Source organism: Agrobacterium sp. DKPNP3, from assembly GCF_052686535.1.
Genome location: NZ_JBQYSN010000009.1, coordinates 1 through 57,671, shown reverse-complemented (window position 1 = coordinate 57,671; position 57,671 = coordinate 1). Strand labels below are relative to the sequence as shown.

The 57,671-nt window shown below is 59.4% G+C and carries 45 protein-coding genes and 1 pseudogene (1 of these 46 running past the window's edge); 24 read left to right on the top strand and 22 right to left on the bottom strand.

The features are described 5' to 3' along the window. Positions 1-695, bottom strand: the 5' end (the start) of a protein-coding gene (locus ACUTJJ_RS04345; protein WP_445541419.1) for an EAL domain-containing protein. Its footprint begins 1,624 nt before the window's first position; the window shows 695 of its 2,319 coding nt (coding positions 1-695); it begins with the start codon at positions 693-695; its stop codon lies beyond the left edge, outside the window. A 342-nt stretch (positions 696-1,037) separates the two neighbouring features. On the opposite strand from ACUTJJ_RS04345, the gene ACUTJJ_RS04340 reads away from it, so the two are divergent. Then, positions 1,038-2,399, top strand: a complete 1,362-nt coding sequence (locus tag ACUTJJ_RS04340) for an amidase (RefSeq protein ID WP_445541418.1) — start codon at positions 1,038-1,040, stop codon at positions 2,397-2,399. 42 nt (positions 2,400-2,441) lie between these two features. Here the strand turns inward: ACUTJJ_RS04340 and ACUTJJ_RS04335 are convergent, their stop codons facing one another. From ACUTJJ_RS04335 to ACUTJJ_RS04325, 3 genes are read right to left on the bottom strand one after another with little or no spacing between them, the layout of a single operon-like run. Then, complete coding sequence (locus ACUTJJ_RS04335; protein WP_004438834.1) at positions 2,442-3,083, bottom strand: ThuA domain-containing protein; 642 nt, start codon at positions 3,081-3,083, stop codon at positions 2,442-2,444. Between the two features lie 17 nt (positions 3,084-3,100). Then, positions 3,101-4,201 carry a Gfo/Idh/MocA family protein gene (locus ACUTJJ_RS04330; protein ID WP_445541417.1) on the bottom strand — a complete coding sequence of 367 codons (1,101 nt, stop codon included), beginning with the start codon at positions 4,199-4,201 and terminating at the stop codon, positions 3,101-3,103. A 50-nt stretch (positions 4,202-4,251) separates the two neighbouring features. Then, entirely contained in the window at positions 4,252-5,451 is a 1,200-nt protein-coding gene (locus tag ACUTJJ_RS04325; protein ID WP_209090031.1) for an ROK family transcriptional regulator, read from the bottom strand. Between the two features lie 190 nt (positions 5,452-5,641). Here ACUTJJ_RS04325 and ACUTJJ_RS04320 point away from each other — a divergent pair, with 190 nt between their 5' ends. The 6 genes from ACUTJJ_RS04320 to ACUTJJ_RS04295 all read left to right on the top strand — a co-directional run bounded on the left by ACUTJJ_RS04320 (position 5,642) and on the right by ACUTJJ_RS04295 (position 12,289). After that, positions 5,642-6,943 (top strand): extracellular solute-binding protein, encoded by a 1,302-nt coding sequence (locus ACUTJJ_RS04320; protein WP_445541416.1) that lies wholly within the window; start codon positions 5,642-5,644, stop codon positions 6,941-6,943. Positions 6,944-7,014: 71 nt separating this feature from the next. Then, positions 7,015-7,953: a carbohydrate ABC transporter permease gene (locus tag ACUTJJ_RS04315; RefSeq protein WP_445541415.1), complete on the top strand. Its 939-nt coding sequence runs from the start codon at positions 7,015-7,017 to the stop codon at positions 7,951-7,953. Next, positions 7,946-8,794, top strand: coding sequence for a carbohydrate ABC transporter permease (locus ACUTJJ_RS04310; protein WP_004438848.1), 849 nt, complete (start codon positions 7,946-7,948; stop codon positions 8,792-8,794). The genes ACUTJJ_RS04315 and ACUTJJ_RS04310 overlap by 8 nt, the downstream gene beginning before the upstream one ends. A gap of 17 nt (positions 8,795-8,811) precedes the next feature. Further along, positions 8,812-9,885, top strand: a complete 1,074-nt coding sequence (locus tag ACUTJJ_RS04305) for an ABC transporter ATP-binding protein (RefSeq protein ID WP_445541414.1) — start codon at positions 8,812-8,814, stop codon at positions 9,883-9,885. Between the two features lie 142 nt (positions 9,886-10,027). Beyond that, positions 10,028-11,080 carry a sugar phosphate isomerase/epimerase family protein gene (locus tag ACUTJJ_RS04300; protein WP_063950163.1) on the top strand — a complete coding sequence of 351 codons (1,053 nt, stop codon included), beginning with the start codon at positions 10,028-10,030 and terminating at the stop codon, positions 11,078-11,080. Positions 11,081-11,101: 21 nt separating this feature from the next. Continuing rightward, complete coding sequence (locus ACUTJJ_RS04295) at positions 11,102-12,289, top strand: Gfo/Idh/MocA family protein (RefSeq protein ID WP_445541413.1); 1,188 nt, start codon at positions 11,102-11,104, stop codon at positions 12,287-12,289. An 80-nt stretch (positions 12,290-12,369) separates the two neighbouring features. Here ACUTJJ_RS04295 and ACUTJJ_RS04290 read toward each other — a convergent pair whose 3' ends face one another. After that, a complete protein-coding gene (locus ACUTJJ_RS04290) occupies positions 12,370-13,656 on the bottom strand; it encodes a glycerate kinase type-2 family protein (RefSeq protein WP_445541412.1) in 1,287 nt (428 codons plus the stop codon). Between the two features lie 4 nt (positions 13,657-13,660). Continuing rightward, a complete protein-coding gene (locus ACUTJJ_RS04285; RefSeq protein WP_445541411.1) occupies positions 13,661-14,014 on the bottom strand; it encodes a DUF1304 domain-containing protein in 354 nt (117 codons plus the stop codon). 221 nt (positions 14,015-14,235) lie between these two features. Here ACUTJJ_RS04285 and ACUTJJ_RS04280 point away from each other — a divergent pair, with 221 nt between their 5' ends. From ACUTJJ_RS04280 to ACUTJJ_RS04270, 3 genes are read left to right on the top strand one after another with little or no spacing between them, the layout of a single operon-like run. Further along, positions 14,236-15,000 carry an ImuA family protein gene (locus ACUTJJ_RS04280; RefSeq protein ID WP_144577832.1) on the top strand — a complete coding sequence of 255 codons (765 nt, stop codon included), beginning with the start codon at positions 14,236-14,238 and terminating at the stop codon, positions 14,998-15,000. Continuing rightward, entirely contained in the window at positions 14,915-16,432 is a 1,518-nt protein-coding gene (locus tag ACUTJJ_RS04275; RefSeq protein ID WP_186376838.1) for a Y-family DNA polymerase, read from the top strand. The genes ACUTJJ_RS04280 and ACUTJJ_RS04275 overlap by 86 nt, the downstream gene beginning before the upstream one ends. Next, positions 16,429-19,701, top strand: coding sequence for an error-prone DNA polymerase (locus ACUTJJ_RS04270; protein ID WP_445541410.1), 3,273 nt, complete (start codon positions 16,429-16,431; stop codon positions 19,699-19,701). The genes ACUTJJ_RS04275 and ACUTJJ_RS04270 overlap by 4 nt, the downstream gene beginning before the upstream one ends. Positions 19,702-19,706: 5 nt before the next feature. Here ACUTJJ_RS04270 and ACUTJJ_RS04265 read toward each other — a convergent pair whose 3' ends face one another. The 7 genes from ACUTJJ_RS04265 to ACUTJJ_RS04235 all read right to left on the bottom strand — a co-directional run bounded on the left by ACUTJJ_RS04265 (position 19,707) and on the right by ACUTJJ_RS04235 (position 26,833). Continuing rightward, a complete protein-coding gene (locus tag ACUTJJ_RS04265; protein ID WP_144577836.1) occupies positions 19,707-20,648 on the bottom strand; it encodes an AraC family transcriptional regulator in 942 nt (313 codons plus the stop codon). Between the two features lie 108 nt (positions 20,649-20,756). Continuing rightward, the gene (locus tag ACUTJJ_RS04260; protein ID WP_063949973.1) at positions 20,757-21,491 is read right to left on the bottom strand and encodes a FadR/GntR family transcriptional regulator; all 735 of its coding nucleotides are present in this window, start codon (positions 21,489-21,491) and stop codon (positions 20,757-20,759) included. Positions 21,492-21,508: 17 nt separating this feature from the next. Next, positions 21,509-22,489 (bottom strand): galactofuranose ABC transporter, permease protein YjfF, encoded by a 981-nt coding sequence (gene yjfF, locus ACUTJJ_RS04255; RefSeq protein ID WP_077224909.1) that lies wholly within the window; start codon positions 22,487-22,489, stop codon positions 21,509-21,511. After that, positions 22,486-23,529 carry an ABC transporter permease gene (locus ACUTJJ_RS04250; RefSeq protein ID WP_445541434.1) on the bottom strand — a complete coding sequence of 348 codons (1,044 nt, stop codon included), beginning with the start codon at positions 23,527-23,529 and terminating at the stop codon, positions 22,486-22,488. Before ACUTJJ_RS04250 ends, yjfF begins: the two co-directional genes overlap by 4 nt. Further along, on the bottom strand, positions 23,529-25,052 hold the full coding sequence (locus ACUTJJ_RS04245; protein ID WP_445541409.1) for a sugar ABC transporter ATP-binding protein: 1,524 nt from the start codon (positions 25,050-25,052) through the stop codon (positions 23,529-23,531). Before ACUTJJ_RS04245 ends, ACUTJJ_RS04250 begins: the two co-directional genes overlap by 1 nt. 296 nt (positions 25,053-25,348) lie before the next feature. Next, positions 25,349-26,308, bottom strand: a complete 960-nt coding sequence (gene ytfQ / locus ACUTJJ_RS04240; RefSeq protein ID WP_063949970.1) for a galactofuranose ABC transporter, galactofuranose-binding protein YtfQ — start codon at positions 26,306-26,308, stop codon at positions 25,349-25,351. A gap of 231 nt (positions 26,309-26,539) precedes the next feature. Further along, entirely contained in the window at positions 26,540-26,833 is a 294-nt protein-coding gene (locus ACUTJJ_RS04235; RefSeq protein ID WP_445541408.1) for a hypothetical protein, read from the bottom strand. On the opposite strand from ACUTJJ_RS04235, the gene ACUTJJ_RS04230 reads away from it, so the two are divergent. Further along, entirely contained in the window at positions 26,832-28,643 is a 1,812-nt protein-coding gene (locus tag ACUTJJ_RS04230; protein ID WP_063949969.1) for an IlvD/Edd family dehydratase, read from the top strand. The genes ACUTJJ_RS04235 and ACUTJJ_RS04230 overlap by 2 nt on opposite strands. A gap of 141 nt (positions 28,644-28,784) precedes the next feature. On the opposite strand, the gene ACUTJJ_RS04225 is transcribed toward ACUTJJ_RS04230, so the two are convergent. The 7 genes from ACUTJJ_RS04225 to ACUTJJ_RS04195 form a co-directional block, all read right to left on the bottom strand. Beyond that, complete coding sequence (locus tag ACUTJJ_RS04225) at positions 28,785-28,979, bottom strand: hypothetical protein (RefSeq protein ID WP_063949968.1); 195 nt, start codon at positions 28,977-28,979, stop codon at positions 28,785-28,787. Between the two features lie 157 nt (positions 28,980-29,136). Further along, positions 29,137-30,255: a pyridoxal-phosphate-dependent aminotransferase family protein gene (locus ACUTJJ_RS04220; RefSeq protein WP_445541407.1), complete on the bottom strand. Its 1,119-nt coding sequence runs from the start codon at positions 30,253-30,255 to the stop codon at positions 29,137-29,139. Positions 30,256-30,264: 9 nt separating this feature from the next. Next, the gene (locus ACUTJJ_RS04215; protein WP_445541406.1) at positions 30,265-31,044 is read right to left on the bottom strand and encodes an ABC transporter ATP-binding protein; all 780 of its coding nucleotides are present in this window, start codon (positions 31,042-31,044) and stop codon (positions 30,265-30,267) included. Then, complete coding sequence (locus tag ACUTJJ_RS04210; protein ID WP_445541405.1) at positions 31,041-31,844, bottom strand: ABC transporter ATP-binding protein; 804 nt, start codon at positions 31,842-31,844, stop codon at positions 31,041-31,043. The genes ACUTJJ_RS04215 and ACUTJJ_RS04210 overlap by 4 nt, the downstream gene beginning before the upstream one ends. Continuing rightward, entirely contained in the window at positions 31,841-32,671 is an 831-nt protein-coding gene (locus tag ACUTJJ_RS04205; RefSeq protein WP_063949964.1) for an ABC transporter permease, read from the bottom strand. Before ACUTJJ_RS04205 ends, ACUTJJ_RS04210 begins: the two co-directional genes overlap by 4 nt. Then, on the bottom strand, positions 32,668-33,639 hold the full coding sequence (locus ACUTJJ_RS04200; protein WP_445541433.1) for an ABC transporter permease: 972 nt from the start codon (positions 33,637-33,639) through the stop codon (positions 32,668-32,670). Before ACUTJJ_RS04200 ends, ACUTJJ_RS04205 begins: the two co-directional genes overlap by 4 nt. A gap of 27 nt (positions 33,640-33,666) precedes the next feature. Continuing rightward, positions 33,667-35,277: an ABC transporter substrate-binding protein gene (locus tag ACUTJJ_RS04195; protein WP_445541404.1), complete on the bottom strand. Its 1,611-nt coding sequence runs from the start codon at positions 35,275-35,277 to the stop codon at positions 33,667-33,669. A 374-nt stretch (positions 35,278-35,651) separates the two neighbouring features. Between ACUTJJ_RS04195 and ACUTJJ_RS04190 the strand changes: the two genes are divergently transcribed. Together ACUTJJ_RS04190 and ACUTJJ_RS04185 are read left to right on the top strand one after the other, a co-directional pair. After that, a complete protein-coding gene (locus ACUTJJ_RS04190) occupies positions 35,652-38,357 on the top strand; it encodes a DNA translocase FtsK (protein WP_445541403.1) in 2,706 nt (901 codons plus the stop codon). An 89-nt stretch (positions 38,358-38,446) separates the two neighbouring features. After that, the gene (locus ACUTJJ_RS04185) at positions 38,447-39,523 is read left to right on the top strand and encodes an Ldh family oxidoreductase (RefSeq protein ID WP_209090005.1); all 1,077 of its coding nucleotides are present in this window, start codon (positions 38,447-38,449) and stop codon (positions 39,521-39,523) included. Between the two features lie 65 nt (positions 39,524-39,588). On the opposite strand, the gene ACUTJJ_RS04180 is transcribed toward ACUTJJ_RS04185, so the two are convergent. Beyond that, complete coding sequence (locus ACUTJJ_RS04180; protein WP_445541402.1) at positions 39,589-41,583, bottom strand: putative bifunctional diguanylate cyclase/phosphodiesterase; 1,995 nt, start codon at positions 41,581-41,583, stop codon at positions 39,589-39,591. Between the two features lie 316 nt (positions 41,584-41,899). Between ACUTJJ_RS04180 and ACUTJJ_RS04175 the strand changes: the two genes are divergently transcribed. From ACUTJJ_RS04175 to ACUTJJ_RS04135, 9 genes are all read left to right on the top strand, one after another. Continuing rightward, complete coding sequence (locus ACUTJJ_RS04175; RefSeq protein ID WP_063949958.1) at positions 41,900-42,946, top strand: class I SAM-dependent methyltransferase; 1,047 nt, start codon at positions 41,900-41,902, stop codon at positions 42,944-42,946. Positions 42,947-43,038: 92 nt separating this feature from the next. After that, a complete protein-coding gene (locus ACUTJJ_RS04170) occupies positions 43,039-43,863 on the top strand; it encodes a bifunctional allantoicase/(S)-ureidoglycine aminohydrolase (RefSeq protein WP_445541401.1) in 825 nt (274 codons plus the stop codon). Between the two features lie 165 nt (positions 43,864-44,028). Further along, entirely contained in the window at positions 44,029-45,534 is a 1,506-nt protein-coding gene (locus tag ACUTJJ_RS04165; protein ID WP_445541400.1) for a diguanylate cyclase domain-containing protein, read from the top strand. Positions 45,535-45,770: 236 nt separating this feature from the next. After that, positions 45,771-46,949, top strand: a complete 1,179-nt coding sequence (locus ACUTJJ_RS04160; protein WP_445541399.1) for an efflux RND transporter periplasmic adaptor subunit — start codon at positions 45,771-45,773, stop codon at positions 46,947-46,949. An 11-nt stretch (positions 46,950-46,960) separates the two neighbouring features. Then, on the top strand, positions 46,961-50,095 hold the full coding sequence (locus ACUTJJ_RS04155) for an efflux RND transporter permease subunit (protein ID WP_209089992.1): 3,135 nt from the start codon (positions 46,961-46,963) through the stop codon (positions 50,093-50,095). Between the two features lie 119 nt (positions 50,096-50,214). Beyond that, positions 50,215-50,838: a TetR family transcriptional regulator gene (locus ACUTJJ_RS04150; RefSeq protein ID WP_209089988.1), complete on the top strand. Its 624-nt coding sequence runs from the start codon at positions 50,215-50,217 to the stop codon at positions 50,836-50,838. Positions 50,839-51,038: 200 nt separating this feature from the next. Next, a complete protein-coding gene (locus ACUTJJ_RS04145) occupies positions 51,039-52,562 on the top strand; it encodes a sugar ABC transporter ATP-binding protein (RefSeq protein ID WP_209089985.1) in 1,524 nt (507 codons plus the stop codon). A gap of 50 nt (positions 52,563-52,612) precedes the next feature. Continuing rightward, positions 52,613-53,614: an ABC transporter permease gene (locus ACUTJJ_RS04140; protein ID WP_445541398.1), complete on the top strand. Its 1,002-nt coding sequence runs from the start codon at positions 52,613-52,615 to the stop codon at positions 53,612-53,614. A gap of 72 nt (positions 53,615-53,686) precedes the next feature. Continuing rightward, positions 53,687-54,640 (top strand): substrate-binding domain-containing protein, encoded by a 954-nt coding sequence (locus ACUTJJ_RS04135; RefSeq protein ID WP_063949951.1) that lies wholly within the window; start codon positions 53,687-53,689, stop codon positions 54,638-54,640. A gap of 54 nt (positions 54,641-54,694) precedes the next feature. On the opposite strand, the gene ACUTJJ_RS04130 is transcribed toward ACUTJJ_RS04135, so the two are convergent. Continuing rightward, positions 54,695-55,588: a LysR family transcriptional regulator gene (locus ACUTJJ_RS04130; RefSeq protein WP_445541397.1), complete on the bottom strand. Its 894-nt coding sequence runs from the start codon at positions 55,586-55,588 to the stop codon at positions 54,695-54,697. A 536-nt stretch (positions 55,589-56,124) separates the two neighbouring features. On the opposite strand from ACUTJJ_RS04130, the gene odc2 reads away from it, so the two are divergent. Further along, complete coding sequence (gene odc2 / locus ACUTJJ_RS04125; RefSeq protein ID WP_144577871.1) at positions 56,125-57,258, top strand: ornithine/lysine decarboxylase; 1,134 nt, start codon at positions 56,125-56,127, stop codon at positions 57,256-57,258. Positions 57,259-57,450: 192 nt separating this feature from the next. Then, positions 57,451-57,671, top strand: a pseudogene (locus ACUTJJ_RS04120) (GNAT family N-acetyltransferase); the annotation flags it as partial.

Here is a 57,671-nt window from a genome sequence, read left to right as displayed (position 1 = left end):
TTGCGCTGCGCGCCGTAAAGCGCATCTGAAGCACCAATGCTGACGGCGACGGCGCCGATCGGCTTTTTCGTTTCCGTGCTGATGATTGGCAGCAGGCCGATATAATGACTCGAGTCGCCAATGGTCGCAAAGCCGGTAGAAAATCGTGCCGCAACCGCGTCACGGGAAAAGATCGGGTCGGTCGCAAGCGGCTTTTCGTCGTCATCGGTGGCGTTATCAAAGGCTGCTACGATCTGCCTGAAACCGGAATCGTCTTCGTCGTAACGGAACAGCCAGACGGCATTTTTGGTTTGTGCTCCGATAAGCGCCAGAACATCGCTGGGGTTGAAACCGGTAACGAGAATGGAGTCATCATCACCGATCGGTTTGTCGGTCAAAATGCCATTGACCTGTCCATCCGCGTCGGCGGTCACGCTGACATAGGTATAGATGCTGCGAAGCGTTGCGCTGGCGATCTGTGAGTTGACGCGGGCTTGATTGAGCCATTGCTCGCTGGCGGCGGCCACGAACATGTACCAGCCGACGAGTGCGCCGATGCTGTAGGAAAAGATCACGCCGCCCAGAAAAATCAGGATAATCTTGCTGGCAAGCGAACGCCGCCGCGAAAACCGGCCTGTTTCCGGCTGTGTCGGTGAGCGAAGCGTGCGGCCCGATTCAACCTGTCTATCCGTCCCGCGATAGGCAGTCTCTTCCATTCGCGATAGTCCCCCGCGATGTCGCGTTATAATTGTTATTTGGAATTTTATAGGGCATGCGTTTCATCGATGTCTGCTAAATAATTCAACAAAGTTTAGAGGCGATTAAGAATTAATCCGTCTTTTTATAGTCGTCGCTTATATATAAATCGCGTGATGCACACTGCAGGTTGAAGAAATCGTGCCTCTTTAACGCGTTGAAGCGCAAAGTCGACCAAGCTCCCGGTGCGTCCGGCTTCCTTCGGATCAGAGGTTTGAAGCTTTGATATCGCGCCGATTGAACTTGCCACGCGGACGATAAACGGCATCTTGTGCGCAACATGCCGCGTCAGGGAAAACATCATGGCTCACACTAGAAAAAACATCGCGCAGCTTTCGGTTTTGATCCAGAGCGGTCAGCTTGATCCGCGCGAGTTGGCGGAGGATACACTGAGTGCGATCCGCAATGACGAAGATCAGTCGATTTTCGTCGCGGTCACGGCGGAGCGGGCCATGGCGGAAGCAGAAGCCGCCTCAAAGCGCATCCGTGAGGGTCGTTCCTGCGGCGCGCTCGATGGTATTCCAGTGGCATGGAAGGACCTTTTTGATCTTGAAAACATGGCGACGACCGCGGGATCGACGGTTCTTGCAGATGATGCGCCTGCGACCCGCGACGCGGATGTGGTTGCCGCGCTGAAGCAGGCGGGCATGATCTGCATTGGCCGCACCAATATGAGCGAGTTTGCTTTTTCCGGTCTCGGTATTAACCCGCATTATGGCACCCCGCGTAATCCAGCCTCGAGGGATGGTCACCGACTGCCGGGCGGTTCCTCTTCCGGTGCGGGCGTGAGTGTCGCCGCTGGCCTGGTGCCTGTGGCAATAGGCACCGATACCGGCGGATCGGTCCGTATCCCCGCTGCTTTCAACGGCGTTGTCGGCTACAAGGCGAGTCGCGGCCGTTATTCGATGCGGGGCGTCTATCCCTTGGCGAAAAGCCTCGATTCGCTCGGCCCGCTGACGCACACCGTGCAGGACGCCGTCTGGGTCGATGCCGCGATGCGCGGCAAGGTCGCGGCTGATGTCCAGCGCGCGCCTCTGGCCGGCCTTTCGCTGGTGGTGCCGGAAACGGTGTTTTTCGATGGTATCGAGGATGGGGTCGCCGCGGCCTTCGAAGAGGCGGTAGACCGTCTTGTTCGCGCTGGTGCTACCGTGCGGCGGCAGTCATTCCCGGTCTTTTCAGAGCTGTTCGCCCTGATCAAGGAAAAGGGGGCGCTGGTGACGGCGGAAGCTTTTGCTTGGCATAAGACACGGCTGGAAAGCGCAGATGCCGCGCGCATGGATCCCCGGGTGGTTGCTCGAACACGGCTGGGTGGCAATATGTCCATGCCTGATTACATCGCCATCATCGAGGCGCGCCAACACATGACCGCGGCTTTTGCCGGTATGATCGGCAGGCACGAACTGCTCGTTTCTCCGACGCTGCCGCATGTCGCCGCCAAGGTGGAACCGCTTCTCGGTGATGACGACGCCTTTTTCGCCATGAATGCAAAAACGCTGCGTAACACGCAGATCGGCAATTTCTTCGACCTCTGCGGTGTCTCGATCCCCTGCGGAACCGGTGAGGCGGGCATGCCGGTTGGGTTGCTGCTTTCCGGCCTGCACGGGATGGATGAACATGTTCTCAGCGTGGCGATGGCGGCGGAAGAGATTATTCGCGGCCGATGAAAGGAAAAGGCGGCCTTGTTCGGCCGCCTCTCCACCTATGCCTCAGCGGGCCGCCCAGTTGGCACCGCGGCGGAACATGGTTTTCATTTGCGGGACGGAGAACTCCTTGGCCTGGTGGCCGAGTGCCGAATAGAAAACCCGGCCCTTGCCGTATTTGCGTTTCCAGACCACTGGCATCACGACACCGTCGATCCACCAGGCGTGGTCACCGGTGAACGTCGTCGTCGCCAGCACCTCGTTGGAGGGGTCGACATGCATGTAATATTGCTCCGACGTGTAAGGAAAATCGGAAATCCCCTCCATCAACGGATCGTCGGGGCGGGTGATGTTGACGGTGTAATCGATGATATTGCCGGGATGGGCGACCCATTGCCCGCCGATCATGAACTGGTATTCCACGCATTCACGGAAACTGTCACCCGCACCGCCATGGAAACCGGCAATGCCGACGCCGTTTTCGACGGCAGCCGTCAGGTTCTTGATCTCTTCTTTCTCGATCTTCGACATGGTGACAATAGGCACAACAAGGCTGAGATCATGCACCGAAGGATCTGCAAAAGCTTCCGTTGAGTGCTCCACATAGACCTTGAAGCCATCCTCTTCGAGGATGTCCTTGACGATGGTCGCGCATTCCTGCGGTTCGTGGCCGCTCCAGCCGCCCCAGACGATGAGTGCTTCGCGCATTTATTTCCTCCTCAGGATTATTTGCCAAGCTGGCCGTCGACCAGCGATGTTTCGAGCGGGGCAGGGCGCTCCGCCTTGGTGGTGATGGAAACGGTGGCGCCGCTGTCCGATGCGGTCTGGAAAGCTTCCATGACTTCCAGCACATGCAGGGCAAGATCGCCATTGGCGCGGTGCGGTCGGTTTTCGCGGATCGCATGGGCCATGTCCGCCACACCGATGGACCGGTAATTGCCGTCGGCATAGGGAGATGATAGCGCCTGCGTCTCGAACTGGCCGCCCTTTTTCAGCAATTGCACCTCGCCGCCGAAATGGTTGGGGTCAGGCACGATGAGCGTGCCCTCGGTGCCGTAGAGTTCCAGCGGTACATGCTTGTGGCCCGCCACATCGAAGCTCATGCCCATCTGCACCACCGCACCGTTCTCGAAGGCGAGAACGCCGGAGACGTGGGTGGCGACATGAACGGGGATTTTCTCACCGTTCTTCGGCTCGCTGGTGATGAGACGCTCATTGCGCGGCGCTATGGCAAAACCTGCCACCTTGGCCACCGGGCCGAACAGATTGACGAGATCGGTGATGTAATACGGGCCCATATCGAGCATCGGACCGCCGCCGACCTCATAATAAAAGGCGGGGTTGGGGTGCCAGCGCTCATGGCCGGGGCACATGAAGGTTGCCGTTCCGCCCACCGGCTGACCCAAAACGCCCTCATCGATCAGGCGACGCGCCGTCTGGTGGCCGCCGCCGAGGAAGGTGTCCGGGGCAGAGCCGATGCGCAGGCCCTTGGCCTTTGCCGCATCCGCGAGGCGTTTGCCTTCCGCGAAATTGATGCCAAGCGGCTTTTCGGAATAAGCATGTTTGCCGGCGTCCAGCGCCCGCAGACCGACTTCGACATGCGCCTTGGGGATCGTCAGATTGACGATGATTTCCACTGACGGATCGGAGAGAAGTGCGTCGATGCTTTTCGCCTGGAGGCCAAATTCGTCCGCCCGCGCTCTTGCGGCCTCCTCGTTCATATCCGCAAGACCGCGAATGTCGAGAATGGGAAACGACGCCATGGCCTTGAGATAGGCGCTGGAGATGTTGCCGCAGCCGATGATGCCGATACCGACCTTGTTCATATAATCCTCCCGTAAATCAGAAATGCCTGCGCCCGTGCTCACCCTGCGGGTTAGAGCGCTGGCCCGGTTGTGTTCCATGGCGATTCGTAAAGTTCGTAAAGCGCAACGGCCGCAGCCCCCTGCGCCCACAATTCGTCGCTCGCAACATCGAAAACCAGCTCCGCCACACCGGCCAGAGATGGCGGCACGGCGGCGTTGTAGCTGTTGCGGATGCTGGCGATGAAAGGTTCGCCAAGTTCGAGGCTGGAGCCGGTAATGATGACCCGTGGCGGCGCAAACAGCGTGACGATATTGGCAAGAGTCAGGCCGAGAGCGGCGCCGGCGCGCAAGGCGGCCGTGATGAGATCGTGGTCTTCCGCCGCAATCAGTGCATGGGCATGCTGCATGCCGCGGCCGAGCCGAATCGCCTCGGCGAAACGTCCGTCGGCCGGGCGGGAGCCTAAAATGGCGTTTTCGCCTGCCTGGCTTGCCAGCCGCACCGTGCCCTCATTGGCAAGGCCTATGACGAGGTCACCGAGATTGTGGCTAAGGCCGCCCGCGCCGCGGAATAGCTGATTTTGATGCAGCACGCCGAGCCCGAGGGTTTGTTCCAGTGAAATCAACACCATGTCTTCGAGATCACGCGCATGGCCGAACCAGTGGTGCGCCAGCGTGATGGCATGGGCATCGCTTTCGATAATGGTCGGCGAATTCAGCCTTGCCGTCATTTCCTCGGCGAAATTGACGTTCACTTCCCGGAGAATAGGGCTGCTGCGGATTTTCCCCGTGCGATGCTCGATGACGCCGGGCAGGCCGAGACAGACCATGTCCACATCCTCAAGCGAGAAGCCCGCGTCTACAACGCAACGGCGAACGCCATCCTCGACAAGATCGGCGATGACACCGATCGGCTGGCGATCGACACGGATTGGCAACGCGAGGGTAGAAAGGACATTTCCGCAGAAATCGGTAACAACGAACACCATGCGGTTGGCGGCAATCTTTGCCCCCACGACGCGGGCAGCATCCGGGTTCAGCTCCAGCATCACGCGCGGTCTTCCGCGCCCACCTTCCGTCCTGATGTCGCCGAGGTGGCGGGTCAGAATGAGGCCGTCATCCAGCAGCGAGGCGGTGATGGCGGAAACCGTCGTGGTGGAGAGCTGGGTGCGTTCGCTGATCTCTACTCGGGAGATGGGTCCGTGCCGGCGGATACTGTCGAGCACGCTCAGCCTGTTGATCGCGCGCATCAATTCTGGGTCTGCGGTCTTCATGGGGTCCTGCTGCGATCAATGTCGTCTCCCGATTTATATCGGAATACGGATTAAATAACGGCGCGGGGGAGGGGTGTGTCAAGCGCTAAGCGCAAAAAATCGGCATCGTGCCTTGACAATGAGCGAACCCTGATATGAATTAATCCGCATCGGGGAATAAATGAGGATATCCCCAGGGAGGATCACCATCATGACGATTTGGCACGCAGGCGCAAGCCTGAGCGGCAGGCTGACAGGCTTTGCCGCAACGACAAGCATTGCTCTCATGCTCGGCGCCGCAAGCGCCTCGGCCGCGACGGTCGTAAAATGGATGCATGTGGAATTGGATCCCAAATCCGTGGCTGTCTGGGAGGAGATTGCCAAGGAATATGAGGCCAAGCACCCCGATGTCGATGTTCAGCTGCAGTTCCTCGAAAACGAGGCCTTCAAGGCAAAGTTGCCGACGCTGCTGCAATCCAACGACGTGCCTGACTTCTTCTACAGCTGGGGTGGCGGGGTTCTCGAAGAGCAGTCCAAGACCGGTGCATTGAAGGACCTGACCGAGGTTTTCGATGCCGATGGCGGCAAGCTGCGTCAGGCCTATAACGGGTCCGCAATTGATGGCCTTTCTTTTGATGGCAAGGTCTGGGCCGTACCCTACCGCGTGAGCCTCGTCAGCTTCTTTTATAACAAGGAACTGTTCGCCAAGGCCGGTGTGAAGGCTGAAGACATCAAGACCTGGGCTGATTTCAACGCCACGGTCAAGAAGATCAAGGATGCGGGCATCGTGCCGATCGCCGGCGGCGGTGGTGAGAAATGGCCGATCCATTTCTACTGGAGCTATCTCGTGATGCGCAATGGCGGCCAGGCCGTGTTTGACGCAGCCCGCAAGGGTGAAGGCGAAGGCTTCATGGACCCGACGATCATCAAGGCCGGTGAGCAACTGGCCGAATTCGGCAAGCTCGAACCGTTCCAGCCCGGCTATCTCGGCGCGACCTGGCCGCAGGCTCTTGGAGTCTTTGGCGATGGCAAGGCAGCCATCATTCTCGGCTTTGACAATACCGAAGCGAACCAGCGCAAGAATGCTGGCGACGGCAAGGGGCTGGCCCCTGAAAATATCGGTCGCTTCGCTTTCCCGGTTGTCGAAGGCGGTGCCGGCAAGGCCACCGATACGCTGGGCGGGTTGAACGGCTGGGCGCTCACCAAGAATGCCTCCAAGGAAGCAATCGATTTCGCCACCTTCCTGACCAGCAAGGAAAGCGAAGAGAAAATGGCGACCGCCGGCATGATCCTGCCGGTTGCGACGGGCGCTGCCGGCGCGGTGAAAAACCCGCTGCTTGCGGATAGCGCCAAGCAGCTTGCCGCCTCCACCTGGCACCAGAACTTCTTCGACCAGACGCTCGGCGCTGCCGTCGGTCGTGTCGTCAACGATATCTCGGTCGAAATCGTTTCCGGCCAGATGACCGCAGAGGAAGGCGCCCAGCAGATTCAGGACGCATTCGAACTGCGCTGATCTGACGATTTCCATGGTGGCGCCGCTGAATATGCGGCGCCGCTTATCTGCCTCCATGAAAGCGGATAAAGATGACGGATATTACCATGACTTCTGCGTCCATACCGGCGCGCGGTGCGACAAAGGCTAAGCGCAAGCAAAGTTCGGTCGCGCATGACCGGGCATTGACCCTTCTGGTCTTCCTGCCGCCCGCACTTCTGCTCTTTACCCTCTTCGTCATTCTGCCGATGGGCGAGGCGGCGTGGTACAGTCTTTATCGCTGGAACGGTTACGGCACACCGACCGATTTCGTCGGCTTGAAGAATTTCCAGGTCCTTTTCGGCAATGCCGCATTCTCGCAGGCCCTGATCAATAACGCCCTCATCATCCTCATTTCGATCCTGATCCAGATCCCGCTGGCCATCTGGCTCGCCATGATGCTGGCGCATCGCATCCCCGGCGTCGTCGCCTTCCGGCTGGTTTTCTTCCTGCCCTATGTTCTGGCGGATGTTGCTGCGGGCCTGATCTGGCGTTTCGTTTATGATGGCGATTATGGTCTCTTTGCCGCCATCTCCAATTTCTTCGGGTTTGCCAATCCCTACGTGCTGGCAGACAAGGATGTGGCGATTTACGCCGTGCTCGGCGTCATCGTCTGGAAATATTTCGGTTTCCACATGATGCTGTTCATCGCCGGCCTTCAATCGGTCGACAAGAACGTGCTGGAAGCGGCCGAAATCGACGGCGCGTCCGGCTGGCAGAAATTCCGTTACGTCACGCTGCCGATGCTCGGCTCCACGGTGCGCCTTTCCGTCTTCTTTGCGGTCATCGGCTCGCTGCAACTGTTCGACATGATCATGCCGCTGACGGGCGGTGGTCCGTCCAACTCGACACAGACCATGGTCACCTTCCTCTACACCTACGGCGTCATGCGCATGCAGGTTGGGCTTGGCAGTGCTGTCGGCGTCGTTCTCTTCGTCATCTGCGTGACGCTCGCCTTCGGTTATAAAAGGATTTTCATGCGCCATGACTGACACATCCACTTCCGTCCGCATGCCGCTGCAAACCAAGCTTTATCTCTATATCTCGCTGAGCCTGATTGCAGCCATCGTCCTCATCCCGCTTCTGACGACGGCGCTTGGCGGCTTCAAGACGCTGGGAGACCTGCGCGTCAATCCGTTCGGCATTCCGGCCGAGTGGCAATGGGCCAATTACGGCGATATTCTCTTCGGTAAACGTTACTGGCTGCAAATCTTCAATTCGCTCGTCATCGCGCTGCTGACGGTGTTCCTGACGCTGACCGTCTCGGCCATGGCGGCCTTCACTTTCGCGCATGTGAAGTTTTTCGGCTCGTCCTTCCTACTCAACTATTTCTTGCTGGGGCTGATGTTCCCGGCGGCGACCGCCATTCTGCCGCTCTTCATTCGTATTCGCGACCTTGGCCTGCTCGATACCTATTGGGGCGTGGTGCTGCCCCAGGTGGCCTTTGGCCTCGGCATGAGCATTCTGTTGTTCCGCAACTATTTCCGTAACCTGCCGGACGAGTTGTTTCAGGCGGCCTTTGTGGATGGTTGCGGCTATCTGCGGTTTTTCTGGCACATTTCCGTGCCGCTTTCGCGGCCGATCGTGGCGACCGTTGGCATTGTCTCTTTCGTCGGCAGCTGGAACAGCTACATCCTGCCGCTGATCATGTTGAATTCGGAATCGAAATATCCCTGGCCGCTCGGCATCATGGTCTATCGCGGTGAGTTCGGCACGGAATGGCAGCTGGTGCTCGCTTTCATCACGCTGACGATCCTGCCGACCGTCATCGTCTTCTTCCTCGCACAGAAACACATCATCGCGGGCCTGACGGCCGGTGCCGTCAAATCGTGACTTGAAAGGAGCAAAACATGGCTTCCGTCGAACTTAGGGATATCCGCAAGTCCTATGCCGCGCTCGATGTCATTCACGGCATATCGCTCGATATTGCCGATGGGGAGTTCATCGCGCTGGTCGGGCCTTCTGGCTGCGGCAAGTCCACGCTTTTGCGCATGATCGCGGGGCTGGAGGAAATCACCGATGGCGATATTCTCATCGGTGACAAGGTGGTGAACGGCATGACCCCGCGTGAACGCAACATCGCCATGGTGTTCCAGTCCTATGCGCTTTATCCGCATATGACGGTGGCCGAAAACATGGGCTTCAACCTGAAGCTCGCCGGCCAGCCGAAAAACGTCATTGAGGAGCGCGTGGCGGAAGCCGCCCGCATGCTCGATCTCGGCAAGCTGCTGGACCGCAAGCCCTCGCAGCTTTCCGGCGGCCAGCGCCAGCGCGTGGCCATGGGCCGCGCCGTGGTGCGCAATCCGGCCGTCTTCCTGTTCGATGAGCCGCTCTCCAACCTCGACGCCAAGCTGCGCGTGCAGATGCGCAGCGAAATCAAGGCGCTGCACCAGAAGGTCGGCACCACCTCCATCTATGTCACCCATGATCAGATCGAGGCGATGACGCTGGCTGACCGGGTGGTGGTGCTCAATCACGGCCGGGTCGAGCAGCAGGGTACGCCGCTTGAGCTCTACAAGACGCCGGCCAATCTCTTCGTCGCCGCCTTCATCGGGTCGCCCGCCATGAACCTCATCGAAGGCGTGGTCGATGGCGAGGGTGACCAACCCGCTGCCCGGCTAAAGGATGGAACCGCAATCCGCATTGGCGCCTCGCGCAAGGTCACGCGCGGCCAGCCGGTAACGATCGGGCTTCGTCCTGAACATATCGGCTCGGCGATCGGCGGAGACATCTCGCTCACCGGCAGAACGGTGCTGGTGGAGCCGACGGGAGCGCAGACCCATGTGGTCTTCGAACTGGCAGGGGATCAAGTGACGGCGGTGGTTGATGGCGAGCAACTGGTGAAGGTCAACACGCCCTTTGCCGCAAGCGTTCATCATGAGCGCGTGCATGTATTCGACAGAGCAAGTGGGTTGGCGCTTTAAGAGCCTCCCGTCTTTTGAATGAAACACGGAAATTTTCTTGCCCCCCGCTTTTGGGGCTTGTTTGAAAATCACGAGCGGTTAGCTTGGCGCTGGAGAAAGAGCGGGTTACCGCGCAACTGTATCGATGCAGGAGGAGATTTTTATGAGAACGATCAAGGGACCGGGTCTTTTTCTCGGTCAGTTTGCCGGTGATGCAGCGCCCTTCAACAGCTGGGACGGCATTACCAAATGGGCAGCGGAAAAAGGCTATGCCGGTGTGCAGGTGCCAAGCTGGGCAGGCCAGCTGATCGATCTCAAAAAAGCGGCGGAATCAAAAGATTACTGCGACGAGTTTGCCGGTATTGCGCGCCAGAACGGCGTGGAGGTCACGGAGCTTTCCACCCACTTGCAAGGGCAACTCGTCGCCGTTCACCCCGCTTACGATGAGGCATTTGACGGTTTTGCCGCGCCGGAAGTGCGCGGTAATCCGAAAGCGCGCCAGCAATGGGCGGTCGAGCAGGTGAAGCTAGCGCTGAAAGCGTCGAAGAATCTCGGCATCAAGGCGCATGCAACATTTTCCGGCGCACTCGCCTGGCCTTTCATCTATCCTTGGCCGCAGCGCCCGGCAGGGCTGGTGGAAACCGCTTTCGATGAACTGGCAAAACGCTGGACGCCGATCCTCGATTATGCCGATGAGCAGGGTGTGGATGTCTGCTATGAAATCCACCCGGGTGAAGATCTGCATGATGGCATAACCTTCGAGATGTTCCTGGAGCGCGTGAAGAACCATCCCCGCGCCAACATGCTCTACGATCCCTCGCATTATGTGCTGCAATGCCTGGATTATCTCGACAATATCGATATCTACAAAGATCGTATCAAGATGTTCCACGTCAAGGATGCGGAGTTCAACCCAACCGGACGGCAGGGCGTCTACGGCGGTTATCAGGGCTGGGTGGAGCGCGCCGGCCGCTTCCGTTCGCTAGGCGATGGGCAGGTGGATTTTGGCGCGGTTTTCTCGAAAATGGCTGCCAATGACTTCGACGGCTGGGCTGTGGTTGAGTGGGAATGCGCACTGAAACATCCTGAAGACGGCGCCCGCGAAGGGGCGGAATTCGTCAAGGCGCATATCATCCGCGTCACGGAAAAGGCCTTTGACGACTTCGCATCCAGCGGCACCGACGATGCGGCAAACCGCCGTATGCTTGGGCTTTGAAAGCATTGCAGGGGAAACATTATGGCTATTGAAGGAAAGACAACCGACGCGGCGAACAAGCGGATTCGTCTTGGCATGGTGGGCGGTGGTTCGGGCGCCTTTATCGGCGGCGTTCATCGCATGGCTGCCCGGCTCGACAATCGCTTCGATCTCGTGGCCGGGGCCCTGTCATCGACGCCGGAAAAATCCCTCGCTTCCGGCCGCGAACTGGGGCTCGACCCCGAGCGTTGCTACGGTTCGTTCGAGGAAATGGCCGAAAAGGAAGCGCTGCGAGAGGATGGCATCGAGGCGGTGGCTATCGTCACCCCGAACCACGTCCACTACCCGGCGGCAAAGGCCTTTCTCGAGCGCGGCATCCATGTGATCTGCGACAAGCCGCTGACCTCCAATCTGGAAGACGCGAAGAAGCTGAAAGAGGTGGCCGACAAGGCCGATGCGCTGTTCATCCTGACGCATAACTATACCGGCTACCCCATGGTGCGGCATGCGCGCGAGCTGGTGGAGTCAGGTGCCCTCGGCAATATCCGTTTGGTACAGATGGAATATCCGCAGGACTGGCTGGCGGAGCCCATTGAGCAGACGGGTGCCAAACAGGCGGTCTGGCGCACCGACCCGGCACAATCGGGTGCAGGCGGTTCCACAGGCGATATCGGCACCCACGCCTATAATCTCGGCTGCTTCATTTCCGGTCTGGAAGTCGACGAACTGGCAGCCGATGTACACACCTTCGTTGAAGGCCGCCGACTGGACGACAACGCGCATGTGATGCTGCGCTTCAAGCCGAAGGACGGCAAGCAGGCGGCGAAGGGGCTGCTCTGGTGCAGCCAGGTTGCGGTCGGTCACGAAAACGGGCTGAAAGTTCGCGTGTATGGTGACAAGGCCGGCCTTGAATGGACGCAGGCCGACCCGAACTATCTCTGGTTCACGAAGCTTGGCGAGCCCAAGCAGTTGATCACCCGCGGCGGCGCAGGCGCAGGGGCTGCGGCGGCGCGCGTCACCCGCATTCCATCGGGCCACCCGGAAGGTTATCTCGAAGCCTTCGCCACCATCTATACTGAAGCGGCCCATGCCATCGAGGCACGCCGCGACGGATCGGCGCTGGACAAGGCGGTGATTTATCCGACCGTGGATGACGGGGTCAAAGGCGTCGCTTTCGTCACGGCCTGCATCGAGTCCGGCAAAAACAATGGCAGCTGGGTAAAGCTCTAATACTGAAGACCTTTTGCGGCCTGTTGCCTATCGGAACAGGCCGCATCAAAAACGCCGTCACACGGTGGTTGCTATCAAGCCTACGCGATCAAAATCGCCCTGATATCATTCACATTGGTGAGCGTCGGACCCGTTACGACGAGATCGCCGGTCGCATTGAAGGCTGTATAGCTGTCATGGCTCACCAGTGACTGGCGCGGATCGACCCCCGCCTCGCGCATGCGCTTTAAGGTATCCGGTGTAATCACGGCCCCCGCAGCATCTTCGACGCCATCGATGCCATCGCTATCGCCAGCAATAGCCCAGATGCCCTGGGCTCCCTTGAGGGTCAGCGCAAGGCTCAGAAGGAATTCCGTGTTGCGGCCGCCCTTACCGGCCGGCCCTTTGCCGCCAACTCCCCTGTTCAGCGTCACTGTGGTTTCGCCACCGGAAAGCAGGACGGCCGGGCCTTTGATCGGCAGGCCCTTGCGGCTGGCGGAAACCGCAATACCGGCCATGACCGCACCGACATCTTTCGACTCGCCTTCCAGCGAATCCCCGAGGATAAGAGGCGTTAGCCCTAGCATCACCGCCTCGTCCGCTGCCGCCTGCAGGGCGAGCGATGGAGCCGCGATGAGCCGGATATCCTCGTCGATATCGCCGGCCTTCGGGGTTTCCTCACCTTTTTCCAGCACCTGACGCACGGTTTCGGGGAGATCGAGGGCATAGCGCGCGACGATTTCCCGCACGGTTTCGATATCGCTCGGATCGGCAACCGTCGGACCGGAGGCGATTTCCGAGGGGTCATCACCAGGCACATCGGAAATCAGCAGAGAAACAACCTTTGCCGGTCTGGCAGCTAGTGCCAGCCGCCCGCCCTTGATACGCGAGAGGTGCTTGCGCACGGCGTTCATTTCGGAAATCGTCGCGCCGCTGGCGAGTAACGCGCGGTTGACCGCCATCTTGTCTGCAAGCGTCATTCCCTCGGCGGGTGCGACCATCAGCGCCGAACCGCCGCCGGAAATCAATGCGATGACCATGTCGTCTGCAGTCAACCCTTTAACGGCGGCGAGAATGCGTTTTGCCGCTTCGGCGCTCCTGTCGTCCGGCACCGGATGCGAGGCTTCGATGATCTCGATACGCGCAGTCGGCACGGCATGGCCGTAACGTGTCACCACCACGCCTGAAAGGTCGACATCTGGCCATGCCGCTTCAAGCGCTGCGGCCATGGCGGCGGAGGCCTTGCCCGCGCCAACCACCACGCAACGGCCTTTGGGCGGGGAGGGCAGGTGGTGTTGCAACACCTTTGCCGGATCGGCGCTGGCGACGGCGGCCATGAAGATGCGGTTGAGTGCGTCCCTTGCGGAGGTATCGTTCCAGGCGGTCATCGGTTCATGCTCCAAGCCAGAGGAAGCCAAGGGCAAACAATGCCGGCAATGCCTGGATGAACAGGATCTTCATATTGGCAGTGATCGCGCCAAAAATACCGGCCACCAGCACACAGCTCAGGAAGAAGAGCTTGAAGCTCAACCCTTCATCGCCCTGTGTGAGCCCATAGATCAGCCCGGCTGCGAGAAAGCCGTTATAAAGTCCCTGATTGGCGGCAAGTACCTTTGTCTGCCGGGCGAAATCTGCCGAGAGACCGAAGGCTTTTCGGCCGGCTGGCTTCTCCCACAGCAGCATTTCCAGAATGACGATGTAGATATGGATGGCCGCAACCACGGCAATCAAGATGCTGGCGATCATCGGTGGTTCCTCCAAACCATGATGTCCGTTGCCGTTGTCGGGGTAAACACGGGGCGAGCGGACACTTCCGTTTTAACGGTGGGACGAAGGGCTGCAAGGGCAGAATCCCGTCCCCCCATGTAAACTGTTGATGAGCGTCAGCCTATTGCTTGACTCTTTGCTGAAATAGGAACAAAACAAGAACAATAAGATGAATAACCCAAGTTGAAACCTGTCATGCCATGCAAAAGCGCGCGGATCAGTTGCTCGTTGTCGAAGAGCTGCGTGAAAGGCTGGAAAGGATCGGTAACGGCGCTCAGCGCCTGCACGAGACCTTGCCTTTCGGTGTGGATGCCATCGACCATCACCTGCCGGGAGGCGGGCTCAAGCTTGGTTGCCTGCATGAGCTGAGCGGCGCTGGCAACGGCGCTGCCGATGGTGCGGCCGCCGCGCTCTTTGCGGCTGGTGTGGCGGCAAGGCTTTCCGGCAAGGTTTTATGGTGCGTCACCCGTCGGGATCTGTTCATGCCGGGTCTGACGCAGGCGGGCCTGTCGCAGAACCGGCTCATCATCGTTGAATGTCGTGATGAAAAAGGCGTGCTCGACTGTTTCGAAGAAGGGCTGCGCTGCAACGGTTTCGGCGTGGTGATGGGTGAAATGGCGAAACTGCCGATGAATGCTTCCCGGCGACTGCAACTGGCGGCGGAAACATCAGGCGTGACCGGCCTTGCCATCCGTCGTTTCCGGCGTGCGGACGATGCCAAGCTGTTTGGTGAACCGACAGCGGCCGTCACCCGCTGGCGTATCTCCGTGCGGCCTTCAGCGCCCTTGCCGGTGCCGGGTGTGGGTAGGCCGCGCTGGTTGCTGGAACTCTTACGATGTCGCGGCGGCGAAAGCGCCGAATTTGAAGTGGAAGCCTGTGATGCAAAGGGTCGTCTCGCTCTACCTGCCGACATGGCCGACGGATCGTTTCCGGCGTCTTTTGGGACAGAACGCGCCGCCGGCTGAAAAGCCGCTGGTCATGATCGGTCGCCAGGGCAGCCGCCGGCTGGTGCTTGCGCTCGACAAGGCCGCAAAGGCGGCAGGCATCCGGGCAGGCACACCGGTCAGCAAGGCGCAGGCGCTGGTGCCGGGTCTTCTTGTGGAAGATCTGGATGCGGCGGGAGATGCCCGTGCGCTTCAACAGCTCGCATTTCATTTCCTGCGCATTTATGCCCCTATCGTCGCCGCCGATGCGCCTGATGGGCTGGTGCTGGACACGGCGGGTGCGGACCATCTGCACGGCAATGAGACGCTGATGTTGAGCGGCATGGTCAACCGTCTGCATGCCGCAGGCTTTGCCGCCCGCGCGGCCATTGCCGATAGCTGGGGGGCCGCTCATGCGCTTGCACGTTTCAACCGAGAGGAAATCAGCATCGTGCCGCCAGACGGGCAGCGGGCGGCGATCAGTGCTCTGCCATTGACCGCGCTGCGGCTGGAAGACCGTGTCGTTTCCGGGTTGAAGGTGCTCGGCTTTCGCACCATCGGCGATCTTGCCGAAGCCCCGCGCGCACCGCTCACCCTGCGTTTCGGCCCGGAGGTCGTCCGTCGTCTGTCGCAGGCTTTCGGGGAGATCGGCGAACCTATCGAACCGGTTCGTGTGGCCGATCTGGTGGAAGTACGCCGCGCCTTTCCCGAACCGATCGCGGCGGCGGAGACGATAGCCCGCTATACCCAGAAGCTGGTTACCGGCCTTTGTGTCGCGCTGGAAAAACGTGGCCTTGGCGCGCGCCGGATCGATCTGGTGTTGCACAGGGTCGATAGCGGTCTGCAGGCCATAAGAGCGGGCACATCAAGACCGGTGCGCGACGTCAAACAGCTGGTTCGGCTTCTGACCGACCGCATCGACACGATCGATCCCGGTTTCGGCATCGAGATGATGGTGCTGACCGCTACCCATGCGGAACCGCTTCTCGCCGCCCAGGCCCGCTCTTCCTTGCTGGACGAGGAGCGTGCCGACATCGCTGGCACTGTGGATGTGATCCTCAACCGCGGCCATCGCGTTTATCGCTATGCAGCGGTGGCAAGCGATGTGCCGGAACGGTCCGTTACTTCAGTTGCGGCCCTATCCCCCGAGGACCAACTTGGCTGGCCCGGTCATTGGCCACGTCCCGTGCGGCTGCTGGCAAGGCCTGAACCCGTCGAAACCATGGCGCTTCTGCCAGACCATCCGCCGCGTTATTTTATCTGGAAGGGCGTGCGCCATCTCGTGCGGCGCGCCGATGGACCCGAGCGGGTGTTTGGTGAATGGTGGAAACGAGACCGCGAAAAGGCCGCCGTTCGCGATTATTTCACGGTCGAAAACCAGAGCGGCGAACGCTTCTGGATTTTCCGCTCCGGTGACGGCGAGCATGCCGAGACGGGTTCGCAGGGCTGGTTTATTCATGGGTTTTTCGCATGAGTGCGCCGCGTTATGCCGAGTTGCAGGTCACCACGCATTTTTCCTTTCTGCGTGGCGCAAGCTCCTGCGACGAGCTTTTCGAACAGGCAAAAACCCTCGGCATCGAGGCGCTGGGCATTGTTGATCGAAACAGCCTTGCCGCTATTCCCCGTGCCTATGAGGCCGCCAATAATCACAATATCCGGCTCGTGATCGGCTGCCGGCTCGATCTGGACGACGATCTTTCGGTGCTCGTCTATCCCATGGATCGTGCGGCCTATGGGCGGCTCTGCCGGCTTCTTTCCGTGGGCAAGAAAAGGGGCGGCAAGGGCAAATGCCGACTGGCATGGGATGATCTGGTCACCTATGGCGAAGGCCAGATCGTCGTTCTGTTGGCCGATCTGGCCGACGATCTCTGCGCTCTTCGTTTGCGGCGACTGAAGGCCGCCTTTGCCGACCGGGCCTATATGGCGCTCAGTCTTCGAAGACGCCCCAACGACCAGATGCGGCTTTTCGAATTGTCTGATATGGCGCAGGCCGCTGGCGTGCCGACTGTGGTGACCAATGATGTGCTGTTCCATGTGCCCGAGCGGCGTATGTTGCAGGACGTCGTCACCTGTATCCGGCATAATTGCATGATCGACGAGGCGGGTTTCCGGCGTGAGCGCCATGCCGACCGCTACATGAAGCCGCCGCAGGAAATGCACCGGCTGTTTGCCCGTTACCCCGAGGCGCTGGCCCGCAGCCTCGAAATTGCCAAACGCTGCAAGTTCTCGCTGGAGGAGTTGGTCTATCAATATCCCGAGGAGCGCAGTCTGCCGGGGCTGACGGCGCAGCAGGCGCTGGAGAAGATGGTCTGGGAAGCGGTGCCGACCCGTTACCCGGATGGTTTGCCGGAGAAGGTGGAGAAGGCGCTGTGTCATGAGCTCGGTCTTATCGGCAGGCTGGAATACGCCCCCTATTTTCTGACGGTCAACGCCATCGTGCAGCATGCCCGCAAGCTGGATATTTTATGTCAGGGACGAGGATCCGCAGCCAATTCCGTCGTCTGTTTCGTGCTCGGGATTACGTCGATCGATCCTTTGAAAGTCGATCTTCTTTTTGAGCGTTTCGTGTCTGAAGAACGCCGGGAACCGCCTGATATCGACGTGGATTTCGAGCATCAGCGGCGTGAGGAAGTCATCCAGTGGGTCTATGATACCTATGGGCGGGATAAGGCAGCACTCTGTTCAGTCGTGACACGCTACCGTGGGCGAGGGGCGTTGCGGGATGTCGGCAAGGTTTTGGGCCTGCCCGAAGACCTGACGAAACTGCTTTCATCGCAGGTTTGGCGCTGGAGCGAGGGCGTTGGCGAAAAACAGGTGAAGGAGTTGAACCTCAATATGGAGGACCGCCGCCTGCAACTCGCCTTCGAGCTTGCCAACCAGCTCGTCGGCACGCCGCGACATCATAGCCAGCATCCCGGCGGCTTCGTTCTCACGCACGATAGGCTCGATGAATTGGTGCCGATTGAACCTGCCGCCATGGATGATCGACAGATCATCGAGTGGGACAAGGACGATATCGATATCGTCAAATTCATGAAGATGGATTGCCTGGCGCTCGGCATGCTTTCCTGCATGAAGCGCGGCTTCAACATGCTGGAGGAGCGGACAGGCAAGAAATACGACCTCACGTCAATGCCAGCCAAGGACCTCGCGACGTTCGCAATGATCCAGAAGGCCGATACGCTTGGCACCTTTCAGATTGAAAGCCGGGCGCAGATGTCCATGCTGCCTCGCCTACAGCCGAAAGAATTTTATGATCTCGTTATCCAGGTGGCTATCGTTCGTCCCGGTCCCATTCAGGGCGATATGGTTCATCCCTATCTCCGTCGAAGACAGGGAAAGGAGCCGGTCCATTATCCCAAGGAGGAATTGCGACGCGTTCTGGGCAAGACGCTGGGCGTACCGCTGTTTCAGGAGCAGGCGATGCGTGTTGCTATCGAATGCGCCGGTTTTTCGCCGGGCAAGGCGGACCAGTTGCGCCGTGCCATGGCGACTTTCAAGAATGTCGGCACCATCTCCAAGTTCCAGCAGGATTTGATCGATGGCATGGTCGGACGCGGCTATGACAAGGACTTCGCCGAACGCATCTTCAAACAGCTCGAAGGGTTCGGCAGTTATGGTTTCCCGGAAAGCCACGCGGCGTCCTTCGCGCTGATTGCCTATGCCTCCGCATGGCTGAAGTGCCATCATCCGGATATTTTCTGTGCCTCGCTTTTGAATTCGCAGCCCATGGGCTTTTACGCCCCGGCGCAGATCGTGCGCGATGCGCGCGATCATGGGGTGGAGGTTCGCCCGGTCTGTGTCAATGAAAGCCGGTTTGACTGCACACTTGAGCCGACAGGCGAGATAAATGCGGAGGGCAAAGAACGTTATGCCGTGCGGCTTGGCATGCGTCTTGTGAAGGGTCTGGCCAATGATCACGCCGCAAAAATCGTCGCGGCGCGGCAGGATCGGCCTTTTGCCTCCGTGGATGATCTGTGGCGACGGGCAGGTGTTCCGGTCGCTGCCCTCGTGTGCCTTGCCGAAGCCGATGGCTTTTTGCCGTCGCTTCGCCTTGCCAGACGCGAAGCACTCTGGGCCATCAAGGCCTTGCGGGATGAGCCTCTGCCGCTTTTTGCCGCTGCCGCCATTAGGGAAAACGCCGTTATCGAAGAGCTTCAGGAGCCTTCCGTGGCGCTTCGCGCCATGACTGATGGCGGCGAGGTCGTGCAGGATTATGGCCATGTGGGGCTGACCCTTCGGGAGCATCCCATGACATTCCTGCGTCGTGATCTTTCGAGCCGTCGCATCGTCACCTGCGCTGAAGCCTATCGATCAAGGGATGGCGCGTGGCTGGAAACAGCGGGCCTGGTGCTGGTGCGCCAGCGTCCCGGTTCGGCAAAGGGCGTGATCTTTATGACGCTGGAGGACGAGACGGGCATTGCCAATGCGGTGCTATGGGTGAAAACCTTCGAAAAGTACCGCCGCGTGGTGTTAACAGGCAGCATGGTCGGCATTTACGGCAAGATTCAGCGCGAAGGCGAGGTTGTGCATCTGGTCGCCCACCGGCTGACCGATCTTTCGGGAGAACTGGCGAGCGTCGGGGAGCGAAATCATGCTTTTCCGCTGCCCCATGGGCGTGGCGACGAGTTTCATCGCGGCATATCCCATCTGGACAGGCGCGATCTCAAAAAGCGTCCTTCGCCGGATCTGGAGGAATATGAAAGAGAGGAAATCCGGGTGAAATCCCGCGATTTTCATTGAGCCGTTCAGGCGGCGGCATCCTCCAGCGCCACCGCGTCTTTCCTGCGGAACTGGCTGGGCGGCGCGCCGATCACACGTTTGAACGCGCGGCTGAACGAAGCTTCGGAGTCATAACCGAGCTTTTCCGCCGCCACTGTCACGCGCATTCCCTCGCGCAGCCACAGGCGTGCCTGATGCATGCGTACGCGCACGACATAGCGGGCGGGGCTTTCCCCGACGATACGTGTGAAACGTTCAGCAAAGCTGGAACGGGATGCGCCCATCAAGGACGCAAGTTCCTCGACGTTCCAGTCTTTTTCGGGGTTGAGGTGGATGGCCGCCAGCACCCGTCCGAGTTCCGGATTGCGCACGGCAGCAAGCCAGCCGCTCGAATCGCCGCAGCCATGTTCCACCCATGTGCGGATCAACGTTGCCGTCAGCACGTCGGCAAGCCTTGCCAGAATGCCGCCCGCACCGACGCGGTTCAACTCCACCTCGCGCGTCATGGCTTCGAGCAGGTGTGGAATGGCTGGATCGCTCTTGGCGAGGTCGCTGGTCAACATCACATCTGGCATCATCTGGAGCAGGGGATGCAGATTGTCCATGTTGAAACGCATCGAGGCGGTAAAGGCAATCGTATCCCCGCCGGCACTGGCACATTGCAGGTCGAAGACACCCTGACAGACTTCCTTCTTGCCGAAGTTATCAAAAGGAGAAGGTGTCACGGTCTCGCCGCTGCCAAGAACATGCGCGTGGCCTCGGGGAAGAAGCACCGCGTCGCCGCATGTGAGCGTCAGCCACTCGCCGGACGGTTTGCGCAACTTCGCCTGGCCAACACCGATAAAATGAAACCGTGCCGCTTCCTGCTCGGGAAAGGCCGTCGCCCATGGGGTAGCCATTCGGCACCGGCCATATTCCACCCCGTCAAGCCGCAGGCCACGCAACATTTCGGTGAGGGCATCATTCATGCTTGTTTCCAGATGTGGACGCAAAGTTAAGGAATATAAAATTCCTAGCATGAAAACGCCGGGATGTCACCCTTGTCGTACCACCTCCCACTCGCGAGGGCGGAAGCTCTAGATCGGTTTGATCGCGTTCTGTGTCCTGTCCTTGCCCACCTCGATAACGTGACGCATGGCCTTCACCGCGGCATCGGCATCCCGCGCCGCAATTGCATGCACGATGCGCAGATGGTTGGAAGCAATTTCGGCGATGGTGCCGGTTGAAGCGGCCGGTGATGACAGCTGGAACGAAATGGCCAGCGCAGCTTCAATCAGGCCGCTTGCCGAGCGCATGAAGGGATTACCGGACATATGCGCCACGGCAAGGTGGAATTCGAGATCGACCTTCGCGATACTTTCCGGCGTATGTTTCGGATTGTCGAATTTCGCGGCGATGACGTAGAGGGAGACGATATCGTCGTTGGAGGCCTGTAGGGCTGCAGCCGCGGCGGCAGCCGGCTCCAGCGCGAGGCGGATTTCCGCCAGATGGGTGACGAATTCCTGATCAATACCGGCCTCGCACCGCCATCCCAGCACGTCAGGATCGAAGAAATTCCAGCTGGAGCGATCAAGAACCCGCGTGCCCACCTTGGCCTTGGGCTCAACCAGCCGCTTGGCTGCCAGCGTCTTCATGGTCTCCCGCAGCACGGTGCGCGAGACACCGAAACGTAGCGAGAGTTCGGCATCATTGGGCAGCAGGGAGCCTTCCGCAATCCGGCCCGAGACGATGGCGCTGCCGAGTTCGGAAACCACATGGGCGTGGCTGTTCCGGCGTTTTCGTCCGCTAATCGTCGTTTCGAGCAGCCCCAATAAAGCCTCCGTTTGCGTTATGCCGGATGCGGTCCGGCCATTCTCCTGTTTGAATACCAGATGATTGCGCGCTGCAACACGATGAAGACAAAAAGCAGCACGCCGATGACGATTTTCGTCCACCAGGAAGACAGCGTCCCGTCAAAAACGATGTAGGTCTGGATCAGCCCCTGGATCAGCAGGCCGACAAAGGTTCCCGCCACCAACCCTGTGCCGCCCGTCAGAAGCGTGCCGCCGATGACGACGGCTGCGATGGCGTCCAGCTCCACGCCCACCGTCGCCAGCGAATAACCCGACGACGTGTAAAGCGTGTAAACGATGCCGGCGAGACCCGAAAGGAAACCCGAGAGCGCATAGATGCCGATAGTCGTCGCCCCGATCGGGACGCCCATCAGTTCTGCCGACTGCTGGTTGCCGCCGAGCGCATAGACATTGGCGCCAAACCGGGTGCGGCTGGCGATCAACATGCCGGCCGCGAAGACGACAAGCATCAGCATGGCGAGCGCCGTCAGCCTGCCGCCGCCTGGAAAGCGGAAATAGAAGCCCTGTATCGCGTCGATGAAGGGGTGCGAGATCGGCACTGACTGGGTGGAAATGAGGTAAGCTGCGCCGCGTGCCAAAAACATGCCCGCGAGCGTCACCACGAAAGGCGGGATCGACAGGAAGCGGATCATCGCCCCCATCAGGCATCCGAACAGCGTCGAGATAGCGAGCACGATCGCGAAGGCCAGCAGGGGGTGGAGATTATAGGTGCCCACCATGACCGCCACGAAAACGCTGGTGAATGCGATGACCGAACCGATCGAAAGGTCGATGCCACCCGACAGGATGACGAATGTCATGCCGACAGCGGCGATGCCGAGGAAAGCGTTGTCCGTCAGAAGATTGCCGATCACCCGCGTCGAGAAGATCGCCGGATATTGCAGCACGCATAGCAGATAGGCGACCACGAAGATCGTCAGTGTGGTGAGGAACGGCAGATTGCGGCTATGGATCATCGCACGGTTCCTTCCTTGGTGATGCCGTTCGTAGCAGCCGGTTTGGCCTGTGGCTTGGGCGCCTTCACGAAACCAAGCAGGGCCATGATCGCCGGCGATTGCAGCGTCAGCACCACCATGATGATGCCTGCCTTGATGATGAGATTGAATTCCGGCGGAAAGCCCGAGACGAGAATACCGGTATTGATCGTCTGGATGATCAATGCCCCGATCAGCGATGCGGTGATGGAGAAGCGGCCGCCATTCAGCGATGTCCCGCCGATCACGACCGCCAGGATCGCATCGAGCTCCAGCCACAGCCCGGCATTGTTGGCATCCGCACCGCGAATATCGGCGGTCACGATCATACCGGCTATGGCGGCGCAGAGGCCGGAAACGGCATAGACGAAAAACAATAGGAAGCGTGCCCGCACCCCGGCCAATGCCGCGGCGCGACGGTTGATGCCGGTTGCTTCGATCAGGAAGCCGAGCGCGCTTTTGCGCACGAGAAGACCGATAACCAGCGCCGCCGTCACCCAGATGATGACCGGCAGGGGGATCCCCCCAAATGAGCCTGAGCCGATGGCGGCGAAGCTGTCATTATTGAAGGTGAGAATGACGCCTTCGGTTATGAGCTGGGCAATGCCGCGCCCCGCCACCATGAGGATCAGCGTGGCAATAATCGGCTGGATGTCCAAAAGAGCGACCAGCACCCCGTTCCAAACGCCACAGACAATGCCAACCGCAAGCGAGATGGCGATGACCGAGGAAATGGAATAACCATTGCTGATAAGCGTGGCCGCGACCGCGCCACAGATGGCGATGACAGCGCCGATGGAAAGATCAATACCCTTGGTGGCGATGACCAGCGTCATGCCAATGGTCAAAAGCGCCACGGGAGCGGCACGCACGAGAATGTCGACCAGGCTTCCATAAAGCCGACCGTTCTGCAGCGAAACATTCAGAAAGCCGGGCGAAATGATTGTTATCGCGGCCAGAATGATGAACAGCGCTGCAAGTTGCGGCGCAAGTCTTTTGAGACGTCGTGTCACCGCCACCATCATGCCGCCTCCGTTTTCGCCGCATCGGCAATGGCGCGCATGATGTTATCCGCGGTCACCTCGCTGCCCTTCAATTCGTTGACGTGGCGGCGGTCAGAGAGGACGATAACCCGGTGCGCAACGGCCGTCAGCTCTTCCAGCTCGGAAGAGATGACGACGAGCGACATGCCCTCGGTGCAGAGCTTTTCGATCATTTTAAGAATTTCCGCATGCGCGCCGATATCGATACCGCGTGTCGGCTCATCGAGGATCAGAAGTCGCGGCTGTGTAGCGAGCCAGCGGGCAAGAATTGCCTTCTGCTGGTTGCCGCCTGAAAGGAACTTGATCGGCCGGTCCGGATCTGCAGGACGGATATCAAGCGACCTAATGAAGTTTTGGGCAAGCTCCGCCTTCTGCCGTCGCGAAAGAGGGCGCGCCCAGCCTTGTCTCGCCTGAAGCGCCAGCGCGATATTATCGGTAACGGAGAAGTCGCCGATAATCCCATCCGTCTTGCGCTCTTCGGGACAGAAGCCGAAGCCCGCGGAGATTGCCGCCTCCGGCGACGAGATGGCCGCCTGCTTGCCGTCGATCGTCGCAACGCCGGTGTCGGGACGGTCTATGCCAAACAGCAGAAAGGCAGTTTCTGTTCGGCCAGAACCAAGGAGACCGGCGATGCCGACGATCTCGCCGGGCCGGATGCCGAGATCGAAGGGGGCGATACTGCCGCGTTTTCCATAACCTTCGAAGCGGATCGGTGGCTCGCCTTCAACAACGGTGTCGTCAGTTGCCTGATGTTCGTGGGTGATGTGCTGAAGCTCTCGGCCGAGCATCATGGAAATGAGTTCCGGCCTCGGCAGATTGCCGATGTCGCGGGTGCCAACGAGACGACCATTGCGCAGCACCGTCACGCGATCGGCAATATCGTAGACCTGATTGAGAAAGTGAGTGATGATGACGATGCCGATGCCCCGGGCGCGCAGCTTCTTCAGAACCCCGAAAAGCATCCCGACTTCATGGGCGTCCAGGCTGGCCGTTGGCTCGTCGAGAACCAGCACCTTGCCGGAAAGATCGACGGCACGCGCAATGGCTATGATTTGGCGGATGGCGACGGAATAGCTGGAAAGCAGGGCGTTGACGTCGATGGAGAGCCCATACTGGGCAAGCAGCGCCTTTGAATTCTTTTGCATCGTGCTGCGGTCGATCATCCCGAAGCGCCGCGGCTGGCGGCCAAGGTAGAGGTTCTCCGCGACGGTGAGGTTTTCGAGAAGGTTGACCTCCTGATAGACGGTGCCGATGCCAAGCGCCTGCGCTTCACCCACATTCGCGGGGGAGATTTCGCTGCCTTCCAGAAAGACGGATCCGCTGCCGCGGCTGTAGACGCCCGTCAGAATTTTGATCAGCGTCGATTTGCCTGCGCCGTTTTCGCCGAGGAGGGCATGGATTTCGCCGCGTCTAAGCGTAAAATCAACGCCATCAAGCGCTGTGATCCCCAGAAAGGATTTGCCGATGGCGCGTGCTTCCAGAAGTGGTGCCGTTTCGGACATTGAGCAGGTTCCGCATTACAATGGGTCTTGGAATAATCGTGTATCGAGCGGCGTATTTCTTCTCCCCGCCGGGGAGAAGGTGGCCCGAACGGCCGGATGAGTGGGCTAGCTCTCGGCCTATCGCTACCGTCGCCCCCTCATCCCGCTGCCGCTTGTTCTTCTCCCCGGCGGGGAGAAGAACAAGCGGCGTCCGCCCGCTCCATACGTGATCATTCAGCAGACAAAAATCGGAGAAGTTTCCTTCTCTTCAGCAGAAAGAAACGGCACAGTCATGTGCCGTTCCTCCGAAGAATGGCTTAGTAACCCAGACCCTTCTTCGCCTCGTAGACCTTCATCGGGTCATCAGATGCCGTGTAAAGTTTGGATTCGGTCTGTATCCACTTCGGCGGCTCTTTCTTGTCCTTCAAGTAGGCTTCGAGCGCGTCGAAGGCTGGGCCTGCCATATCGGGCGTCAGTTCGACGGTGGCGTTGGCTTCACCGGCCGCCATGGCCTTGAAGATATCAGGCACGGCGTCGATGGAGACGACCTTGATGTCGGTTCCGGGCTTCAGACCGGCTTCCTTGATGGCCTGGATTGCGCCGACGGCCATGTCATCATTATGGGCGTAAACGGCACAGATATCCTTGCCGCCGCCTTCGGCCTTGATGAAGCTTTCCATCACTTCCTTGCCCTTGGTACGGGTGAAGTCACCCGTCTGTGAGCGCGCGATCTTGATGTTTTTGTGCGAGGCAATGGCTTCTTCGAAGCCTTTCTTGCGGTTTATGGCGGGCGACGAACCGGTCGTGCCCTGCAATTCTACCACCTTGCAATCCTTGGAGCCGACATCCTTGACCAACCAGTCGCCGGCAACCTTGCCTTCATGCACCTGATCGGACGTGACGGCTGTCAGGTAAAGGTCGTCAGGAGCCTCGATCTGGCGGTCGAGCAGGATGACAGGGATTTTTTCTTCCTTGGCTTCCTTCAGGACAGCATCCCAGCCCGTTGCGACCACAGGTGCAATCAGGATTGCGTCGACGCCCTGCGCGATAAAGCCGCGCACGGCCTTGATCTGGTTTTCCTGCTTCTGCTGCGCGTCGGCAAATTTCAGCGTTACGCCGCGCTTTTCGGCCTGCTGTTTTGTGACGGTGGTTTCAGCAGCGCGCCAGCCCGATTCCGAACCGATCTGCGAGAAGCCGACGGTCAGCGATTTTGCGGAAACACTTGATGCAAGGCACAGCGAAACGGCGACAGTAGCTGTCGCGAGAGCTTTTCTCATCTTATTCCTCCCATAGATGATGTCAGCGTGACGCAGACACTATGAGCATATAGTAATACTCTTGAAAAGGGGCATTTTCGTATATTTCAGGTTGCGAATGGGCTCTCACGCCCTGAAAGAGAGAATATATTGATCTAAATCAATATGATAAATGATTCACAATTTGTGGTTTGGAATATCCCGCAGGCAGCTGCGTCTGGTATTCGAGTGCTTGACAGGGCGTGGTTTTATCTAATAGTCATACAAATTAGAAAATGATTTTTTGCCGGAATTTCGCTTCTCGGGGTCGAAGTTAAACGGCAAAAGAGGGAGGGAGATTCCGTTGCGTAATCCCGCGATGGCCGTAACTGCCGAAAAATATTCGGTTAAAGCCGAAGTGCCGCTCGATGCCACTCGTCTGGCGCACCACTGTCGGTTATGCGTGATCTCCGAAACGCTGATTCCATTTTCCTTGCGCGCAACATAAGCTTGTCGCATTTCGTAATATTTTACCGTTGGCCACTTCCGGCTGGAGACCCGCATCATGACGACATCTGATAATCTTCCTGCAACTCAGGGCAAGCTGCGTTCGCGCGCTTGGTTCGACAATCCCGCCAATGCGGACATGACTGCGCTTTATCTTGAGCGCTACATGAATTTTGGTCTCAGCCAAGCCGAGCTTCAGTCTGATCGCCCGATCATCGGTATCGCACAGACGGGCTCTGACCTTTCCCCTTGCAACCGCCACCACCTCGAACTCGCAAATCGCCTGCGTGAAGGTATCCGTGAAGCCGGCGGCATCGCGATTGAGTTTCCGGTGCATCCGATTCAGGAAACCGGCAAGCGTCCGACCGCCGGCCTCGACCGCAACCTGGCTTACCTCGGCCTCGTGGAAGTGCTTTATGGCTATCCGCTCGATGGCGTCGTGCTGACCATTGGCTGCGACAAGACCACGCCTGCCTGTCTTATGGCGGCGGCCACCGTCAACATCCCGGCCATTGCTCTTTCCGTCGGCCCCATGCTGAACGGCTGGTTCCGCGGCGAGCGCACCGGTTCCGGCACCATCGTCTGGAAGGCACGCGAATTGCTGGCTAAGGGCGAGATCGATTACCAGGGCTTCGTCAAGCTCGTCGCTTCTTCGGCTCCGTCGACCGGCTATTGCAACACCATGGGTACGGCAACGACCATGAACTCGCTCGCCGAAGCGCTCGGCATGCAGCTTCCAGGCTCCGCCGCCATCCCGGCGCCTTACCGTGACCGTCAGGAAGTCTCCTACCTTACCGGCCTGCGCATCGTTGAAATGGTCAAGGAAGACCTGAAGCCATCAGACATCATGACCAAGGATGCGTTTATCAACGCCATCCGCGTCAACTCGGCGATTGGTGGCTCCACCAACGCACCGATCCATCTGAACGGCCTCGCGCGCCACGTCGGCGTCGAACTGACAGTGGACGACTGGCAGACCTATGGTGAAGACGTGCCGCTGCTCGTCAACCTGCAGCCCGCTGGTGAATATCTCGGCGAGGATTATTACCATGCCGGCGGCGTTCCCGCTGTCGTCAACCAGCTGATGAACCAGGGACTGATCATGGAAGATGCCATGACGGTCAACGGCAAGACCATCGGCGAAAACTGCCGTGGCGCGATCATCGAAGACGAAAAGGTCATCCGCCCCTATGAGCAGCCGCTCAAGGAGCGCGCTGGCTTCCGCGTGCTGCGCGGCAACCTGTTCTCCTCGGCCATCATGAAGACAAGCGTTATCTCGGAAGAGTTCCGCAACCGTTATCTCTCCAATCCTGACGATCCGGAGGCCTTCGAAGGCCGCGCCGTGGTGTTCGATGGTCCGGAAGATTACCATCACCGCATCGACGATCCGTCGCTCGGCATTGACGCCAACACCGTTCTCTTCATGCGCGGCGCAGGCCCCATCGGTTATCCGGGTGCCGCGGAAGTCGTGAACATGCGCGCACCGGATTATCTTCTGAAGCAAGGTGTCAGTTCGCTGCCCTGCATCGGTGATGGCCGCCAGTCCGGCACGTCAGGCAGCCCGTCTATCCTCAACGCTTCCCCGGAAGCAGCTGCAGGCGGCGGCCTTGCCGTGCTTCAGACGGGCGACCGCGTCCGCATCGATGTGGGCCGCGGCAAGGCGGACATCCTGATTTCCGGCGAGGAACTCGCAAAGCGCTACGAGGCGCTGCATGCGGAGGGCGGCTACAAGTTCCCAGACCACCAGACGCCGTGGCAGGAAATTCAGCGCGGAATCGTCAGCCAGATGGAAACCGGCGCGGTTCTCGAACCGGCGGTGAAATATCAGCGTATCGCCCAGACCAAGGGTCTGCCGCGCGATAACCACTGACGGCCCAAAATAAATTAGCGGCCTCGAGGTTTCCTCGGGGCCGCTTTTTTGACTTTAAAAATACGAATAATGCGCCGTCTCGTGGGATCAAAACAGGCGTTCTGCACCGGGTAAACGTCTTAGTGTATCGCCTTGAAAGCTTTAGATCACCGGATAAAGCGACCAGAAAAACAGTTCATATTCTTGATCTCGGTCGTCGTTCTGCGACTCGTCATCAGGCCGGCGCGGCGTCTTTTCCTGAAATTCGGTCTCCACCCGCTCATTGACGACGGGCATTCTTCGGCCGATGCCAAAGAGGTCAAAGGAGAGCATGTTGAACCCTGCTACCATGGCCATTCCCTTCTTCACGCAAGTTAACGCTGCGTTAAGTTTCGCGCTTTGCCATGATTTCGTCAAGATTGACGGAGGAATTTGTCTACTATTTTTAACAACAATGTCGTGAGCAACGTTTCAAAAGACGTACGATTTCCGCAACGATCTTTTCCTGGCAGCATCAGGCACCGGTCGAACCAGCATCAAGGTAGACAGTGTCAACTGCTTCGAGAGTAGAGGAAGCTTCTGCGGCGTACCCTAGGTCTTTTAAAGAGCTGGCGAATGCTTCGATGTTTGCCTCGACCGCCTGCCGGTTCGCCCGCCGGCCGGTGTGGTTGAGCCTTATCAACCTCTCGGCGCCGGGGCCGACACCGGCGGTGATGTCAGCACCATCTTTCCGGGATGCAGCTTCAAGCAGCGCCTTGAGGTTGACGCCATCAGGCAGAATTGCCGTGGAAACGAGCGCTGACGCCTTCGCCTCGTCGGCCCAGTTTTTGATGCCGAGCGCATTTATGCCGTTGCGCGTGGCTGCGGCCGCCATCTCGTGGCGTTGAAGCACCGATGCCAAACCTTCCGCCTCTATTCGATCAAGGGCTGCCTCCAGCGCATAAAACTCCAGTGGAGCCGGCGTCCCGGGCAGCGCGCCGCGGCCGGCATCCAGCCAGAGCCTTTTCTGGTCCAGAAGCGAAAGCATGGAATTTTCAGGCGCTTGCCCATGCGATAGAAGGCCCCAGGCCTTGTCGCTGACGGAAATAGCCGACACGCCGGCCGGCCCGGCCAGTGCTTTCTGCGGTCCAATGACGGCAATGTCGATACCGAGCCGATCGACGTCCAGCGCGTGCCCGCCAATGGAGGCGACCGCATCGACGAGAGTGACGATGCCGCGTTCGTGCGCGAGTGCCGTAATGGCTGGCAGAGGGTTGAGAATGCCGCTTGCCGATTCCGCATGTACGACGGCGAGAAGATCAAAGTCGGGTGCCTCGTACAGCGCCTGTTCAACCTCCTCCAGCGTTACTGGTTTTGCCGGACTGGCTGTCAGATTGCGCACGCTGGCGCCGCCCCTGGCGAGCCAGCCGCCGAACCAGGCGCCGTAGGGGCTCGTGACGATGTTGAGCGCCCTCAGCCCGGGCCGGGCAAGGCTTGTGGCCGCCGCCTCAAGCGCCAGCACGGCTTCCGCCTGTATAAGGAGGACATCGTTCTTCGTGCCCATCAAGGCTGCGAGCCGGTCTGCAAGGATCGCGTAACGCTCCGCGGGAAAAGCAGGTGGGTCAAGCAGCAAGGCGTAATCCGGAGCGGGCATGTCTCTTCCTTACCTGGTTCTGATCAGCCGCGGTGCGGCGTCAATCAATGTTCTGGCTGTCGACGATTGCGGTGCCGAGATGATGTCGCGTGTCGTGCCAATTTCAACGATCCGCCCGGCCTCCATGATGGCAACGCGGTGGCAGACGGCGCGTATCACAGCGAGATCGTGCGAGACGAAAATGCAGGACACGGCGGTATCCCTTTGGATTTCCACCAGCAGCTCGAGGATTTGCCTGCGCACTGACACGTCGAGGGCAGAGACGGCCTCGTCAAGAATGAGCACCGACGGTCGGACTGCAATGGCCCGCGCTATGGCAACACGTTGCCTCTGCCCACCGGAAAGCTCCAATATCGAGCGGCTGGCATCGATGTCCGCCAGGCCAACGCGGTCCAGAAGACGGCGTATTTCCGCCGCGCGATCGCGCCGTCTGACGAGGCGATGAATGCGCAGCGGCTCACCGATGGCATCATCGACACGCGCGCGCGGATTGAAGGCGCCGTGCGTATCCTGAAAGACCATCTGCACGTGCCGGCGGGCGGAACGCAGCCCGCTCCCGTCAAGCGTGAGCCAGTCGCGATTCTGGAAACGGATTGTTCCAGAATCGGGGGGGATGAGCCGCATCAAAATGCGAGCCAGTGTCGATTTCCCGCAGCCGGAGGGGCCGGCCAGTCCCAGAGTTTCCCTGAGCTGGAGCGAAAATGAAATATCGGAAAGTGCCGCCACCGTTCTGGCGGGGGTGCGATAGGTTTTCGACAGTCCTTCGACGCTCAGAAGGGCTTCGTTCATGACGCAGCCTCGCTGATGAGCGGCGGAGTGGACAGGTCCAGATAATCGGCGAGCAGCGCCCGTGTGTAGTCGCGGCTGGGTGCAGACAGCACCCGCCGGGTCGGACCGTGTTCAACCAGCCGGCCGGAATGTAAAACTGCGATTTCGTCGGCAAGACTGGACGCAAGGCCGATGTCATGGGTGATGAACACAAGCGTTTTGTTTTCCCGCCGCACCAGATCGTCAAGGAGCGTGGCAATGGCGGCCTGACTGACCGTATCGAGTGCGCTCGTTGCCTCGTCGGCAATCAGAATGGAAGGACTTGCGGCAATAGCGGCGGCAATCGCAACACGCTGCCTTTGGCCGCCGGAAAGCTGGTGTGGGTAGGCTTTGAGAAGATGGGATGGATGTGGCAGCCGAACCCGTTCCAAGAGGTCGCGAGCGAGATCCCGACCTTGCCGCCACGACAGGCCCAGATGCCGAACGGCACCTTCCGCCACCTGTTCCGCTATCGTGAGAACCGGATTAAGCGTCGCGCCGGTATCCTGAAAGATCGTGCCGATATCGCGCCCCGGCTTGGGCCGGCCCTGAAACAGGCCGCTATCGCGGCTCCAGGAAATGTCGCCGGTAACCCGTGCGTTACCGGGAAGAAGCCCGGCAACGGCGTTGCCAAGCGTGGATTTCCCCGAGCCGCTTTCTCCGATGATCGCCAGCCGCTGCCCTTGGCGGATCGTCAGTGAAACATTCAGCAACGCGGGAGCCTGGCCCGGCCTGTAGTGAACGCTGAGATCGTCGATGCGGCACAGAGCGTTACCGGTCATGGTGCCTGCCTCCCTGTCGCCATCGCCCTGTTGATGCCCTCGCCAAGGAGATAGACGCCGAGAACCGTAACGAGTAACCCGAGACCGGGAATTACAGACAGGAAGGCGGCCGAACGCAGGACGTTGCGTCCTTCCGCAATCATCGAACCCCAGGTGACGATATTAGGGTCCCCAAGCCCAAGGAAAGAAAGGGCTGCTTCTGTGAGGATGGCGGCAGCGACAATGATGGCGGCGAGAGCCATGACGGGCGGCAGCGCATTCGGCAAGATCTGCCGGAAGGCTATTTCCAGCGGATGCATCCCGATGGCGCGGGCGGATTGCACATAGTCACGCTCGCGGATGCTCAAGACCTGTGCCCGCATCAGCCGCGCCGGATCGGCCCACGCGCCAAGCGCAATTGCCAGAATGACAACAGGCATGGAAGGGCCAATGGTACTGACAAAGGCGAGTGCAAGCAGGAAATTGGGCACGATCTGAAATGCGTCCGTGAGCCGCATCAACGCCTCGTCCACCAACCCGCCGGCAAAACCGGCAATGGTTCCGATAAAGGTGCCGACGATCAGCGCCGCCGCGGCGGCGCCGATGCCAACGAGAATAGAGGCCTGCGCTCCGTGGACGAGTTCGGCCAGCACATCTCGGCCCAACCGGTCTGTCCCCAGCGGAAGGGCTGCATCGGTGAAAGGCGCAATCAGCGGATCGCCGACGATCGCCAAGGGATCGCCCGGGAAAGCGAAGGGGGCAGCGAGCGCCATCACGGCAAGCAGTAGCAGAACAATGGCGCCAGTGGCTCCTTCGAAACTGCGCAAAAGCCGGAGAGCGAAACTCATGCCTGTTGCTCCCCGCTGCCGATGCGCGGATCAAGAACGGCGTAGAGAATGTCAACGACGAGATTGATGACAATGACGAAAACAGCGCTTGTCAAAATAATGCCCATCAGGAGCGGCGTGTCGCGTCCACTGACAGCTTCCTGCGCCAGCCGGCCAAAACCGGGAATGGCAAAAACGCTCTCGATCACCACGCTGCCGCCGAGCATCGTGGCGGCCTGCAGACCAAGTACCGTGATCAGCGGCAGGGCAGCGTTGCGCGCGACATGGCGCAGCACGATGCGTCGTCGGGAAAGCCCCTTGGAACGGGCAAAAAGTACGAAATCCAGTGGCCAGACAGCGGCCATGGCGGTGCGCATGACGCGCAGAAAAAGTGCAAGATAAATAAGCCCGAGACTGGCAACGGGCAACACGAGATGCCGCGCGATGTCCAACGCGCGCGCCAGTCCCTGCTTGCCCGAGGCGATGGTTTCAATGCCTGACGTCGGCAGCCATTTAAGCTGAACCGCAAAAACGATCGCAAAGACAAGGCCAAGCCAGAAGCCGGGCGTGGCGTATAGGGCAAGCGACAGGGTTGATAACACGCGGTCCACCGGTCCGCCGGGGCGCGCACCCGCGACGATGCCGAGAGCAGTGCCCAGGATGAAGGCAAGTGTCGTGGCGCTTCCCATCAGGAGAAGGGTGTTTGGGAGACGCTCGAGGATCAACCCTAACACCGGTCGTTCGAAGGCGAGCGACCAACCGAAGTCGAGCCTCAGGACCGAACTGGCATAGAGCCAAAAACGTGCGAGGACCGATCCGTTCAGACCATATTGCTCGCGCAGCACATCCCTCAGCCCGGTATCGCCGCCGCCGATCGAGACGAGATAGGCATCAACAGCGTCCCCGGATGCATTTTCAAGCAGAACGAAGGTGAAGACCAGAACAATAAGCAGCACCGGAATGGCGCTGACTGCCCTTCTCCTCAGCATTCTTATGGCACGCTTCACCCCTGTTCCTCAGCTTTCGACCGCCGTATCCGCCCAGTTTGAAACGGCCCAGCGCGGGTTGGTGGCGACCTGTTTCACCGTGTCGCGTGCGACGGTGATAAAGCCCCATTCGGCGACGTTGATCAGCGGCAGATCGGCCGCAACCTGCTTCTGGAAATCCTTGTAAAGCGCGGTGCGTGTGGTGGCATCCACCGTTGCGGCTGCTCGGTCGATGAGTTCATCGAGCGTCTTGTTCTCGTAACCGCCCTGGTTGGAGAATCCGACGCCTGCCGGAATGCCGGAGCGCACCAGGATGGTGGTGGAGATTGCCGGATCGCCGCGGAAGACCGGCGGCGCGACGGCGAGATCGAAGGCGTGGTCGGTATAAACCGCTTTCTGGTGGGCCGCCGCATCATTGTTGACAAGTTCAGCATCAATGCCGATTTCCTGAAGCGCCTGGCGAAGATACGAACCGAACTGCTTGGTTTCGTTGAAATACGGCGCGGGCAGAAGCTTCAAGGAAAAGCGCTTGCCATCCGGCCCCCGCGCATATCCCGCCTCGTCAAGCAGAGCGTTTGCTTTGGCAACATCGAAATCATAGGTCTCGACGTCACCTGTATAGAATTCCGGCGCATTCTTCGGTACAGGGCCCGTCGATGCCGTCGCGTAGCCGAGGAAGACCTTGTCGATCACGAATTTCTTGTCGATGGCGTGGGCGATGGCTTGTCTGACTTTGAGGTCTGCCAATTCCTTGCGGCGATGGTTGATTTCGACCACCAGCTGATAGGTGAGGGCCTCGTATCCATCGGCGATCACCTTGATACCCTCGACCTTCGAGATGCGGGCGAGGTCGGCCAGGGGAACGGCGGAGAAGGCCGCGAGCTGGATTTCCTCCGCCTCCAGCGCGGAAGCAGCTCCCGCCCTGTCCGGCAGGACGCGATAGATGATCTCCTCGAGGTGCGGCTGATCCTTACCCCAGTAATTCGCATTGCGAGTGAGACGATAATATTCGCCAGGCTTGTATTCGGTAAAGACGAAAGGTCCGGTGCCGACCGGTTTGGTATTGGCGGGATTGGTAGCGATATCCGTGCCGTCATAGAGATGTTTCGGTACGACGCTGGTGACGACCGGCAGCGCGTTGCGGATCAGCTGGAACGGCGTCGGCTTTGAAAAGCGGAAGATCGCCGTGTGATCGTCCGGTGTCTCCACCTTCTCCAGATTGGCAAAGACCAGCCGTCCGAGGTTCTGCAGCGGTTTCCAGACCGACAGCGCCGAAAAGGCAACATCCGCAGAGGTGAAAGGCTTGCCGTCATGCCACGTCACGCCTTCACGCAGCTTGAAGGTGGCGCTCAAGCCATCGTCCGATCCCTGCCATTCGGTCGCAAGGCGCGGCTCCAGCCCATCCTTGCCGTTAAAAGAAGCTTCCGCCAATGGCTCGATGATCTTGCTGGCGATGTAGAATACACCGTTGGAGGCGACGATTGCCGGATTGAGATTCTTCGGCTCCGAATCGGCTGCCACGATCAACCTTCCTCCAGGTGTCGCCTGCTGCGCGGCGGCAATGCCCGCCAGCCCCGTTGTCGCGGCCAGAAGAACCGAGGTCTTGAGCAACGAACGGCGGGAGAGTTGGACAGGTGACATGGTTCACTCCGGAAATGGGGCTGAGCGGATCTTTTGATGGTGCCGCGGCCGACCGATCTTAAGGCTGTAATGCGGGCAGTGTCCACGTTAATTCACTGGCTTTACAGCAATGATTTTACGTTGCGCGCGCCTTTGCGGAAACGATATGCCTCACGGACCAACGGCGCTTTTCCACGCTTGCTTCTCTGCCTCTAAAATGGCGCAAAAAACCCGATTTTTACACAACAAAATCAATAAGATGATTGGAGTTTTCCTTCGGCGCGGGTTCTCTCAGCACCTTGCGGCTGGCTCGAAAAATTGCCGCCGCCGTCCCGTTTGGAAAGGGGTAATTAACCTTTATTTTTTATTTCAGGGAGACCGAAATATGTACGTTTATGATGAGTGTGCACGCTGCCATGAGTTTCTCCCGATCCAGATTCCAGAATTCGTCCAATAGCGTAGGGGAGGGGAGCGAAAAGGCTCGTCATGCCGGCGGCCAGATGGTTGCCGGTCAGCCGTCGGCCACAGTGAAGGCGAGTGCTGCGTCTCGGCCCAACGCCGATATCAGTGCTGCCGATGCCATTGAAGGCCGCGCTGAAATGCCTGGCTGGCAGAATGCTTTCGTGCTCGGTCCTAATGTCCGTTTCACCCGCACGCCCGAGAGCGCGTTCAATCGACGTATGCCCGTGGAGACCCCCAATCTGCCTGAGGAGGAGCTGCCTGTTGCGTCGCTTGCGCCGGTAGAATCGGAGGCGGTAGCGCAGCAGCAGTCGGTGGAGCCGCAAGGCGCTCCCGTCGCCGAAGTCCAGGTAAAGCCGGCGGAGCAACGGGTGCCGCCGCCACGGATGCCATTCCTGCCGCAGCCGCCGGATGCTCGGGGCGCAAGGGCGCTGACCTATAAACTGCGGCTTGAGCTTGCCCGCAAGCAGGCCGAAGAGGCCGCGGCCGCAACAATGACGCCGGTGCCGAGCGATATGTACGCGACCGTAGTAAAGTCTGCGCAGCCGTCGGTCTCTCCAGTTGAGGCAGCCTCCGTTGCGCCGGCTGTTGAGGCAATGCTGCCTCCCGTGCCGCAGGTGGTGATTCCAGCTTTCGCCGCCCATCTGCCGGATGAGCTTTTCTGGGAAGTGATGACGCTCGATCTGCCAGGCAGTGCCGGCGAGGGCATCGTTGCGTCCGCGCGCGAGGTTCTGGCAAACTCGGTTGTCACGGCACCTGCCAGCGCTGCGCCGAACACCATTTTGTCATCCCCGGCCGCCGCTATCGTGCTCTCGGCTGAGCCGCCTGTTGTCAGCGTGCCGGGCGGTTCGGCCATTCGGCTATACCGTGAGATTGGCGTTCGCCAGTCCGTCGCGCCTGCCATCGTGCCGGTCGCGGAACAGGAAGTCTTGCCGGCGCCAGCCACGGAAGTTGCGACTGTTGTCGAGCCGCAAAGGCCTGTCGAGCAAGTCATGCCGGCCGAGAGAGTCGCCGTCGAGCCGCGCTTCACGCCGCGCGCTCCCATTCAGGCCTCACAGCCGATGTTCCGCGAAGCCCCCGTTTTCGCAGATGGCGAATATGAGTATCCTTCCATCGACCTCTTGCAGGAGGCGCGCGTCCAGCAGACGACCACGATGACGCCGGAAGCGCTGGAACAGAGCGCCGGACTTCTGGAAAGCGTTCTTGAGGATTTCGGCATCAAGGGTGAGATCATCGATGTTCGCCCCGGTCCCGTTGTGACGCTTTATGAATTCGAGCCGGCGCCTGGCGTCAAATCCTCGCGGGTCATCGGCCTTTCGGATGATATCGCCCGCTCCATGTCGGCACTGTCGGCGCGTGTCGCCGTCGTGCCCGGCCGTAATGTCATCGGCATCGAGCTGCCGAACCCGGTGCGTGAGACTGTTTACCTGCGCGAACTGATCGAGGCGACCGACTATGCCGAGACGCGTCAGAAACTCGCGCTTTGCCTCGGCAAGACAATCGGTGGCGAACCTGTCATCGCTGAACTGGCGAAGATGCCGCACCTGCTTGTTGCCGGCACCACCGGTTCGGGCAAGTCGGTCGCCATCAACACCATGATCTTGTCGCTGCTCTATCGTCTGAAGCCGGAAGAATGCCGCCTGATCATGGTTGATCCAAAGATGCTCGAGCTTTCCGTCTATGACGGCATCCCACATCTTCTGACGCCTGTGGTCACGGATCCGAAAAAGGCGGTCATGGCGCTGAAATGGGCCGTGCGCGAAATGGAAGACCGGTATCGCAAGATGTCGCGTCTCGGTGTCCGCAATATCGATGGCTACAACGCAAGGGCAGCAGCCGCCCGCGCCAAGGGTGAGACGGTGTTCTGCAACGTCCAGACCGGTTTTGACCGTGCGACCGGCGAGGCGGTCTACGAGCAGGAGGAAATGGACCTCACGGCCATGCCCTATATCGTCGTCATCGTCGACGAGATGGCCGACCTGATGATGGTGGCGGGCAAGGAGATCGAAGGTGCGATCCAGCGTCTTGCGCAGATGGCCCGTGCTGCCGGTATTCACCTCATCATGGCAACCCAGCGTCCTTCGGTCGACGTCATCACCGGCACGATCAAGGCGAACTTCCCGACGCGCATTTCCTTCCAGGTGACATCTAAGATCGACAGCCGGACCATCCTTGGTGAACAGGGTGCGGAACACCTCCTCGGCCAGGGCGACATGCTACACATGATGGGCGGCGGCCGTATCGCCCGTGTTCACGGTCCTTTCGTCTCCGATGAGGAAGTGGAAAAGGTCGTTGCGCATCTGAAAACGCAGGGGCGTCCGGAATATCTCGGCACTGTCACGGAAGACGCCGATGAGGCCGACGAAGAGGCGGAGGAGGAAACAGCGGTTTTCGACAAGTCCGCCATGGGCGAAGACGACAGCGACGACCTCTACGAAAAAGCCGTGAAGGTGGTAATGCGCGACAAGAAGTGCTCGACCTCCTACATCCAGCGCCGCCTATCTGTCGGCTACAATCGCGCCGCGTCACTGGTCGAGCGCATGGAGCAGGAAGGTATTGTCGGACCCGCTAACCATGTCGGCAAACGCGCCATCATCGTTGGTGAACGGCCTGCTTATGATGCCATGGGATCGGAAGACTGATCGAGCATTCGAGGCGCGGAAATGCATTGCAAAACCGCGACCCTTGAATAGCTTGTGCAGCGTCTATTCTGGAATTGGGAGATTCCCTCATGGCGCAAGGCAATGAAAAAGCGACCGTTCTTGCAAGGCTGGACGAACTGGAGCGGTTTTGCCGCGCCGTTTTCCTCGCCGCAGGCACTGATGACGAGACGGCCGATGCGGCAACGCGCGCCATGATGCATGGCACAAGGCTCGGTGTGGACAGCCACGGGGTTCGCCTTCTCGCCCACTATGTCACCGGTCTCGAAGGTGGCCGGCTCAATGGGCGGCCACAGATCAGCCGCGTTTCCGGCTTCGGCGCAGTTGAAACTATCGACGCTGACAACGCGCACGGTGCCCGTGCCACCTATGCCGGGATGGAAAGAGCCATGGCGCTGGCGGAAAACTTCGGCATCGGGGCGGTGGCCATCCGGAACTCGTCGCACTTCGGACCTGCCGGTGCTTATGCCTTGGAAGCCGCTCGACAGGGATATATCGGCCTTGCGTTCTGCAACTCCGATAGTTTCGTGCGCCTTCATGACGGCGCCATGCGTTTCCACGGCACCAACCCGATTGCTGTCGGCGTGCCTGTTGAAGACGACATGCCCTGGCTGCTGGACATGGCGACCAGTGCGGTGCCCTATAACCGCGTTTTGCTTTACCGAAGCCTTGGCCAGCAATTACCCCAAGGAGTCGCCTCCGATGGAGACGGCGTTGACAGCCGCGATCCCAACGCCGCGGAGATGCTGGCGCCATTAGGCGGTGAGTTCGGCTTCAAGGGTGCTGCGCTTGCGGGGATGGTGGAGATTTTCAGCGCCGTCCTCTCAGGCATGAAACTCAGCTTCGACATAGCGCCGATGGGCGGCCCCGATTTTTCCACGCCGCGGGGGCTTGGCGCCTTCGTTCTTGCGCTGAAGCCGGAAGCTTTCGTGGAGCGCGGGACATTCGATGCCGGCATGAAACGTTATCTTGACGTTCTTCGCGAGTCTCCCGTGCGCGAAGACTGCAAGGTCATGGCGCCGGGTGACCGGGAGTGGGCAGTGGCCGCTAAGCGGGAAAGAGAAGGCGCGCCTGTCGACCCTGTGACGCGCGCGGCTTTCCTGGAACTCGCCGCGAAATTTTCGGTCGATCCGCCCGCCTATCAGTAATTCATCTTGTCGCGATAGATCAGTAATTCATCTTGTCGCGATAGGCTTCCACAGCTTGCGATCAGCTAGGCGGGGCGAAGCATCATCATGGGACGCGGAAAGTGTGTTGTGCTCGCGCCCAAGCGCTCCGCAGCGACCGGGCGTCCGATATAGTAACCCTGCGCGTAATCAATCTCCATCTGCCGCACCAGTCTCAGTTGCTCTTCGGTCTCGACACCTTCGATCAGGATCTTGTGCCCGCGATTGCGAATGAGGCGGATCATATCCTGCAGCATCGCCCGTCCGCGCGGGGTCATGCTGTCGTGCAGGAACGAGCGGTCGATTTTCACGGTATCGAATTCTGTCATGCGCAGCCATGAAAGGCCGGCAAAACCGGTTCCGAAATCGTCCAGCCAGATGTTAATACCGAGCGTCTTGAGGTCATTCAGGCAGCGAAGCACGTCCGAATGCATTTCCATGTCGACGCCTTCGGTGATTTCAAAAGCGAGTCGGTTTCCGGCGATACCTGCCTCTACCAGAATGGCCGCTACGGACGTGGCGAATCCGGGATTTTTCAACTGCATCGGCGAAACGTTGACGCTGACGACGGATACGCGATCATCGGCCAGAAGCTGTTTGCAGGCCGCCTTGATGGTCCACAGACCAAGTTCCATGATCGTGCCGGTCCGCTCGGCTATCGGAATGAAGATGCCGGGTGCCACGGGGCTGCCGTCCAACAAGCGGAGGCGCATTAACGCCTCGACGCCCTCGGTCTGGTTGGTCGAAACATTGAGTATCGGCTGATACACAAGTGAAACGAGATCCTCCGCGACAGCAATTTTCAGAAGGGCGGCAATATTCTCGGTCTCGTCACTGGTTTGCGGATCGGCCGGATCGAACAGTTTCATGCAGTTGCGGCCGTTGCCCTTGGCGATATAGAGCGCGCGGTCGGCCTCGTTGATGATCTTTTCCAGCTTTCCATCGGGGTTGGCGCGGGTGAAGGACGCGCCGATGCTCACGGTGACGATGAAGGTTCCGTCGCGGCGCTGGTCATGCGCGAGCGACAGGCTTTCGACGGTGTGACGGATCGTTTCGGCAAGCTCGCCCACTTGCTGCCTGGATTTGAATGGCGCAAGGACGATAAATTCCTCGCCGCCATAGCGACCGATAGAGGCCCTGTGTTCGCTGATCGCGTCCTGGAGAGCGTTGCCAACGGTAATGAGGCATTTGTCGCCTTCCTGGTGACCGTAACGGTCATTGTACTTCTTGAAGAAGTCGACATCGATCAGGAGGACGGCGAAGCCTTCTCCCTTCTTGCTCCAATTATCCCAGAGCAGGCGCAGTTGATGGTCGATCGCGCGTCGGTTTTGCAGGCCGGTCAGGGAATCGGTGTTGGAAAGCCGCAGCAGGGCCTGCCCGCGCTCATCCGCCGCCCTCTGCTGCGCCTTGGCCTCAAGGGCGTTGACGAAGACCTGGTAGCGCTCCCGGTTGAGATTCCAGTTTACGTAGGACGTGAAGACAAAACAGGAAATGTAAAACGTACCGAAGGCGAATTTGTAAAAGGAATCCTCCGGAAACTGCATCGCTGCCAGAAAGTAGGTGGCGAGGATAATGCCAGAGGAGATCAGGGACAGGTGAAACCGAAAGGTGAAGAACAGATTGGCGCCCATCATGAAGATAGCCCCGAAAACCATGTAATAGGACATGTTTTCGATCTTGTCGGTCATGAGGGCAGGGACGAGCCATCCAATATAGCCCATCACCAGCGCCGCAGCGCAGGTAAGATCGAGGGCCGCGGTGCTGGCGCCCCGGCTTAGCTGGACCTCGAGAGTGAGAAGACACGACAATACGACGATCCATCGCGCCAGAATTGTCTGGAAGGCGACGTCGGGTATCAGAACGATGTCTGAAGCGGCAAACAACAGATAGATGAAAACAGCGGTCCAGAGACCCCGGCGGATGGAACCGCGGCGGCTGCGCTCACCTTCCTGCTGGTAGAGGGCAAGAAGTTCATCAGAAACCCGGGAGTCCGGCCGCCGATAGTCTTGCCGTCCACTCACCTCTCCCACTGTGTGCTTCATGCACTTTCCCATAGTGTTGCGTCTACTTTATCAAGTAACTGCTTATTCCACTTTTCCGTGTGCTTTTGCACCCACTGCGGGTTTCCGCCGATCTCTGCCGATGTCGACCGAGACCAAGGAAAGGAAGAACGCATCATATGTTCGCAGCATTAAGTTTCACTAAATTGCGTATCTGCTTTCTCCCGTCATCGTGAGTGTGACCAAAAAAATACGCTAATTTACTAATCTATCCCTACACCGCCGAAAATTCGAAAGCGAGTGGCCTTCCAGTTCCCAGAAACGTATAGTTAACAATGTGTTAATACTGGAGGCTGATGTGGTGCGGGTAAAGAAGAAAAGTCTGGACGGAGCAAGTTTGATCACCCCGGATACTGTCGCAAAAGAGGTTTTTGCGCGCAGAACGGAAACGTTCGATGAGCAGTTTGCCATTGCGAAAGCAGAAACGGCGCTCATTCTCGAATTGGCACAACAGCAATTCGACAACGGTATTTTAGCGCATGAGATAATACATCGAACGGCTGGAGCACTGCATGGTTTGAGAGAGAAGCTCCACTCAAGCGTGTGGGCTGAACTGATCCCACTGGTGCAGAATCACCCGGTCTCGGCCAGGTTCCTGGAGGATCCGTTCACGCGCTGGTCTTTCGAAAAACCGCGCGGCTATTCCGGCGACGCGCAGTTGCTCGATTTCATTTATGGTCACGCCAGCGTTGCGGATCTGGTCAATAAGGCCAGCCCGCTTGGTGCTGCGCTTTACAATTACACGAAAGACGCCAGTTCCTCTGTCGCGGTTCGCGAGCGGCGCGATCTGCTGACCAGGTTCGTTGACGAGGCCGCAGCGCAGCATGGCAAGGAAACCGAAATACTGACCATTGCGTCCGGGCACCTGCGCGAGGCAGACGCGTCCGTCGCGTTGAAAGAGGGTGGAATCAAGCGCTGGGTGGCGCTCGATCAGGACCCCTTGAGTGTCGGTTCCGTCGCCCGCGATTTCAACGGCACCTGCATTGAGGCCATCGATGGCTCCGTGCGTGATATCGTCCTTCGCACACAGGAGCTTGGCAGCTTTGATCTGATCTATGCCGCCGGCCTCTACGATTATCTGAACGACAGGGTCGCCATCAAACTGACCCGCCGCTGCATGGAGATGTTGAAGCCCGGCGGTATGTTCCTCTTCGCCAATTTCTCGGAAGACATCGTTGTCGACGGTTATATGGAGACCTTCATGAACTGGGCGCTGCTGCTGCGCTCGAAAGCGGATATGTGGCGGATTGTCAACGCCAGCGCCGAACCCTCCTCCATAGAGGCTGACGTGTTCTTCGGCGAAAATCACAACATCGTTTATGCGACTATGCGAAAGAAGGTGTGACGGTCTTCCAACCGGTCTTTTCTGGCCAATAACCATTTGCTTAAACCTCGGCGCGGCCGTAAGAATCCGCGCCGAATGCGTTGCAGAATGGAATGGCTGAAATGAAGAGATATTATTCGGATATGGGTGGTCTGCCGGGACAGACGGAACTTTTGTCGAGCAAGGCGGTGTTCAAGACCGCCTACGCGGTCATTCCCAAAACCGTTATGTCCGATATCGTGACGAGTGTGCTGCCGCACTGGACGGGCACGCGAGCCTGGATCATCGCGCGCCCGATGACAGGTTTTTCCGAGACTTTCGCGCAATATATCGTCGAAATCCAGCCAGGTGGCGGCAGCGAACGGCCGGAGCCGGACGCAAGGGCTCAAGCCGCGATCTTCGTCGTCGACGGTGAAATGACCATCGAATTTGAGGGTGAGCAGCACGCGTTGCGGGAAGGCTCGTTTGCCTACCTGCCGGCGGGCGCGCGCTGGCAGATCAAGAATTCCGGTAACGCGCCGGTCAAGTTTCACTGGGTTCGCAAGGCATTCGAGGCAGTGGACGGCCTTGAGGCGCCGCCAGCAATCTTTTCGCATGAAGACGACGTCGCCATGTCGGCCATGCCTGAAACGGAAGGCAAATGGGCGACGACCCGTTTCATCGATCCGGAAGACGTTCGTTACGATATGCATCTCAACATCGTCACCTTCGAGCCGGGCGCGACCATTCCCTTCATGGAGACCCATGTGATGGAGCATGGCCTCTATGTGCTGGAAGGCAAGGCCGTCTACCGTCTGAATGAGGACTGGGTGGAAGTGCAGGCCGGCGACTTCATGTGGCTGCGTGCCTATTGCCCGCAGGCTTGTTATGCGGGTGGACCCGGCCGCTTCCGTTACCTGCTTTACAAGGACGTCAACCGTCACGTGAAGCTTTGGTAACGGCTTCCCTGCCACATGCCCGAGGAATTATCGCGCAATCCGGCGGTTTGCGCGATAAACGCTTGCGTTCAATCTCATAACCCTAATAAATCGGGTGACACAGTCAGTCATACCGTCGTGCGGCCTTTCGGCCTCCATCCGCATTTACCCAAGAAGAATGCCCGCATGAGTGAGACGATCGATACCAACATCTTCAATCTTGCCCCGGTGGCGATGTGGATAGAGGACTTCAGCGCGGTGAAAAGCCAGTTCGATATCTGGCGGTCGCAGGGCGTGGACGATATCAGGGCGTTTCTTCTGGAAGATTTATCCCGGGTAGCGGCCTGCTCGCAGAAAATCCGCGTCATCAAGGTCAACGCCAGGACGCTCGAGTTGTTCGAGGCGCGCGATCAGGTGCACCTGGTCGAGAATCTGCATCGCATTTTCCGCGACGACATGCTGGAAAGCCATATCAACGAGCTTTCCGAGCTCTGGGCAGGCAAAACTGAATTTACCAGCAACGCGGTCAATTATTCGATCGGTGGCAAGCGGCTCGATATTCAGCTGCGCGGTACGGTTCTTCCCGGACATGAGGAAACCCTCGATCGGCTGCTTCTGACGACCGAAGATGTGACGGAACGGGAGGAAGCGCGGCGCAAGGAGCTTATCAACCGCCGTTATGCCGAAGGCATGTTCAAACATTCGCCGGTTTCCCTGTGGGTAGAAGATTTCAGCCGGGTTCGCCGGTTGATCGAAGAGGTGCGAGAGCGCGGCATCGTTGATTTCCGCGTGTTCATGGATGTGCATCCTGAATTCGTGCGGCAATGCATGAGCGAAATCCGCGTCATTGACGTCAACCGCGCAACGCTGGATTTGTTCTGCGCGCCGGACCGGCAGGTTCTGTTGCAGCGGCTTGGCGATATTTTTCGCGGCGAAATGGAAAAGCCGTTCCGCGAACAGTTGATCGAGCTTTGGAACGGCAATCTCAACCATCATCGCGAGGTGGTGAATTACGCACTCGATGGTTCCGAGCGGCATCTTCTCCTGCATTTTTCGGTCTTCCCGGGCCATGAGCGAGACTGGTCTCTGGTGCAGGTAGCGCTAACAGACATCACGGCGCGCAAGAAGGCGGAAGCCTATCTTGAATACCTCGGCAAACACGACGTGCTGACCAAGCTGCACAACCGCGCCTTCTATTCCGACGAACTGAATCGGCTGGAGCGCAGCACGGTCCGGCCCGTATCGGCCATCGTTATCGACCTTAACGGGCTGAAGGACGCCAACGACAAGCTGGGTCACGATGCCGGTGACGCGCTGCTGCGGCGCATGGGGGAGGTATTGAACGGCGTCGTTACCGCACCCAACCACGCCGCGCGTATTGGTGGCGATGAGTTTGCCATTCTTCTGCCTGGCGCCGACAAGCAGGTGGCGGCAGCGATGGTTGATACCGTTTACGAGCTGCTGAAAATCAACAACCAGTTCTATTCCAGCGCGCCCCTCAGCCTGTCGCTGGGTGTGGCAACGAGCGAAGCCGGGGAAACGATGGAATCGCTTGTGCGCCGCGCGGACATCAATATGTACGAGCATAAGAACGCCTATTATGCTGCTCTTCGCAGCCGCTCCGCGGACAATAGCGACGAGACGACGGACGGGGCGCAGACGGAGCCGGGCTCCCTGAAGCGTCAGCTCTGACGAAGGCGGCATAGCCCGCTTCATCTCCGTCATCTGGCGGCTGGTTCAAATTCGATCAGACCGGTGCTCCGTGGCCGCGTGCTCTCTTTGAGGCGTATTGCCGCTGCCTTCCTTAAAATTCAGGCTTCACAAGCGCGTGAAACCCTTTTTGCGATGCAACAAATGTGTTGCCGGGATTTTACATACGTCTTAGTATGTATGTAAACAGGACGTATTTTCTGGATTCGGAGCGCAGTATGGCGAAAAGATTGGGGCAGATGGTAGCGGTGTTCTTCATGGGCGTCGTTCTTGTCGGATGTAGCGACGAGCAGGCTGCTGCACCCGGCGCTCCGCCGCCTGCTGCGGTCAAGGTCGTGACGGTAAAGCCGGAAGAGCTGCCGATCACGAACGAGTTGCCCGGCCGCATCGCCCCGACACGGCTTGCCGAAGTTCGTCCGCGGGTGTCTGGCATCATCGTCGAGCGCGTGTTTGAACAAGGCTCGCTCGTGAAGGAAGGCGACGTTCTCTACCGGATCGATCCCGCGCCATTCCAGGTGCGCGTTGACAGCGCTGAGGGAACATTGCGCAGGGCACAGGCAGCCCAGCTTCAGGCGCGTCAGACGGCCGACCGGCAGCAGCAGCTGCGCCGTTCCAATGTCGGTTCGCAGCAGGAGTTCGACAACGCCATCGCGCTGCTTGCCCAGGCCGATGCGGAGGTCGCAGTGGCTGAAGCCGGTGTCGCGGAAGCGCGGCTCAACCTTCAATATGCCGATGTGAAAGCGCCGATCAGCGGCGTGATCGGTCGCGCGCGCATCACCGAAGGTGCGCTTGTGAGCGCTACCGGTTCGGAAAGTCTGGCGACGATCCAGCAGCTCGATCCAATCTATGCCGACTTTACCCAACCGGCCGCCGACCTCATTCGCCTGCGCAAGGCGCTTCAGGACGGCCAGCTGATGACAGGGCCCAATGAGGCGGAAGTTAATCTGTTGTTCGATGACGGCAGCCGTTACCCGGTTCCCGGTCGCCTGTTGTTCTCGGAAGCGGCTGTGGACGAAACGACCGGTCAGGTAACGCTGCGTGGCGAATTCCCCAACCCGAACGGCGATCTGCTGCCGGGCATGTATGTTCGCGTTCAGATCCAGCAGGGCATTCAGAAGGCGGCTTTCGCCGTGCCGCAGCAGGCCGTGCAGCGTGACGCCGGCGGGCAGGCGAGCGTGCTGGTTGTCAATGCCGAAGACACTGTCGAACAGCGCCGGGTGAGCGTCGGACGCGCCATCGGCGACCGCTGGGTTATCTCCGACGGCTTGAAGGACGGAGACCGGGTTGTTGCCGAAGGCTTCCAGAAGACGGCTCCCGGCGCCAAGGTAAAGCCTGAAGCGTGGTCCGCCGAGCCCGTCGTCGCTGCCGAGGGTGCAGCGCCGGCTCAGAAGCAATAAGGACCGATTTCATGGCACGTTTCTTCATTGACCGGCCTATCTTTGCCTGGGTCGTCGCCATTTTCATCATGCTTGCGGGCCTGCTGGCCATTCCGAAGCTGCCGATTGCGCAATATCCGAATGTTGCGCCGCCACAGATTTCCGTTTCGACCTCTTACCCCGGCGCTTCGCCTGAGGACATCTACCAGAGCGTGACGCGACCAATCGAGGAAGAGCTGAACGGTGTCCCCGGTCTGATCTATTTCGAGTCGACCTCGGAATCGTCCGGCCGGATTTCCATCAATGTGACGTTCGAGCCCGGCACCAATATCGGCGAAGCTCAGGTGGAAGTGCAAAACCGTATAGCGCGCGTCGAGCCGCGTCTGCCACGCTCTGTGACGCAGCAGGGACTGCGTGTCGAGCAGGCCGGTACCTCGTTTCTAATGATGGTCGCGCTGACCTCCGTTGACGGCAACACCGACGCCATCGGACTTGGTGACTATCTGAGCCGCAACGTGCTGGGTGAATTGCGCCGTGTGCCCGGTGTTGGCAGCGCGCAGCTTTTCGCTACCCAGCGCTCCATGCGAATCTGGATGGACCCGGACAAGATGCTGGGCCTTAGCCTCACCTCGAATGATGTTATCAGCGCCATCCAGGCGCAGAACTCGCAGGTCGCGGCCGGCCGCATCGGTGCATCGCCAAACCCTGTTGGCCAGCAGATTTCCGCAACCGTCAACGTCCAGGGACAGTTGACCTCGCCGGAGGAGTTCGGATCCATCGTGCTGCGCGCCAACCCCGACGGGTCTTCCGTTCGGCTGCGTGATGTCGCGCGCGTCGAAGTGGGCGGCGAGAGCTACAACTTCTCGAGCCGTCTCAACGGCAAGCCGAGCGCGGCGATCGGCGTCCAGCTGTCGCCGACGGGGAACGCGCTGCAGACCTCAGAAGGTGTGCGCGCCACGATGGAGGAGCTGTCGCAATACTTCCCTCAGGGCATCGAATACGAAATTCCCTATGACACCAGCCCCTTCGTCAAGATTTCGATCGAGAAGGTCATCCATACGCTGATCGAGGCGATCATCCTCGTCTTCATCGTGATGTTCGTCTTCCTGCAGAACATCCGCTACACGATCATTCCGACATTGGTGGTGCCTGTCGCGCTGCTCGGCACCTGCGCCATCATGTATGTCTCGGGCTTCTCAATCAACGTTTTGACGATGTTTGCGATGGTGCTTGCCATCGGTATTCTGGTGGACGACGCGATCGTCGTCGTCGAGAACGTCGAGCGCATCATGGCGGAGGAGCACCTCTCGCCGAAGGAAGCCACCCGCAAGGCAATGGGCCAGATTTCGGGCGCGATCATCGGCATCACACTCGTGCTGACGGCGGTGTTCGTGCCCATGGCCTTCTTCCCCGGTGCGGTCGGCATCATCTACCAGCAGTTCAGCCTGACGATGGTGGTGTCGATCCTGTTCTCGGGCTTCCTCGCCCTGTCGCTCACGCCGGCGCTCTGCGCATCGTTCCTGAAGCCAATCAAGGCGGGGCATCACGAAAAGAGGGGTTTCTTCGGCTGGTTCAACCGGAACTTCGATAAGGCGTCGCATAAATATTCGTCATCGGTCGGCGGCATCATCAAGCGGTCGGGCCGGTTCATGGTCATCTACGCGGCACTGCTGGCCGGTCTTGGTTGGGCCTATATGCAGTTGCCGAGCTCGTTCCTGCCGAATGAGGACCAGGGCTATCTGATTGTCGACATTCAGGCGCCGGCCGAGGCCAGCACCGAGCGCACACTGCAATCCATCCAGCAGATCGAGAAGATTTTCATGGAAGAGCCGGCTGTCGAACGGGTCATTGCGGTTTCGGGCTTCTCCTTCTCTGGCTCCGGCCAGAATGCGGGTCTTGCCTTTGCGACCCTGAAGGACTGGAGCGAACGTGGACCGGAAGATTCCGCTGCGGCAATCTCCGCCCGGATTAACGGCAAGCTCTGGGGTCTTCCGGACGCCATGTCCTTTGCGCTTTCGCCACCGCCGATTCAGGGTCTTGGCAATTCCAGCGGCTTCACTTTCCGTCTTCAGGACAGGTCGGGCGCCGGGCAGACGGCACTCAGCGCAGCTGGCGCGCAACTGATGGCTGCTGCGCGAAAGAGCCCCATCCTTGCCGGCCTTCGCATCGAAGGCATGCCGGATGCGGCGCAGGTCAATCTCATCATCGACCGCGAAAAGGCCAACACATTCGGCGTCACCTTCAGCGACATCAACGCCACTATTTCGGCCAATATGGGTTCGTCCTACGTTAACGACTTTCCCAATGCCGGCCGCATGCAGCGCGTGACGGTGCAGGCCGAACAGGGGCAGCGCATGAAGACCGAGGATCTTCTGAACCTCAACGTGCGCAATGCCAATGGCGGGATGGTGCCCGTCAGCTCGTTCGCTTCGGTGGAATGGGTGCGCGGTCCCTCGCAGGTGGTCGGCTACAACGGCTATCCCGCAATCCGCATCAGTGGCCAATCCGCACCGGGTTACTCCTCTGGCGACGCGATCGCCGAGATGGAGCGTCTGGCACGGGAACTGCCATCTGGTTTCGGTTTCGAGTGGACCGGCCAGTCGCTGCAGGAAATCCAGTCGGGCTCGCAGGCGCCAGCCCTGATCGGCCTCAGCGTGCTGTTCGTCTTCCTGCTCTTGGCGGCCCTTTACGAAAGCTGGTCGATTCCGATTTCGGTCATGCTGGTCGTCCCGCTTGGAGTGATTGGTTCGGTAGCAGCTGTGATGCTGCGCGGCATGCCCAACGACGTCTACTTCCTTGTGGGGCTGGTCGCCATCATCGGCCTGTCCGCCAAAAACGCGATCCTGATCATCGAATTCGCCAAGGATCTGCGGGCGGAAGGCAAGTCGACCTACGATGCGACGGTGGAGGCTGCGCACCTGCGCTTCCGGCCGATCCTGATGACGTCGCTTGCCTTCTCGCTCGGCGTCCTGCCGATGGCGATCGCCTCGGGCGCGAGCGCGGCCAGCCAGAACGCCATTGGTACCGGTGTTCTCGGTGGCATGATCTCGGCGACGATCCTTGCGATCTTCTTCGTGCCCGTTTTCTTCGTCTTCGTCATGAGGATTTTCGGGGATCGGAAGAAGGACGACAAGATTGCTGCTGACGCCATATCGCCAGCGGAATAAAATCGGAAGGTAAGGCCGTTCCGAACGTGATGGAGATGTATTCATCGTAAGGAAAGACTGGCACTGAACAGAAAGCACGGTGCGAAAGCGCCGTGCCGCGAGTGGAAGGAAACATCAGCATGCGCCGAACAAAGGCCGAGGCAGAAGAGACGCGTCAGGCGATCCTTGCCGCTGCCGAGCGGGTGTTCTTCAGAAAGGGTGTGGCCAACAGCTCGCTGGACGAGGTGGCGGCAGCGGCCGGCGTAACCCGCGGAGCGATCTACTGGCATTTCGCCAGTAAGACTGATCTCTTCATCGGTCTCTATCAATCGGTGGCCTTGCCCGAGTCGGACCTGCTGGATTTCGGTGATCCCGGCCTCAAGGGCTCGGCGCTCTTGGACAGGATAGAGGAGGCGGCCTGTAAATGGCTGAAGCTTCTTGCCGAGGATGAGCAACGCCAGCGCATCATGACCATTAGTCTGCGCACCAATTATTCCGATGAATTTGCGCCCGTGCTGCATGCACAGGAAGAGCTGGATCGCTATCACAAGGAGCGGCTCGAGGCCGCTTTCGAGCGGGCGCAGGCGGAAGGCGCGTTCAATGACAATTGGACGGCAGATTCGGCACTTGGTGCGCTCTATTGGCTGCTCAAGGGAATGTGTTCGGACTGGCTGCTTTTCGGCAAGCGATTCGACCTTGCCAGAGACGGCGCCGAAGCTGTTCACCGCCTCATGAAAGGGTTCCAGCGTTTAGCGGAACCATGATTGTTCTGACGTGACCGCAAAGAGCGGCATCTGCTGGTCAAATTTGAGTGTATTCTAAAAGACGAGCGAAATTTGCTTTACGTACCTCAAAACCGACGCTAGCTTCTTCTTCGAGCTTTGGGAGGAGTTCGCGGATGGTCATTTTCACGAGAACAAAGAGACTGCTGTCGCCCGTTCTTTCGCGGAACTGGTGACGACACATGGCTTTTGCTGACGACTCTCCAGACGGCGGTCTTATCCGAACAGTCGGCCTTTCGAAATCTTTCGGGCCGGTACAGGTTCTCAAGGATATCGAGATTTCTGTCCGGGCCGGCGAGGTTCACGCGATCATCGGCGAAAACGGTGCCGGCAAGTCGACGCTGATGAAGCTTCTGGCAGGCAACGAGAAGCCGACGGGCGGAGAAATCCGGATTGATGGTGAAGCGGTGGTCCTCAGCGGTCCCGTGGATGCAGAACATCGCGGCATCGTTCTTGTACATCAGGAAATTTTGCTCGCACCCGATCTGACGGTGGCGCAGAACATCTATCTCGGCCGTGAACTTTGCAGGGGTGCGAGCGTGGACGACCGCGCCATGCGCGAGGGCGCCCGCAAGGCGATCGGCGATCTCGGCGGCACGATTGATCCGGACGCGATTGTCGGCAGCCTGTCGATTGCCCAGAGGCAGCTGGTGCAGATCGCGCGGGTTTTGCTGGTGCCGCACCGCGTGGTGATTTTCGACGAGCCGACCGCCAGCCTCACACCCATCGAAACAGATGCGCTGCTGAATGTCATCAGAGACATCAGGGCAAAGGGCGTGGCGGTGCTTTATATTTCGCATCGTCTGCCTGAAGTGAAGGAGATTGCCGACCGGGTGACCGTACTGCGTGACGGCAAGCTGGTCGCTTCCCACCCCGCCTCGGCGCTGGAGCCTGCCGATATGGCACGGCTGATGGTCGGGCGCGATGTGGCAAAGCTTTATCCGGATCGAGCCGCCGGCGGCGAGCGGGAGCCAGTTTTGGAGGTGGAGCATTTTACCGTGCCTGGCTATGCCCAGGATGCCGGTTTCAGCCTGCGCAGAGGTGAAATTCTCGGTTTCGCGGGGCTTGTAGGTGCCGGGCGAACGGAACTTATGGAAGGCATACTCGGCCTGCGGCCAGGACGCGGAACAGTGCGCCATAACGGCCGCCTCGCCCATTTCGCCAAGGCTGAAGACAGTCTGAAGGCTGGCATCGTCTATCTAAGCGAGGACCGCAAGGGCAAGGGATTGCTGCTCGGCAAAGACTTGCGGATCAATCTCACGCTTGCGTCGCTTAAGAAATTCAGCCGGCTGTTCCAGATCGACACCCGCCGGGAGACGGCGGCGCTCGATGATGCGGTGCGCGATTTCGACATTCGCACCGGCCGCAAGGATTTGCTCGCGGGTCAGCTCTCCGGCGGCAACCAGCAGAAATTGCTGTTGGCCAAGATGATGCTGCTCGATCCGTCGATCGTCATCATCGACGAACCGACACGCGGCATCGACATCGGTACCAAGGAGCAGATTTACCGTTTCATCGCCAGGCTTGCTGACGAGGGGCGGTCGATCATCGTGGTTTCATCGGAAATGCCGGAGCTGATTGGCATCTGCGACCGCATTCTGGTCATGCGTTCTGGCAGGATCGTTGGCGAGGTGGCGGGCGAGCGCATGACCGAAAACGACATCGTGGCGCTTGCGACGGGCGTTCACACGCAGGAAGTCGCCTGAGAAGCGAGCCCTTTGGAAAAGGCCTGACGAAAAGACAATTGAGGGGAAAAATGACTGAGGCCGCACTCGATTCCGGCAAAACGCCGAAGACTTCCAAAGATTGGGACCTGCGCGCCGTAGCGCCATTCGTGGCGCTCGCCCTGCTTCTGGTTCTTGGCGCCATTGCCAACCCGAATTTCATCGGCATCGACAATCTGTTGAATGTCATCACCCGCAGCGCCTTCATTGCCATCATCGCGCTGGGTGCAACCTATGTCATCACGTCCGGCGGGCTTGATCTCTCAGTCGGGGCGATGGTCGCTTTCGTGGCCAGCCTGATGATCCTCTTCATGAATAGCGGTTCGATTGCGAACCCGGCGGTCATGCTGATTGCGGCGATGGCGCTGGCGCTGGCCATCGGCGCGGCTTGCGGGCTTACCAACGGCCTCATCACCACCATCGGCCGTATCGAACCCTTCATCGCCACACTCGGCACCATGGGCATCTATCGCGGCTTGACCACTTGGTTGTCACAGGGCGGCGCGATAACGCTACGCAACCCGGAAATCCAGACGCTTTATCGCCCGGTATACTTCGGCAATGTGCTCGGCGTACCCGTGCCTGTGATCGTCATTTTCGTCACCGCCGCGCTTGCGGCCTTCGTGCTTTACCGCACGCGATACGGCCGGCATTTGACGGCGGTGGGGTCGAGCGAAGATGTCGCACGCTATTCCGGCATATCGGTCGCGAGAGTGAGAACCATCGCCTACGTCGTGCAGGGGCTCTGCGTCGCCGTTGCGGTCCTGCTTTACGTGCCGCGCCTTGCTTCGACGTCTGCGACCACCGGCATGCTTTGGGAACTGCAGGCGATCACGGCGGTTGTTGTCGGCGGCACGGCGCTGCGCGGCGGGGTAGGGCGCATCTGGGGCACGATCTGCGGCGCCTTCATTCTGGAAATCGTCGGCAACATCATGATCCTGTCGAACTTCGTCAGCGAATATCTGATCGGTGCCATTCAGGGGGCCATCATCATCATTGCCATGCTGGTACAGCGCTCGCTCAGCCGCAGGTAAGGTATCACGCCGCGCCATCTGGGGCAGGTGCGGTTGGAGGAGGAACGCCCCGGTCTTGGGAGGAAAGAGACTATGCGTAGAAAATTCATCGGCGTGGCCTTTGCCGCGCTGGCAACGGTCCTTGCGGGTTCTGCCCATGCGCAGGACAAGAAGGTCACGATCGGCGTCTCCATTCCGGCGGCCGACCACGGCTGGACGGCGGGCGTGGTCTATCACGCCGAGCGTGTGGCCAAGCTTCTGATGCAGGAGCATCCGGGGCTCAATGTCATCGTCAAGACATCGCCGGATGCAGCCAATCAGGCGAACGCGCTGCAGGATCTGGCCGTGCAGGGGCTCGACGCGCTGGTCGTCCTGCCGTCCGATCCCGACCCGCTTGTCAACGCCATCAAGGAAATCAAGGACAAGGGCACCTTCGTTGCGCTCGTCGACCGCGCGCCGAGTGTCAACGACAATTCGATCCGCGATCTCTATGTGGCCGGCAACAATCCGGCGCTCGGCCAGGTGGCCGGCGAATACATCAAGAAGACGACACCGGATGCCGAAGTCGTGGTCATTCGCGGGCTGCCGATCCCGATCGACCAGCAGCGCCAGGATGGTTTTGACAAGGGCATCGCCGGCTCCAGCGTCAAGGTTCTTGACCGCCAGTACGGCAACTGGAACCGTGACGACGCCTTCCGCGTGATGCAGGACTATCTGACCAAGTACAAGAAGATCGACGTGGTCTGGTGCCAGGATGACGATATGGCAATCGGCGTGCTGGAAGCCATTCAGCAGGCTAAGCGCACCGATATCAAATACATCGTCGCCGGCGCCGGTTCCAAGGACATGATCAAGAAGGTCATGGACGGCGACAAGCTCGTGCCGGTCGACGTGCTCTATCCGCCGGCGATGGTGGCGACCGCCATGCAGCTGACGGCCGGGCATTTCTTCGATCAGGTGCCGGTCGCGGGTGAGTACATCCTTGATGCGACGCTGATCACCAAGGACAATGCCGAGCAGTTCTACTTCCCGGATTCGCCGTTCTGATCTGATTTCAGCAGCTGTAGACGCCCGCCGCGAGGCGGGCGTTTCATTTTCGCATCACGCGTTCTTCCTGAACCACGCCGAGAGATAATCAACAAAACTGCGTACTTTGGCTGGCAGGTACCGGCGGTGCGGGTAGACGGCATAGATGCCGCGGTCCTTTGAAATGTAGTCGTCAAACAGCGTCACAAGTTCGCCGGACTGGATGTGAGGACGGGCAATGAAGTCAGGCACCATGGCGATGCCGAGACCCGCACGCGCAGCGCGTAATGTCGCTTGCGGGCTATTGACTTCGATCGGTCCGCTGATGGTCACGGAATTCGATCCGCCATCCGGCTCCAGATACCGCACCGTATTGTGGAAACGCGTGTTTGTATCGATGATGAAAGGGACGCGGGCGAAATCCTGAGGGCCGTCAAGGGGTCCATGTTGCGCCACGAAATCCGTCGTGGCAACCGCATAGACCCTGAAGTCGGACAGCTTGCGGGCGATGAGGCCCGAATCTTCCAGTCGCGTGATACGGATCGCCAGGTCGAAACCTTCCTCGATCAGATCGACGAACCTGTCATCGGCAACGATCTCCAATGCGAGTTCCGGATTTTCCTTGGCAAAGTCGATCAGGCTTTGGCCGACATCGGCATCGATGAAGGTGCGGGGAACGGAAATCCTGAGCTTGCCCTTCAGATCGGCATTTTTTTCCCGCACCAGATCAGCGAGGTTATCGATCTCTTTGAGGATATCGGAGGCAGTGCGATAATAGGTATGTCCAGCTTCGGTCAGAGAGAACTGCCGTGTGGTGCGGTTGAGGAGCAGCGCGCCGAGATCATCCTCCAGTTCCCGGACATATTTCGACAGCAGCGCCTTTGAACGGCCTGTCTTGCGCGCCGCTGCAGAAAATCCCTCCGCTTCGACAACATCGATAAAGGCGCGGATGCGGGTCAGGGTATCCATGAAATCCTCCGGTTTGTTCCATATAATTGAACGTGTGGCGGTCACTGTTCAACCCTTAAATCGCTGCCGAAAAAATCCGCTCTTTGGTGAAAAATTCCTCTTGATTATGACTGCGAATATTCTTATCTCCCGTGCTGCCCAAAGTCGCACGTGCCCATGTGTGTCCGCCGATTCCTCGATGTGGTGAGGATTTAGGTAAGGTACCTGGAACTAACCCCTCCAGTCGCTATTCCGGCCAACCGGGAAATGCGAGGACATACGAAGCAACGACGGTGCGGGCCTTTCTGGTTCTCTGCCGGCTTTCCATCAGCCGGGGTACTGAAGAGGCACACCATCATTGCCTGAAGTGCGGTCGGGTCATTCCCTCCAATCCATGGCAGACAAAGCCGAATGATGCTCTGGCGGGGCGTCGTTCACATTCGCGCCTTGAGCGTATGCTATCGATTCTGCGCCTCCACCGGCTGATTCGAATGCATATCTCGAGCGTCCTTTGTCCTCCGGATTTTTCCGGAGCCGGTTTAACAGGGAATACATCGATGACGACTGCACGCATTCTCGACTTCATCAAGACCCGACGTCCCGAAGGCCCTTGCCTCGTGGTTGATCTCGACGTCGTGCGCGATAATTTCAACGCGTTCCGGCATTCCCTGCCGAACAGCGCGATCTATTATGCCGTCAAGGCAAATCCGGCTCCCGAAATCCTGAAGCTGCTCGCGTCGCTCGGCTCCAACTTCGATTGCGCCTCCGTGGCTGAAATCCAGATGGCGCTCGATGCCGGTGCGACGGCTGACCGTATCTCCTTCGGCAACACCATCAAGAAGGAACGCGATGTTGCTCGCGCCCACGCGCTCGGCATCGATCTCTTCGCCGTGGACAGTCATGAGGAAGTCGAGAAGGTTGCCCGCGCCGCTCCCGGCGCGCGCGTCTTCTGCCGCGTGCTGACGGATGGCGAAGGTGCCGAATGGCCGCTGTCGCGCAAGTTTGGCTGCGTGCCGCAGATGGCGGTCGACGTTCTCGTCTATGCCCATCAGCTCGGTCTCGAGTCCTACGGCGTATCCTTCCATGTCGGCTCGCAGATGATGAACCTCGACGCATGGGATGCGGCGCTGGCTGACGCCAAGCGCGTGTTCGCATCGCTTGCCAAGCAGGGCATCCACCTGCAGATGGTCAATATGGGCGGTGGTTTCCCGACGAAGTACCTGCGCGACGTTCCTGCTGCCGAAGAATACGGCCAGGCAATCGATACCGCGCTGCGCAAGCACTTCGGCAACCAGATCCCGAAGACGATCATTGAGCCGGGCCGCGGCATGGTCGGCAATGCCGGCGTCATCAAGGCGGAAGTCGTTCTCGTCTCGAAGAAGTCCGACAACGACAACCACCGCTGGGTGTTCCTCGACATTGGCAAGTTCGGCGGTCTCGCCGAGACGATGGACGAGGCAATCCGTTACCCGATCCGCACCGAGCGCGATCAGGACGAGATGCAGCCCTGCGTTCTGGCCGGTCCGACCTGCGACAGCGCCGACGTGCTGTATGAAAAGAACATGTACCCGCTGCCAGTCTCTCTGACCATCGGCGACGAAGTTCTGATCGAAGGCACTGGCGCCTACACGACCACCTATTCGGCGGTCGCGTTCAACGGTTTCGAACCGCTGAAGGCCTACGTCATCTGATCCGAACGCCGTCCGCTGAAAAGGGCGGCGTCTCGACCAAGCTTCCGTTCCGGCCCTGCCGATTGTGCTGTTGCGCAATCCCCTGCTTGCTGCGCCTCTTCCAGCCGAGGAAAGCGTGTCGGCGGGCCGGGACGGCTCCACCAATTTTTATCAAGGGCCGCGTGTGGGCGGTGTTGCGACGGGAGGCCAAGGATGGCCGCTCTTTTGAATTCGGTACGGGCATTTTTCACCCCGCAGACATTTCATGTCGATCAGGAAAATCCGGGCGATGTCGTTGCCCGTGAAAACCTCCTGGACCGCGCCATGGGTGCGGGCCGCCGCCGCAAGTCTTCGGAAAAGCTGCGCGCTGGCCGCATCCCAGCCGAGGGCCTGGCGCTGGTCGCCCGCGATGAGAACGGCCATGTCATTGGCAC

Bases quoted from the DNA above. Each gene is read 5' to 3' on its own strand.
- ACUTJJ_RS04335 (WP_004438834.1), bottom strand. From the start codon at position 3,083: ATGCGCGAAGCACTCATCGTCTGGGGCGGCTGGAGCGGCCACGAACCG.
- ACUTJJ_RS04150 (WP_209089988.1), top strand. From the start codon at position 50,215: ATGCGCCGAACAAAGGCCGAGGCAGAAGAGACGCGTCAGGCGATCCTT.
- ACUTJJ_RS04210 (WP_445541405.1), bottom strand. From the start codon at position 31,844: ATGACCGGTAACGCTCTGTGCCGCATCGACGATCTCAGCGTTCACTAC.
- ACUTJJ_RS04160 (WP_445541399.1), top strand. From the start codon at position 45,771: ATGGCGAAAAGATTGGGGCAGATGGTAGCGGTGTTCTTCATGGGCGTC.
- ACUTJJ_RS04315 (WP_445541415.1), top strand. From the start codon at position 7,015: ATGACGGATATTACCATGACTTCTGCGTCCATACCGGCGCGCGGTGCG.
- ACUTJJ_RS04245 (WP_445541409.1), bottom strand. From the start codon at position 25,052: ATGTCCGAAACGGCACCACTTCTGGAAGCACGCGCCATCGGCAAATCC.
- ACUTJJ_RS04195 (WP_445541404.1), bottom strand. From the start codon at position 35,277: ATGTCACCTGTCCAACTCTCCCGCCGTTCGTTGCTCAAGACCTCGGTT.
- ACUTJJ_RS04340 (WP_445541418.1), top strand. From the start codon at position 1,038: ATGGCTCACACTAGAAAAAACATCGCGCAGCTTTCGGTTTTGATCCAG.
- ACUTJJ_RS04235 (WP_445541408.1), bottom strand. From the start codon at position 26,833: ATGATGCGGGTCTCCAGCCGGAAGTGGCCAACGGTAAAATATTACGAA.
- ACUTJJ_RS04280 (WP_144577832.1), top strand. From the start codon at position 14,236: ATGCAAAAGCGCGCGGATCAGTTGCTCGTTGTCGAAGAGCTGCGTGAA.
- ACUTJJ_RS04200 (WP_445541433.1), bottom strand. From the start codon at position 33,639: ATGCTGAGGAGAAGGGCAGTCAGCGCCATTCCGGTGCTGCTTATTGTT.
- ACUTJJ_RS04190 (WP_445541403.1), top strand. From the start codon at position 35,652: ATGATGAGTGTGCACGCTGCCATGAGTTTCTCCCGATCCAGATTCCAG.
- ACUTJJ_RS04275 (WP_186376838.1), top strand. From the start codon at position 14,915: ATGCAAAGGGTCGTCTCGCTCTACCTGCCGACATGGCCGACGGATCGT.
- ACUTJJ_RS04290 (WP_445541412.1), bottom strand. From the start codon at position 13,656: ATGACCGCCTGGAACGATACCTCCGCAAGGGACGCACTCAACCGCATC.
- ACUTJJ_RS04130 (WP_445541397.1), bottom strand. From the start codon at position 55,588: ATGGATACCCTGACCCGCATCCGCGCCTTTATCGATGTTGTCGAAGCG.
- ACUTJJ_RS04305 (WP_445541414.1), top strand. From the start codon at position 8,812: ATGGCTTCCGTCGAACTTAGGGATATCCGCAAGTCCTATGCCGCGCTC.
- ACUTJJ_RS04140 (WP_445541398.1), top strand. From the start codon at position 52,613: ATGACTGAGGCCGCACTCGATTCCGGCAAAACGCCGAAGACTTCCAAA.
- ACUTJJ_RS04285 (WP_445541411.1), bottom strand. From the start codon at position 14,014: ATGATCGCCAGCATCTTGATTGCCGTGGTTGCGGCCATCCATATCTAC.
- ACUTJJ_RS04185 (WP_209090005.1), top strand. From the start codon at position 38,447: ATGGCGCAAGGCAATGAAAAAGCGACCGTTCTTGCAAGGCTGGACGAA.
- ACUTJJ_RS04300 (WP_063950163.1), top strand. From the start codon at position 10,028: ATGAGAACGATCAAGGGACCGGGTCTTTTTCTCGGTCAGTTTGCCGGT.
- ytfQ (WP_063949970.1), bottom strand. From the start codon at position 26,308: ATGAGAAAAGCTCTCGCGACAGCTACTGTCGCCGTTTCGCTGTGCCTT.
- ACUTJJ_RS04250 (WP_445541434.1), bottom strand. From the start codon at position 23,529: ATGGTGGCGGTGACACGACGTCTCAAAAGACTTGCGCCGCAACTTGCA.
- ACUTJJ_RS04180 (WP_445541402.1), bottom strand. From the start codon at position 41,583: ATGAAGCACACAGTGGGAGAGGTGAGTGGACGGCAAGACTATCGGCGG.
- ACUTJJ_RS04170 (WP_445541401.1), top strand. From the start codon at position 43,039: ATGGCTGAAATGAAGAGATATTATTCGGATATGGGTGGTCTGCCGGGA.
- ACUTJJ_RS04325 (WP_209090031.1), bottom strand. From the start codon at position 5,451: ATGAAGACCGCAGACCCAGAATTGATGCGCGCGATCAACAGGCTGAGC.
- ACUTJJ_RS04270 (WP_445541410.1), top strand. From the start codon at position 16,429: ATGAGTGCGCCGCGTTATGCCGAGTTGCAGGTCACCACGCATTTTTCC.
- ACUTJJ_RS04230 (WP_063949969.1), top strand. From the start codon at position 26,832: ATGACGACATCTGATAATCTTCCTGCAACTCAGGGCAAGCTGCGTTCG.
- ACUTJJ_RS04215 (WP_445541406.1), bottom strand. From the start codon at position 31,044: ATGAACGAAGCCCTTCTGAGCGTCGAAGGACTGTCGAAAACCTATCGC.
- ACUTJJ_RS04295 (WP_445541413.1), top strand. From the start codon at position 11,102: ATGGCTATTGAAGGAAAGACAACCGACGCGGCGAACAAGCGGATTCGT.
- ACUTJJ_RS04145 (WP_209089985.1), top strand. From the start codon at position 51,039: ATGGCTTTTGCTGACGACTCTCCAGACGGCGGTCTTATCCGAACAGTC.
- ACUTJJ_RS04330 (WP_445541417.1), bottom strand. From the start codon at position 4,201: ATGAACAAGGTCGGTATCGGCATCATCGGCTGCGGCAACATCTCCAGC.
- ACUTJJ_RS04320 (WP_445541416.1), top strand. From the start codon at position 5,642: ATGACGATTTGGCACGCAGGCGCAAGCCTGAGCGGCAGGCTGACAGGC.
- ACUTJJ_RS04225 (WP_063949968.1), bottom strand. From the start codon at position 28,979: ATGGCCATGGTAGCAGGGTTCAACATGCTCTCCTTTGACCTCTTTGGC.
- ACUTJJ_RS04205 (WP_063949964.1), bottom strand. From the start codon at position 32,671: ATGAGTTTCGCTCTCCGGCTTTTGCGCAGTTTCGAAGGAGCCACTGGC.
- ACUTJJ_RS04165 (WP_445541400.1), top strand. From the start codon at position 44,029: ATGAGTGAGACGATCGATACCAACATCTTCAATCTTGCCCCGGTGGCG.
- ACUTJJ_RS04310 (WP_004438848.1), top strand. From the start codon at position 7,946: ATGACTGACACATCCACTTCCGTCCGCATGCCGCTGCAAACCAAGCTT.
- ACUTJJ_RS04135 (WP_063949951.1), top strand. From the start codon at position 53,687: ATGCGTAGAAAATTCATCGGCGTGGCCTTTGCCGCGCTGGCAACGGTC.
- ACUTJJ_RS04220 (WP_445541407.1), bottom strand. From the start codon at position 30,255: ATGCCCGCTCCGGATTACGCCTTGCTGCTTGACCCACCTGCTTTTCCC.
- ACUTJJ_RS04155 (WP_209089992.1), top strand. From the start codon at position 46,961: ATGGCACGTTTCTTCATTGACCGGCCTATCTTTGCCTGGGTCGTCGCC.
- ACUTJJ_RS04265 (WP_144577836.1), bottom strand. From the start codon at position 20,648: ATGAATGATGCCCTCACCGAAATGTTGCGTGGCCTGCGGCTTGACGGG.
- yjfF (WP_077224909.1), bottom strand. From the start codon at position 22,489: ATGATCCATAGCCGCAATCTGCCGTTCCTCACCACACTGACGATCTTC.
- odc2 (WP_144577871.1), top strand. From the start codon at position 56,125: ATGACGACTGCACGCATTCTCGACTTCATCAAGACCCGACGTCCCGAA.